The sequence below is a fragment of the Gibbsiella greigii genome (genome assembly GCF_039540155.1).
In the GTDB taxonomy this organism is placed as follows: Bacteria; Pseudomonadota; Gammaproteobacteria; order Enterobacterales; family Enterobacteriaceae; genus Gibbsiella; species Gibbsiella quercinecans.
Window position 1 is genome coordinate 115,344 of the sequence record NZ_BAABEM010000021.1, and the last position, 57,671, is coordinate 173,014.

The 57,671-nt window shown below is 55.8% G+C and carries 48 protein-coding genes and 1 pseudogene (2 of these 49 cut by a window edge); 15 read left to right on the top strand and 34 right to left on the bottom strand.

Going from position 1 to position 57,671, the window contains the following annotated elements; genetic code table 11:
* Window positions 1-75 carry the 3' portion of an acetolactate synthase large subunit gene (locus AC559G_RS14910; protein WP_498913049.1) on the top strand. The gene continues 1,599 nt to the left of window position 1, outside the view, so 75 of the gene's 1,674 nt are visible here — the last part of the coding sequence; the start codon falls outside the window, past its left edge; it ends in the stop codon at window positions 73-75.
* 46 nt (window positions 76-121) lie between these two features.
* Here the strand turns inward: AC559G_RS14910 and AC559G_RS14915 are convergent, their stop codons facing one another.
* Entirely contained in the window at window positions 122-1,282 is a 1,161-nt protein-coding gene (locus AC559G_RS14915) for a glycerate kinase (protein ID WP_498913050.1), read from the bottom strand.
* 19 nt (window positions 1,283-1,301) lie between these two features.
* A complete protein-coding gene (locus AC559G_RS14920; protein WP_498913051.1) occupies window positions 1,302-2,081 on the bottom strand; it encodes a 3-ketoacyl-ACP reductase in 780 nt (259 codons plus the stop codon).
* Between the two features lie 481 nt (window positions 2,082-2,562).
* Between AC559G_RS14920 and AC559G_RS14925 the strand changes: the two genes are divergently transcribed.
* From AC559G_RS14925 to AC559G_RS14945, 5 genes are all read left to right on the top strand, one after another.
* Window positions 2,563-3,678, top strand: a complete 1,116-nt coding sequence (locus AC559G_RS14925; protein ID WP_498913052.1) for a sugar ABC transporter substrate-binding protein — start codon at window positions 2,563-2,565, stop codon at window positions 3,676-3,678.
* A 258-nt stretch (window positions 3,679-3,936) separates the two neighbouring features.
* Entirely contained in the window at window positions 3,937-4,899 is a 963-nt protein-coding gene (locus AC559G_RS14930; protein ID WP_121525193.1) for an ABC transporter permease, read from the top strand.
* 5 nt (window positions 4,900-4,904) lie between these two features.
* Entirely contained in the window at window positions 4,905-6,410 is a 1,506-nt protein-coding gene (locus AC559G_RS14935; RefSeq protein ID WP_498913053.1) for a sugar ABC transporter ATP-binding protein, read from the top strand.
* 20 nt (window positions 6,411-6,430) lie between these two features.
* Entirely contained in the window at window positions 6,431-7,447 is a 1,017-nt protein-coding gene (locus tag AC559G_RS14940; RefSeq protein ID WP_498913054.1) for an ABC transporter permease, read from the top strand.
* Window positions 7,448-7,462: 15 nt separating this feature from the next.
* A complete protein-coding gene (locus tag AC559G_RS14945; protein ID WP_498913055.1) occupies window positions 7,463-8,506 on the top strand; it encodes a zinc-dependent alcohol dehydrogenase in 1,044 nt (347 codons plus the stop codon).
* Between the two features lie 72 nt (window positions 8,507-8,578).
* Here AC559G_RS14945 and AC559G_RS14950 read toward each other — a convergent pair whose 3' ends face one another.
* Window positions 8,579-9,607 (bottom strand): aldo/keto reductase, encoded by a 1,029-nt coding sequence (locus tag AC559G_RS14950; RefSeq protein WP_498913056.1) that lies wholly within the window; start codon window positions 9,605-9,607, stop codon window positions 8,579-8,581.
* 205 nt (window positions 9,608-9,812) lie between these two features.
* On the opposite strand from AC559G_RS14950, the gene AC559G_RS14955 reads away from it, so the two are divergent.
* The gene (locus tag AC559G_RS14955) at window positions 9,813-11,324 is read left to right on the top strand and encodes an acyl CoA:acetate/3-ketoacid CoA transferase (protein ID WP_498913057.1); all 1,512 of its coding nucleotides are present in this window, start codon (window positions 9,813-9,815) and stop codon (window positions 11,322-11,324) included.
* A gap of 250 nt (window positions 11,325-11,574) precedes the next feature.
* Here AC559G_RS14955 and AC559G_RS14960 read toward each other — a convergent pair whose 3' ends face one another.
* From AC559G_RS14960 to AC559G_RS14975, 4 genes and pseudogenes are all read right to left on the bottom strand, one after another.
* A complete protein-coding gene (locus AC559G_RS14960; RefSeq protein ID WP_498913058.1) occupies window positions 11,575-11,829 on the bottom strand; it encodes a colicin E3-like toxin immunity protein in 255 nt (84 codons plus the stop codon).
* Between the two features lie 13 nt (window positions 11,830-11,842).
* Window positions 11,843-13,735, bottom strand: a complete 1,893-nt coding sequence (locus AC559G_RS14965; RefSeq protein WP_498913059.1) for an S-type pyocin domain-containing protein — start codon at window positions 13,733-13,735, stop codon at window positions 11,843-11,845.
* 76 nt (window positions 13,736-13,811) lie between these two features.
* Window positions 13,812-14,948, bottom strand: a pseudogene (locus AC559G_RS14970) (tail fiber domain-containing protein).
* Window positions 14,949-15,327: 379 nt separating this feature from the next.
* Window positions 15,328-15,972 carry a TetR/AcrR family transcriptional regulator gene (locus tag AC559G_RS14975; RefSeq protein ID WP_121554738.1) on the bottom strand — a complete coding sequence of 215 codons (645 nt, stop codon included), beginning with the start codon at window positions 15,970-15,972 and terminating at the stop codon, window positions 15,328-15,330.
* 326 nt (window positions 15,973-16,298) lie between these two features.
* Between AC559G_RS14975 and AC559G_RS14980 the strand changes: the two genes are divergently transcribed.
* The 5 genes from AC559G_RS14980 (at window position 16,299) to AC559G_RS15000 (ending at window position 22,893) form a co-directional block, all read left to right on the top strand.
* Window positions 16,299-17,816 carry an aldehyde dehydrogenase family protein gene (locus AC559G_RS14980; protein ID WP_498913060.1) on the top strand — a complete coding sequence of 506 codons (1,518 nt, stop codon included), beginning with the start codon at window positions 16,299-16,301 and terminating at the stop codon, window positions 17,814-17,816.
* 22 nt (window positions 17,817-17,838) lie between these two features.
* A complete protein-coding gene (locus tag AC559G_RS14985; RefSeq protein WP_498913061.1) occupies window positions 17,839-19,425 on the top strand; it encodes a GMC family oxidoreductase in 1,587 nt (528 codons plus the stop codon).
* Window positions 19,426-19,539: 114 nt separating this feature from the next.
* Entirely contained in the window at window positions 19,540-20,289 is a 750-nt protein-coding gene (locus AC559G_RS14990) for an electron transfer flavoprotein subunit beta/FixA family protein (protein WP_498913062.1), read from the top strand.
* Between the two features lies 1 nt (window position 20,290).
* Window positions 20,291-21,220 carry an electron transfer flavoprotein subunit alpha/FixB family protein gene (locus AC559G_RS14995; protein WP_498913063.1) on the top strand — a complete coding sequence of 310 codons (930 nt, stop codon included), beginning with the start codon at window positions 20,291-20,293 and terminating at the stop codon, window positions 21,218-21,220.
* Between the two features lie 23 nt (window positions 21,221-21,243).
* Window positions 21,244-22,893 carry an electron transfer flavoprotein-ubiquinone oxidoreductase gene (locus AC559G_RS15000; RefSeq protein WP_498913064.1) on the top strand — a complete coding sequence of 550 codons (1,650 nt, stop codon included), beginning with the start codon at window positions 21,244-21,246 and terminating at the stop codon, window positions 22,891-22,893.
* A 184-nt stretch (window positions 22,894-23,077) separates the two neighbouring features.
* Here AC559G_RS15000 and AC559G_RS15005 read toward each other — a convergent pair whose 3' ends face one another.
* Together AC559G_RS15005 and AC559G_RS15010 are read right to left on the bottom strand one after the other, a co-directional pair.
* Complete coding sequence (locus tag AC559G_RS15005; protein ID WP_498913065.1) at window positions 23,078-23,833, bottom strand: sugar phosphate isomerase/epimerase family protein; 756 nt, start codon at window positions 23,831-23,833, stop codon at window positions 23,078-23,080.
* A 76-nt stretch (window positions 23,834-23,909) separates the two neighbouring features.
* Window positions 23,910-25,043, bottom strand: a complete 1,134-nt coding sequence (locus AC559G_RS15010) for an acyl-CoA dehydrogenase family protein (RefSeq protein WP_095845055.1) — start codon at window positions 25,041-25,043, stop codon at window positions 23,910-23,912.
* A gap of 276 nt (window positions 25,044-25,319) precedes the next feature.
* Here AC559G_RS15010 and AC559G_RS15015 point away from each other — a divergent pair, with 276 nt between their 5' ends.
* Window positions 25,320-26,483 (top strand): dihydrodipicolinate synthase family protein, encoded by a 1,164-nt coding sequence (locus AC559G_RS15015; protein ID WP_498913066.1) that lies wholly within the window; start codon window positions 25,320-25,322, stop codon window positions 26,481-26,483.
* A 63-nt stretch (window positions 26,484-26,546) separates the two neighbouring features.
* Here AC559G_RS15015 and AC559G_RS15020 read toward each other — a convergent pair whose 3' ends face one another.
* From AC559G_RS15020 to AC559G_RS15090, 15 genes are all read right to left on the bottom strand, one after another.
* Window positions 26,547-28,058 (bottom strand): MFS transporter, encoded by a 1,512-nt coding sequence (locus AC559G_RS15020; RefSeq protein WP_498913067.1) that lies wholly within the window; start codon window positions 28,056-28,058, stop codon window positions 26,547-26,549.
* Between the two features lie 143 nt (window positions 28,059-28,201).
* On the bottom strand, window positions 28,202-29,608 hold the full coding sequence (locus tag AC559G_RS15025; RefSeq protein WP_498913068.1) for an aminotransferase-like domain-containing protein: 1,407 nt from the start codon (window positions 29,606-29,608) through the stop codon (window positions 28,202-28,204).
* Window positions 29,609-29,825: 217 nt separating this feature from the next.
* A complete protein-coding gene (locus AC559G_RS15030) occupies window positions 29,826-30,698 on the bottom strand; it encodes a LysR family transcriptional regulator (RefSeq protein WP_346079454.1) in 873 nt (290 codons plus the stop codon).
* Between the two features lie 73 nt (window positions 30,699-30,771).
* Complete coding sequence (locus AC559G_RS15035; protein ID WP_498913069.1) at window positions 30,772-31,488, bottom strand: DUF554 domain-containing protein; 717 nt, start codon at window positions 31,486-31,488, stop codon at window positions 30,772-30,774.
* 20 nt (window positions 31,489-31,508) lie between these two features.
* Entirely contained in the window at window positions 31,509-32,087 is a 579-nt protein-coding gene (locus AC559G_RS15040) for a UbiX family flavin prenyltransferase (protein ID WP_121554132.1), read from the bottom strand.
* Between the two features lie 11 nt (window positions 32,088-32,098).
* Window positions 32,099-33,580 carry a UbiD family decarboxylase gene (locus AC559G_RS15045; protein WP_498913070.1) on the bottom strand — a complete coding sequence of 494 codons (1,482 nt, stop codon included), beginning with the start codon at window positions 33,578-33,580 and terminating at the stop codon, window positions 32,099-32,101.
* Window positions 33,581-33,779: 199 nt separating this feature from the next.
* Window positions 33,780-34,322, bottom strand: a complete 543-nt coding sequence (locus AC559G_RS15050) for a PadR family transcriptional regulator (protein ID WP_498913071.1) — start codon at window positions 34,320-34,322, stop codon at window positions 33,780-33,782.
* A 78-nt stretch (window positions 34,323-34,400) separates the two neighbouring features.
* Window positions 34,401-35,195 carry a siderophore-interacting protein gene (locus tag AC559G_RS15055; protein ID WP_498913072.1) on the bottom strand — a complete coding sequence of 265 codons (795 nt, stop codon included), beginning with the start codon at window positions 35,193-35,195 and terminating at the stop codon, window positions 34,401-34,403.
* A gap of 23 nt (window positions 35,196-35,218) precedes the next feature.
* On the bottom strand, window positions 35,219-35,947 hold the full coding sequence (locus tag AC559G_RS15060) for an SDR family oxidoreductase (RefSeq protein WP_498913073.1): 729 nt from the start codon (window positions 35,945-35,947) through the stop codon (window positions 35,219-35,221).
* Window positions 35,948-35,961: 14 nt separating this feature from the next.
* On the bottom strand, window positions 35,962-36,405 hold the full coding sequence (locus AC559G_RS15065) for a GlcG/HbpS family heme-binding protein (protein WP_498913074.1): 444 nt from the start codon (window positions 36,403-36,405) through the stop codon (window positions 35,962-35,964).
* A 421-nt stretch (window positions 36,406-36,826) separates the two neighbouring features.
* Window positions 36,827-37,945 carry a succinylglutamate desuccinylase/aspartoacylase family protein gene (locus AC559G_RS15070; protein ID WP_498913075.1) on the bottom strand — a complete coding sequence of 373 codons (1,119 nt, stop codon included), beginning with the start codon at window positions 37,943-37,945 and terminating at the stop codon, window positions 36,827-36,829.
* Between the two features lie 74 nt (window positions 37,946-38,019).
* Window positions 38,020-38,817, bottom strand: a complete 798-nt coding sequence (locus tag AC559G_RS15075) for an ABC transporter substrate-binding protein (RefSeq protein WP_498913076.1) — start codon at window positions 38,815-38,817, stop codon at window positions 38,020-38,022.
* A gap of 105 nt (window positions 38,818-38,922) precedes the next feature.
* A complete protein-coding gene (locus AC559G_RS15080) occupies window positions 38,923-39,864 on the bottom strand; it encodes a diguanylate cyclase domain-containing protein (protein ID WP_498913077.1) in 942 nt (313 codons plus the stop codon).
* 640 nt (window positions 39,865-40,504) lie between these two features.
* Window positions 40,505-41,533, bottom strand: a complete 1,029-nt coding sequence (locus AC559G_RS15085) for a hemin-degrading factor (RefSeq protein WP_498913078.1) — start codon at window positions 41,531-41,533, stop codon at window positions 40,505-40,507.
* A gap of 64 nt (window positions 41,534-41,597) precedes the next feature.
* Complete coding sequence (locus tag AC559G_RS15090; RefSeq protein WP_498913079.1) at window positions 41,598-43,985, bottom strand: TonB-dependent receptor domain-containing protein; 2,388 nt, start codon at window positions 43,983-43,985, stop codon at window positions 41,598-41,600.
* 725 nt (window positions 43,986-44,710) lie between these two features.
* On the opposite strand from AC559G_RS15090, the gene AC559G_RS15095 reads away from it, so the two are divergent.
* Complete coding sequence (locus AC559G_RS15095; protein WP_498913080.1) at window positions 44,711-46,033, top strand: APC family permease; 1,323 nt, start codon at window positions 44,711-44,713, stop codon at window positions 46,031-46,033.
* Between the two features lie 191 nt (window positions 46,034-46,224).
* Here AC559G_RS15095 and ygjG read toward each other — a convergent pair whose 3' ends face one another.
* From ygjG to AC559G_RS15110, 3 genes are all read right to left on the bottom strand, one after another.
* Window positions 46,225-47,643: an aspartate aminotransferase family protein gene (ygjG, locus tag AC559G_RS15100; RefSeq protein WP_498913081.1), complete on the bottom strand. Its 1,419-nt coding sequence runs from the start codon at window positions 47,641-47,643 to the stop codon at window positions 46,225-46,227.
* A 668-nt stretch (window positions 47,644-48,311) separates the two neighbouring features.
* Window positions 48,312-48,905, bottom strand: coding sequence for a response regulator transcription factor (locus AC559G_RS15105; protein WP_498913082.1), 594 nt, complete (start codon window positions 48,903-48,905; stop codon window positions 48,312-48,314).
* 18 nt (window positions 48,906-48,923) lie between these two features.
* On the bottom strand, window positions 48,924-49,310 hold the full coding sequence (locus tag AC559G_RS15110) for a winged helix-turn-helix domain-containing protein (RefSeq protein WP_498913083.1): 387 nt from the start codon (window positions 49,308-49,310) through the stop codon (window positions 48,924-48,926).
* A 636-nt stretch (window positions 49,311-49,946) separates the two neighbouring features.
* Here AC559G_RS15110 and AC559G_RS15115 point away from each other — a divergent pair.
* A complete protein-coding gene (locus tag AC559G_RS15115) occupies window positions 49,947-50,648 on the top strand; it encodes a winged helix-turn-helix domain-containing protein (RefSeq protein ID WP_498913084.1) in 702 nt (233 codons plus the stop codon).
* Window positions 50,649-50,679: 31 nt separating this feature from the next.
* Here AC559G_RS15115 and AC559G_RS15120 read toward each other — a convergent pair whose 3' ends face one another.
* From AC559G_RS15120 to folD, 7 genes are all read right to left on the bottom strand, one after another.
* Complete coding sequence (locus tag AC559G_RS15120; protein WP_279028654.1) at window positions 50,680-51,294, bottom strand: helix-turn-helix domain-containing protein; 615 nt, start codon at window positions 51,292-51,294, stop codon at window positions 50,680-50,682.
* Between the two features lie 5 nt (window positions 51,295-51,299).
* Window positions 51,300-52,082, bottom strand: coding sequence for an IclR family transcriptional regulator (locus tag AC559G_RS15125; protein WP_498913085.1), 783 nt, complete (start codon window positions 52,080-52,082; stop codon window positions 51,300-51,302).
* A gap of 164 nt (window positions 52,083-52,246) precedes the next feature.
* Entirely contained in the window at window positions 52,247-52,861 is a 615-nt protein-coding gene (locus AC559G_RS15130; RefSeq protein WP_498913086.1) for a sarcosine oxidase subunit gamma, read from the bottom strand.
* 1 nt (window position 52,862) lies between these two features.
* The gene (locus AC559G_RS15135; RefSeq protein ID WP_498913087.1) at window positions 52,863-55,817 is read right to left on the bottom strand and encodes an aminomethyltransferase family protein; all 2,955 of its coding nucleotides are present in this window, start codon (window positions 55,815-55,817) and stop codon (window positions 52,863-52,865) included.
* Complete coding sequence (locus AC559G_RS15140; RefSeq protein ID WP_498913088.1) at window positions 55,814-56,152, bottom strand: sarcosine oxidase subunit delta; 339 nt, start codon at window positions 56,150-56,152, stop codon at window positions 55,814-55,816. The genes AC559G_RS15135 and AC559G_RS15140 overlap by 4 nt, the downstream gene beginning before the upstream one ends.
* A 12-nt stretch (window positions 56,153-56,164) precedes the next feature.
* Window positions 56,165-57,406 carry a sarcosine oxidase subunit beta family protein gene (locus AC559G_RS15145; RefSeq protein ID WP_498913089.1) on the bottom strand — a complete coding sequence of 414 codons (1,242 nt, stop codon included), beginning with the start codon at window positions 57,404-57,406 and terminating at the stop codon, window positions 56,165-56,167.
* Between the two features lie 16 nt (window positions 57,407-57,422).
* A protein-coding gene (folD, locus tag AC559G_RS15150; RefSeq protein ID WP_498913090.1) for a bifunctional 5,10-methylenetetrahydrofolate dehydrogenase/5,10-methenyltetrahydrofolate cyclohydrolase crosses the window boundary here: on the bottom strand, window positions 57,423-57,671 show its end. It continues 672 nt past the right edge of the window; 249 of the gene's 921 nt are visible here — the last part of the coding sequence; the start codon falls outside the window, past its right edge; it ends in the stop codon at window positions 57,423-57,425.

Here is a 57,671-nt window from a genome sequence, read left to right on the forward strand (position 1 = left end):
ATCGCCTGCCCGGTCGATTACAGCGAAAACATGAACCTGATTAATACCCTGGGCCAGCTCAGCATCGCCCTGTAAGCCCTGCTGCCGCCCCTGTCAAATGCCGGCAGGGGCGCAGCCGGGTTCAGCCGCCCACCGGCAGGGTTTGTCGTTCGGCGCCCAGCAGCCACAGCGCCGCAAGATTATAGGCGGCGCTTTCCAGCAAACTGCTTGCCTCGCGCAGCGCCTGCTCATAGGCGATCACCCCAGGCACCAGCGAAAACGCCGACGTTAACCCCAACGAATACAACTGTTCATAGCCGGCGCCCAGACTGCCGGCCAGCACCACGCACGGGCAACCTTGCGCCGCCGCCCGGCGCATTACCCCCGCCGGCGCCTTGCCGTTGGCGGTTTGCGCGTCAATGCGCCCTTCCCCGGTGATCACCAGATCGGCGCCCTGCAGCTGATTATCAAAATCCAACGCGTCCAGGATCACCTCGATCCCCGGCCGCATATGTGCGCCCAACAGCGCAATCAGGGCGGCGCCCAGCCCACCGGCGGCGCCCGCGCCGGGATAATCGGCAATACGCTGGCCGGTTTGCGCGCTGATGACAGCGGCAACATGCTGCAAATTCGCCTCCAACTGCGCCAGCATGGCCGGCGTGGCCCCTTTTTGTGGCGCGAAAACCGCCGTTGCGCCGCGCGGCCCCACCAGCGAGTTGGTCACATCGCAGGCCACCTGGAGCGCCACGTGGCGCAGGCGCGGATCCAGCCCGCGGGTGTCGATCGCCGCCAGCGCGTTTAACGCCCCGCCGCCGCGGGCGATCTCTTCGCCCTGCGCATTGCGGCAACGGGCGCCCAACGCCTGCAACATGCCGATGCCGGCATCATTCGTGGCGCTACCGCCTAACCCAATGATGATGCGGCTCGCTTGATGATCCAGCGCCGCGCGGATCAGCTCCCCAACGCCAAAGCTGGTGGCCAACAGCGGGTTACGGCTTTCCGGCGCCACCCATTGCAGGCCGCAGGCGGCGGCCACTTCGATCACTGCCGTCTGCCGATCGCCCAACAGGCCAATAAACCCGGCCACCGGTTCCCCCAGCGGCCCGGTGACCGGCACCGGCACTTTCCGGCCGCCGGTGGCCGCCAACAGCGCCTCGACAGTGCCTTCGCCGCCATCCGCCACGGGCAGCTTTACCGTTTCCACCCCCGGGATCGCCCGCCGTACTCCGCGCGCGATCGCCTCCGCCACGGCACTGGCGCCAAGGCTTTCTTTAAAAGAGTCTGGTGCAATAATCACTTTCATCGGCCGCCATCCTTGTGCGTCAGAAACGTGGCACCAGCATACCGCCGTCGGCGCTGATGGTGTGCCCGGTCAGATAAGGCATGCCGCCGCTGGCCAGGGTTTTAACGATCGTGCCGATCTGGCTTGGGGTGCCCAACGTGGGGAGCAACGTCAGCCCGGCATCAACCCGCTGCTGGTAGCTTGCCAGCGACGGCTGCGTCATTTCCGTCACGATCAGGCCGGGCTGGATATCAAATACCTGCACCCCGGCCTCGGCCAACCGCCCGGCAAACAGTTTCGCCACCATGGCGGCGCCCGCCTTGGAAACACAGTATTCGCCGCGGTTGATAGAGGCCGCCACCGCATTTGACGAGGAGACAACGATCAGGCTGTAGTGCAGATGCGCCGCGAGCGGGCGCGCCAGCAAGCGCCTGGCGAACGCCTGGCAAAAGAAAAACGCCGCCCGCGTGTTAACCGCCTGGCAGCGATCGTAGCTTTCCGGCGTAACCTCAAGCAGATCACCGCGCTGCAACACCGAAACCCCGGCGTTATTCACAAAGGTGGTTAGCGGCCCCAACGCGGCCTCCGCCCGTTCGAGCATCGCTGCATGCTGGCTGATATCCGCCACGTCCCCAGGCACCGCCAGCGCTTGCACGCCGCAGCCGGCCAAGCGCGCAACCGCGGCGCGCAGCTCGTCGGAATCCTGAAAGTCATTCAGCGCAATGTGGAAACCGGCCTGCGCCAACTGCCAGGCAATTTCAAAACCGATACCGCGGCCGCCGCCGGTAATAAAGGCCACCTGTTGAGTCTGTTGTTCCATCACTGTTACCTAAATGTTTGATAAAAGTGCCAGGAAGCATAGCGCCAACATCGCCATTTTGTAAATACATAGTTACTTACTTATCTTGTTTAGGATCCTTATTGCAGGGATATGAAACTGTTAGCGTTGATTCGCCGATGTTTTGTGATTGATATCCCAAACACAGGTAAAACCCGGCGCCGCCAAGCCGATAATAAAAATCATTAAAATCATAAAACTAGCTTATTTCCCCGGCGGCCAACGGGGAATAAGCGCGCTATGCCATCCGCTATGAAAAATCCCACTAACCGTTTCTAAAACAGATAGTTAATTAAAAAACAAATCACGATTCAGCCAGGAATAAACACCGCCGCCAGGGAAAATTGCCAATTGATTACCTGGGTGTTATATCATCACTTGTAAGTAATTAGTTACTTACATGTAAATAAAAAATATCTTACCCACTGTACCCGAAGGCTTCACCACAACAGGAACCAACGCCATGTCATTTATTAAAAATTTCATCGAAAAAAGCGTGGTTAGTCGCCGTGAATTTATTCTGAAAAGCGCGCTCGGCCTGGGGAGCGTAGCCGCATTACCGCTGAGTGCGCCGTTGTCGAAAGCCTTTGCCGCCGGCGCGCAACAATTCACCCTCGCCTGGGGCTACCGCGATCCTGACAACGCCTATTGGAACGCGATTGCCGCCGGCGGGCGCGCCTATGCCCAAAGCCAGAACGCCGATATGGTCAGCCTGATCAACGGCGGGAACAATGAAAAAGTGCTTTCGGATGTCAAAGCGCTGCTGGCCAAAACCCAGGGGAAACTGGCGCTGGCCGCCGACGCCAACGATGCGCCCAACGCCCGCGCGGTGGTGACGGCCTGCCAGGAGCGTGGCGCTTTCATCAGTACCATTTGGAACAAAACCGACGATCTGCACCCCTGGGACTTCGGCGATAACTATGTGTGCCACATTAGCTGGTCGGATTACGAACCGGCGCAACAGTGCGCCCAGATCCTGTTTGACGCGATGGGCAACAGCGGCGGTATTGTCGGGCTGGGCGGCATCGCCTCCAACATTCCGGCCATTGAGCGCAAGGCCGGGCTGATGCAAAAATTGAAGGAACACCCGGAGATCAAACTGCTCGATTGGCAAGATGCCGACTGGAGCACCTCCAAGGCCAATGACATGATGGCCACCATGCTGACCCGCTTTGGCGACGACATTAAAGGCATTTTCTCCGCCAACGATAGCATGACCCTCGGGATTATCGAAGCGCTGCGCGCCGAAGGCCTGGCCGGGCAGATTCCGATTGTGTCCTACGACGGTACCCCCGACGTGGTCAAGCTGTGCATCGCAGGCGAGGTGCTGTGTACCGTCAGCACCAGCCCTTACTGGGCCGGCGGCATCGCGCTGTCGTTGGCGCACCATGCCGCTATCGGCAGTTTTAAACCTTCGGCGGAACCCCACGAACACCGCGAATTTTATGGCCCCACGGTGTTGATTACCAAAAATGACGCTCAACAGTGGTACAAGGAAAATATCGAAAACACCCCAACCGTCGACTGGAATAATTATTGGGCGCAGTCAAAAGGACAAATTAAATATCGCAACTTATAAACCGTTGCCACACGCCAAGGATCAATCGCTACTTGTTAATAATATAGCCAAAATAATTCGAGTTGCAGGACAAAAACGCAAAAGCGTTTTTGAACAGCGCTAGCGCTGGCCCCGAAGGGGTGAGGCCGTATGGCCGAATCACGCGGCAACGCAGTGAACCCCCAGGAGCTTACTTGAGTAAGTGACTGGGGTGAGCGAGGAAAGCCAACACACCTGCAACTTGAAGTATGAAGGGTATACCTTTATAAAAGGTGGAATATGTCACAACTGCATGTTAAAGACCTATTGCGCAAATGGGCGCCGGTGATGGTGTTATTAATGCTCTGCATAATAATTAGCGCCATTAACCCCAGCTTTTTATCCATGCGCAATTTCTCACGTATTATGACCGCCACCGCGGCGCCGTTAATGGTCGCATTAGGCATCACCTTTATCATTATCATGGGCTCAATCGACCTTTCCATTGAGGGCGTTTTAGCATTCAGCGGCGCATTGCTGGCGATGATGATGATTCACTGGGGAGGATTTACCGGGCTGGGTTATCTCGCTATTCCGGCTACCTTATTATTGTCCGCCGGCCTGGGGCTGTTGACCGGTATTATTCATATCAAACTTAAAATCCCCTCTTTTCTGGTTAGCCTGGGGGTTGGCTTTAGCCTGGTGGGCGCCACCATGGTGATCACCGGCGGGGAGCGAATTCCGCTGGCAGATCCGGTATTCCGCCTGCTGCTGACCGAGCGTTATCTTGATTTTCCGCTGATGGTGTATTTGGCCTGGATCGGCTTTTTTACCGCCTGGTTTATCCAGGAGTACACCGCGCTGGGGCGCAACTTCTATGCCGTGGGCGGCGGTGAGCACCTGGCCTATGCGTCGGGGCTGCACGTTAATCGCATCCGCGTGCTGGGCTTCGCGCTGGCCGGCGCGTTCTATGGCCTAGGGGCGATTTTCGCCGTGGCCCGCCTGGGATCGGTGGCCAGCAACCTGGGCGATGGCTACGCCTTTGTGGCGATTACCTCGGTGGTGGTCGGCGGCACTTCGCTGATGGGCGGCAACGGCGGGGTCTGGCAAACGTTGATCGGCGTGCTGATCATCAACGTTATCAACAACGGCATGGTCCTGGTGGGCTTCCCCACCTATATCCAGCAGGGGGTGTTGGGCGCCCTGGTGATTGTGGCCGTGGCACTGGTTACCCAGCGTAAACGCTTACAAATTGTGAAGTGATCATCATGCTTGAATTCAAAAATGTAGCAAAGACCTTCCCCGGCGTGATTGCCTTGCAAAACATCAACCTGCAAATAAAACCCGGCGAAATCGTCGGGCTGGTCGGCGAGAACGGCGCGGGTAAATCAACGCTGATGAAAATTATCTACGGCGCCTATCAACATGACAGCGGCGAGGTGCTGATCGACGGTAAACCGGTGGTATTGCGCACGCCGCGCGAAGCCATGATGAAAGGCATCGGCATGGTATTTCAGGAACAATCGCTGATCGCCAACCTGACGGTGATGGAGAATATCTTTCTGGGTTTTGAGCAGCCGTTTAAAACCCTGGGCGTGATTAACTGGAAACGCATGGCGAAAGCCGCACGCCAGCAATTGGCCAAGGTAAGGCTGGATATCGATCCAAAAACCATTACCGCCGAATTGTCTTTTACCCAGCGGCAATTGGTTGAGCTTGCCAAAGTGTTGACACTGGAAGAACGCAGCGATGGCCAGCTGATTATTTTACTTGATGAACCGACTTCGGTATTACCTGCAAAAGAGATTGATATTCTTTTCGATTTAGTGCGCGAATTAACCAGCCGCGCTTCATTTATTTTTGTATCGCACCGAATGGATGAAGTTATTAACCTGGCCGATCGCATTTATGTCATGAAAGATGGGCAAATAATGGACATGGTTACACGTGATAAATTTGACGTCGCGGCAATCCAGCGTAAAATGGTCGGCCGTGATATTGATCAGCGTTATTTTCGTGAACATCGGAAAGTGGCTTATAACGCCGAGAAATTATTACTCGAGCTAAAAAATATCAGTTTGCCGGGCCACTACAGCAATATTTCATTACGCCTGCACGCCGGGGAAGTATTAGCGCTGGTGGGCACCGAAGGCGCTGGTACCGAAGAAATTATTCGCACCGTTTTTGGCCTGGCGCAGCCCGAACAAGGCGAAGTCACGATTTATGGCAAACCGGTTAAGGCATTTTCCCCGGCCTACAGCATCAGCCAGGGGGTCGGTTATATCCCCCGCGAACGCAAAGTCGAAGGTATTGTGGAAGGCATGTCGGTGGCGGAAAACATCACGCTGGCCAACCTGCACGACTACGCGCGCGCCGGCGTGCTGGCGGTAAACACCGAGCGCCGGCTGGCGCAGGAATGGGTCAGGAAACTGGCCGTCAAAACAGCGTCCATTGATACCCAGTGCGGCAAACTCTCCGGCGGCAACCAGCAAAAGGTGGTGTTGGCCAAATGGCGCACCGCGGGCGCCACGATCATTTTGCTCGATCATCCCACGCGCGGGCTGGATATCGGCGCCAAGGAGGATGTGTACGATCTGGTGCGTGATTTCACCGACGAACAGTGCGGCGTGTTGCTGATTGCCGATTCACTGGAAGAGGCCATCGGCCTCGCTCATACCATCATCGTGTTTAAGGATGGCAAGCGGATGCAGCAGTTCGATTGCTGTGGGGCCAATCCCCCCGGCCAATATGACTTGTTGCAGCATATCGTATAGATTACAGAGGTCTGACCCCGATGAAAATTAATCGTACCGAGCCGCTCGTCCTCGCCGCCGCCAACCCGGCGCAGAGCAAAAAACGCCTGGATGCTGTTTCGTTCGACACACTAAAACGTTACCTGCCGATCCTGACCTTGGCCATTCTGGTTATGCTGGTGAGCCTGTATAACCCCGATTTTCTCCTGCTCAACAACCTATTCCAACTGCTGCAAGATGCCTCTACGCTGTTTATCATGGCGCTGGGCATGACGTTCGTTATCTATATCGGCGGCATCGATCTGTCGGCGCAATCGATCGCCAGCATGTCGACGGTGGTGCTGGTGGTGCTGCTGACGCAGATCGGCATTCTGGCGCTGCCCGTCGCCCTGCTGGGCGGCGCGCTGTTCGGCTGCATTTCCGGCTGGGTGCATACGCGCTTTAAAATCTCTTCGTTCATCACCACCCTGGCGATCGGCGGCGTGGCCTACGCCACCGGCCAGGTGCTCTCGGGCCAGCGCGCCTTCTATATTCCGGCGGATATTCGCAATGAAACCGTCGGCTGGATGACCGGCACCCTGTTTAGCCTCCCTAACGAGATCGTGATCGCCACGGTATTGCTGCTCGGCGCGCTGTTCGTTGAGCGCAGAACCACGCTCGGGCGCCAAATGAAGGCCATCGGCGCGGGCGAAGCCGCGGCCTGGGCCAGCGGCGTGAAGGTGATGAAAGTGAAAATGATTACCTTCGCCATCGCCGGCGCATTTTCCGCTTTCGCCGGCATCCTGTTGGCGGCCCGCCTTTCCGGCGCCTCGCCGACCATGGCAGACCAGTTTTTGTTACCCGCCATCGTCGCCGTATTGCTGGGCGGCACGCCACTGACCGGCGGTGTCGGCGGGGTTCTCAATACGCTGATCGGCACGTTAATCGTGGCCGTTATTCGAACCAGCATGACTTATTTGAACGTGGAAGCGCAAGCGCAGCAAATCTTCTTTGGCGCGCTGATGATCGTTGCCATAGCTTTCACTATCGACCGTTCAAAAATGATTACCGTAAAATAAATAGAGGAAAAATTTATGATCCCAGCCACAATGAAAGCCGCCGTGCTGACCGCACCGCACCACTTTGAGATCCAGCAGGTGGCCGTGCCCGAATGCGGCGACGACGAGGTGCTGATTCGCGTTTCGCACTGCTCGGTCTGTGGCACCGATATGCACATTTTCAACGGCCACTACTCGGCGGACAAACTGCCGTTAATCCCGGGCCACGAGTTTGCCGGCGAGATCGCCGCCACCGGTGCACGGGTTTCCGGCATCAAGCTGGGCCAACGGGTGATCGCCGATATCAATATCGGCTGCGGCCACTGCTTTTACTGCCGCCGCAATGAGATCCTCAACTGCAAAGACGTGCAGCAAATCGGCATCCACCGCAACGGCGCCTTTGCCGAATACGTGGCGGTGCCGGCGCACCTGGTGATCCCGATCGAAGATAGCCTGTCCTACAGCGAAGCCTGCCTGACCGAGCCGTTCTCCTGCGTGGTGCGTGCCCACAAAAAAATCCGCCTGAGCGTTGCCGAATCCGTGGTCATCATCGGCGCCGGCGCCATCGGCAACATGCATATCCAACTGGCGCGCCTGCTGGGCGCCGCGCCTATTATCGCTGTGGAATTGAACCCACAGCGCGCCGAGCTGGCGAAACGCTGCGGCGCCGATGAAGTGATCACCAACCCCGAAGGGGCGCTGGAACGCATTCAAAGCCTGACGCAGGGCCGCGGCGCCGATGTGGTGATCGAAAGCGTCGGCCACCCGATGCTGTACCAACAGGCGCTGACCTTTATGCGCCCCGGCGGGCGGCTGCTGGCATTCGGCCTGACCGATGCGACCACCGACATTGCGGTTAAACCGCATGACATCATTCTGAAGGAACAGGGCATTCAGGGCAGCGTGGCCGGGATGGGGGAAGATATGTATCAGGCCCTGCAGTTGCTAAGCCACCAGCGCTTTGATACCGAACCGTTCTGCTCGGGCATTCGGCCGCTGGAGAATATTCAGCAGGTGTTCGACGAGCTGAAAGCCGCGCCGAAGTACCTGAAGATGCAGATACAAATCGCCGCTAACTAAGCCTCGCCTTGCCGCGTGCGCGGCAAAGCATTATCAGCGGGGGCTGCCGAACCAGGCCGCCCCCGCGCTGTTTCAGGCCGATACCGCGCCGGGCGTGGGCGCGGCCTCATGCAACAAGCCCTGTGCGCGCAGCGCCTGCCAGAAATCATCCGCTATCGGCGCCGCAATCCACTCCAGGCAATTTTGCAGCTGCGCCGCATCGCGGGTGCCGGGTACGATGGTCGGCACGCACGGGTGCGCCAGTACGAACTGCAGCGCGGCGGCCGGCAGGCTGACCTGATAGCGGCGGCAAACATGTTCGATTTCAGCCACTTTCTGCCGCACCTGCGCACTGGCCGGCCCATAGTTGTATTTGGCGTTTTCCACCGCGCCGGTGGCCAGAATGCCGCTATTAAACCCGCCCCCGACCACCACCGCGGCGTTGCGCGCTTCACACAACGGCAGGAAGTCATCCAGCGCGTCCTGTTCCAGCAGGGTGTAGCGCCCGGCCAACAGGAAGCAGTCAAAATCGCCCTGCTGCAGCGCGGCATGGCATACCTGCCATTCGTTTACCCCCACGCCAATCGCCTTCACCACGCCTTCATCGCGCAGTTGCGCCAACGCACGGTAGGCGCCTTCCATCGCCTGGCGGAAATAGTGCGGCTGCCGCTCGCCATGGGTATAAACATCGCAATCGTGGATAAACGCAATGTCGATGCGCTCCAACGCCAGGCGCTGCAGGCTGTCTTCGATCGAACGCATCGTGCCGTCGTAGCTGTAATCAAACACCGCCTCAAACGGCAACGGCTGCACCCATACCCCGGAGTCGATTTCCGCCCGTTTCTTTGGCTTGAGCAAACGCCCGACCTTGGTCGACAGCACAAACTCATCGCGCGGATACCAACGCAGCCCGTGACCGACGCGCGCTTCGCTTAACCCATGCCCATACATCGGCGCGGTGTCGTAATAGCGGATCCCGTTTTCCCAGGCCAGGTGGATCATGTTGTCGGATTCGGCTTCGCTGATCGGCCTGAATATATTGCCGATGGGCGCGGCGCCATACCCCATCGCCGTTACCTCAATGCCGGTGCGGCCCAAAAAACGCTTCTTTGCTGGATTCATATCACGGCTCCTGTGCGGGAGAAAAAGAGATTCACATTCAGCATACAAATAACTAACAGGATGGTTATATAAGAAGATATGTTTTAAAAATGTTAACTCGCCTGCAAAGCGTTATTTTTCCCATTGCCCGCCCTGCTCTTTCTTGACATTGTAACTAACCAGTTAGTAATTTTATTGTGAAGCCCTGTTGAAGAGGAAAAGGACCATGAGTGGAAAGTTGGTGCAGGTGGACGATGCGGTAGCGCGGATCAAAGATGGCGCCACCGTTGCTTTTACCGGTTCAGGCGGCGGTTTACTGGAAGCGGATTACGTGATGGCGGCGCTGGCCGAGCGCTACCGCACAACCGGGCACCCGCGGAACCTGACGCTGATCCATGCGCTGGGCATTGGCAACGGCAAAGGGAGCGGCCTGGGCCGCATGGCTCTGCCGGGCATGGTGAAGCGCATTATCGGCGGCCACTGGTCCTGGGCGCCGGAGCTGCAAAAAATGGCGCGCGATAACGAAATAGAAGCCTATTGCCTGCCCACCGGCATCATCATGACGCTTTACCGGGAAAGCGGCGCCGGCCGGCCGGGGGTGATTTCCACCGTCGGCCTGGGCACCTTTGTCGATCCGATCCATAACGGCGGCAAATGCAATACCCTCACCCAGGAAGAGATCGTTACGCGGATCACGCTTGATGGCAAAACCTACCTGCACTATAAGCCGTTCCATATTGACGTGGCGATTATCCGCGGCTCGCAGGCCGATCTGGACGCCAACATTTCCACCAGCGAAGAACCCGCCGATCTGGATATTTACGCCGTCGCCCTGGCGGCCCACAACGCGGGCGGGATCGTGATTGCCCAGGTGAAATCGCTGCAGCAGGCCCACTTCACCCCGGCGCGCAAGGTCCGTGTGCCCGGGGTGATGGTGGATTATGTGGTTGAATATCCACAGCAGCAACAAAGCTACCTGGGCGAATACGATGCGGCGATATCCGGCCAGACCACGCCGCCGGAGCAAAAAAGCCCGCCGGTACAGCCGGAGGGGATTCGGCGCATCGTTTCTGCACTGGCCGCACGCGAACTGCGGCCCAATATGCACATCAACTATGGTTTCGGCATTCCCGGCGGCGTTTCGGCCATGGCCGATAAAACGGTGGTGGATTCCTGCTGGGAAATGGTGGAACAAGGCATCCATAACGGCGAGCTGTTGGACGGCGCCCTGTTTGGCGCCGCGCGCTACCCGCATGCGATCGTCAGTTCCCTCGATCAGTTCGATCTGTTTAGCGGCGGCGGGCTGGACATCACGTTCCTCGGCATGGGCGAAATGGACGCCGAGGGGAACGTCAACGTTTCGCAACTGGGCGATACCATCGTCGGCCCCGGCGGGTTCATCGACATCACCTGCGGCGCGCAAAAGGTGGTGTTCTGCGGCACCTTTGAGGCCAAGGGATTGGCGGTTGCTCAACGCGGCGATGCCTTGCATATCGAATCTTACGGCCAGTTGCCCAAGCTGGTTGAAAAGGTCCGCCATATCACCTTCAGCGGCCCGGAAGCGTTAAAACGTGGCCAGGAGGTGATCTACATTACCGAACGCGCCATTTTCAAACTGACCGACGAAGGGCTGGCGCTGATTGGCAAGGTAAAAGGCACCGATCTGGAACAGGATATTTTGCAGCGCATGCAGTTCCGCCCCAGAATCGACAATGTGCAGGACATCGCCCTCCGTTAGGCGGTATACAGCCCCAGGCGCCCAGCATTACGGGGCGCTAATCACAAGAGACAGTGAGGTTATCGATAATGTGCTGGCGATCGACACTGTCGGATCAACAGTCGCACCGCTCCATGAGGCAATTTTAGCGCTGATGGATGAAATTGAATCTCTGAAGGCGAGGTTGGAAAAATACAAGTCAATGGCCGGATAAACCGGCCAGATTCGCCGAAAGCATAAAAACTCCCCTCGTCCGGAGGGGAGGGGCGGGTTACCATTGATCGCGGTAATCGAATGACACTTGATAGTCATATTTGCCCAGATCAATTTGATGAATCAGGTATTTCTGAAGGTAGGGAACCCAAGCAGGAATAACATCAAAGCCGCCATTATTAATGATGTTCTCTTTTGGATTAACCGTCTTTTCAATGACGGTATCATCATCTCCTAAATCTGGAGAATACTCTTCACCAATAAAGTCTTCGTTTTTTTTATCAAACCAAGTTAAATTTATCTTTATGCCCATAATGTTAATCTCCTTATAAATATTTTTTGATGTTTCGTTTAGGGTCTGCGGGTTTTAGTTGTTTGCCAGTTTTCGGATCAAATGCACCTATATGCTGACCGTCGCTAGCCCTGTACCCTTCCAGTTCTCCATGCTGGGAATCCCATTCATAGATTTTACGACCTTTATCATCGATCCAACGTTTACGTGTACCCGCTCCACCTTGTTTAGGCGTTTTTTCTTTACCACGTCTTAAATCACCCAGCCCATTAATCTCTTCAGTTTTAGGGGCGGAGTGATACTCATGGCCTTTTTCTTTAACACCTCTCCTTGGTTTACTAGCCATCACATAAATCGGCTCAACCCCGGTTCCGGTTGCATCCGGCTGCCACAGGATGAAGTCTTGCATATCATGAACGACGTCTGCAGGGAAGGTCGTTACGACGATGCTATCTGCCTGCTTAACCTCCGTCCCGGTATGTACCGGTGTCGTTGGCACTGGCGAATCATTACCGGTATGGGCAGGAGCCGCAGGGCCGGTCGGCACCGGGTTTATCAATATCGTCCGTGCAGGTACACCTTCCATCGCGGACAGGGTGATTTTATCAAGCCCCGTTTTCTCATCACGGACAGGCCTGAACACGGGGACGCTTGGAGACACGCCACCAACGCCTGTTTTGACGAAGTTTACACTCTGTTTCCCATCGTTGTCGGTTGAAATAAACCCGCGAACGGGCAAATCCACCGAGGTCATTCCTGGCTGGATAGCGGTTTGACCTGCCGCCGCCAGACTTGCCTGGAAGGCAAACAGATTGACATCCCGCCCTGGAACCTGGTCACTTCCTGTTCCTGCTTCCTTCGAGTAGAAAGCGAGAGTAAATGCACCGAGCACCGACCCTGTGGCGACAACAGTGCTGGCACGTATACTGCCAACCTCATAAGCCCCTCGCCACAACGCACTGGACACCCAACCTGAAAACTCGCTGGTTGCCGTCGCGACGCCTTTCGCGACCGAAGACCACTGTATCACGCCGGGTGTGCGGTTAAGAGCCATCGTCCCTGCGGCCGCCAACGCGGCATTGGCGGATTTCACCATCTCCGGCGTGTAGATTGGGGCATCCAAAACCCCAGCCTTGGCGAACAGGGCTTTTCTTGCCTCTTCGGCTTTCCTCGCTTCCTCTGCCTTACGCGCCTCTTCGGCGAGACGATCCTCTTCAGCTTTTCTCTCTTCCTCGGCTCTGCGTGCCTCATCTGCTTTCCGAGCTTCTTCAGCCTTTCGAGCCTCCTCGGCCTTTCGGGTTTCTTCGGCCCTACGAGCCTCTTCGGCCTTGGCTTCGGCTTCTGCTCGGGCAGCATCTTCGTCAGCCTTACGTTTAGCATCAGCTTGTGTCTGACGTACCAAATTAATCATGGCCATCTCTGCTTTTGCTGCGTGTGTAGCCATCCGTGCGTTGGTTATCCTTTGTCCAGACTGCGTGCTGTTTGCCCACATAGCATTATCGTCGATTATTTTTTGCAACTCGGCCATGCGTGCGTCGGATATATTGCCTTTATACACAGAAGGAAGGCTGAATTGGTCGTTAACCGTATCTTTACCACTATTGCCTTTGTTAGGAAGCAGGCCCGGTGGAACAGGCCCCATGTCAACCACCCCTGGAGAAAAGTCGCCTTCAACGCCCACTCTGACAACTTTAGATATCCCTCTGACACGGCCGTCTTCGACAAAATAGAAGCTAAATTCTTGCGGACTGAGACCCGCAGCACGAGCTAATGAATCACCTACAGCCCGGAGTTCGCTCGATTCACTACTGCCGCGATTACCGGAGGAACCTCCAGCATTATTTCCGCCACTATTTCCGTGGTCACCGCCCCAGTGGATGCCACTACCAGCGCTCCCACTTACAGTCATTGTTCCTTCATCTTTCATATATCCATCCTTTCAATATGGATTTGTCTGCATATGAGTCTCCCTTGATAACGAAGAGAGGCTTATCATCCAATGCTTAACCAGCAATAATGGAAATGCCCCCTTCCAGCGCCGCTAATCGCAGTTCCAAGGCCTGCCGGGCCTCTCGTTCTTCTTTCAACGCCTCAACCAGCAACGCCACAACGCCATTGATATTGATGCTCCGGGCATCTTTCAGCATGCTGCCGTCATTGAGTGTCAGTTCGGTCTGTGTGACAGAATGTGGCAACACGCTTTCCACTTCCTGGGCAATGACCCCAGCTTCCGGAACTCCCTGTTTGAGGTAGGTATAGCCGCTGATTTTTTCCAGCTTATCCAGTGCGCCGGCAATCTTCTCAACGTCGGTTTTCATCCGCGCATCTGAGCTGCTGTGCCAACTCCCGTTGGTTTAGGCGTGGCCATCATTACGGAACTCATACCAACCCTGTGCGCCACCATTAGCAACATGTAGCCCCAGGAAATGGTGCTGGCCGATACGTTCATAATGGTAAAAGTCCGCAGACATATCGGCCCGGGCCTGAATCCATAGGCCATTGGTTTTCCTGCCAGTGTTGTTATCCACGCTGCGGTTGCCCGAAGCAATAATCCACCCTTCGGGATTGCGCTTGGTCAATTGCCCCACAGAAAGCTCGGCGTTGGATCTGACCTGGAGTTCGTTCCAGTTTCCTTGCCGATCCTGATAGGAAAGCAACCCATAATCCTCCTTGCCCGTGACAACCCGCGCCCCCATCATCATCGTGGTGGTCACATCACCGCCGGTGAAACAGGTTTTTATCGCCGGTGCGTTATACGTTTGCCCATTAATAAGGGAGGCTGGGCCGGTGGTTTTGGCGGCAATGCCCGCGTTGTGCGACACCAACGCGCCACCGGAAATGTCAACGCCGTTACGCAGGGAAACCCTGCCGGTTGAAAGATTAAAAGACAGCGGCCGCAGCGTATTCCACTGTCCATCCTGCGCCTGCCCGCTAGCCGTGGTCAGGGCATAAAAGTCCTTGCCGTCATTACGTAACATCACGCCGGTGTTGCCGTATGCCAGGCGGAAACCGTTTGCCGATTTGGACACCACCTCAGCATCACTGATCACACGTTTGCGCAGCGTAGACAGCGATTTCAGCTCGGTAATATCCTCATTAACACCGTTAATCACCTGCGCATTTTTCTTTTCTTCAGCCATTGTATTTCTCCATTTTCACGCTTGTTTTTTTGGTGGTTGGCAGCGCTCCGCGTCCTCCCTGGAAACCTGGCGAACAGGTACCGGAATTCATAGTTAGGCTGCATGGCCAGGAATAACACACAGAAATACTGTATGCATAACCAGCAAAATAGCGTTGTGAATATGGCGCGTCAATTGAGAGTGATAATCAGTTGTTGTGTGGTGAGTGATACAAAATCAGCGGCTTGGCGATGGGTAAACAACGTGGCGTGATGAGAGAAATACAGGCTACGCCACATACTGATTTAATCGGGGTTTCGCAAACAGAACGGTGGGTGGAATTGAAGGGAAAACCGCCGCGGCTGGCACAGCGGGCGGTTTTCAATGGCAAAGGCTGCCGTCAGGGCTTCAGGATACGCATGATGGTGTCGATGTTGAAATCCAGGCGCTTTTGCAACGCGTCGGGATCCATAAAGTTGCGGTCAAACAGGATGGCACCGGTGTATTTATTGGTGAAGTAATAGTAGCTCACCGCCGCGATGGTAATGATCAACTGTTCCGGATCCACCCCCGGCCGGAAGATCCCTTCCTGCGCCCCGCGCTCAAGTATATTGCCCATCAGGCCGACCATCGATTGCTGCGCCGATTTAATCGCCTCGGATTTTTTCAGGTGCACCGCGCGGTGGAGGTTTTCGCTGTTGACCAGCGTGAGGAACTCCGGGTTTTTCAGGTAGTAGTGCCAGGTAAAACGCACCAGGGTTTCAATCGCTTCCTGCGGCGGCAACCGCTCAAGATGCAGCTTCTTTTCCGCCTCGCGGATGTCCAGGTAGGAATCTTCAACCACCTTCTGAAACAGCTCTTCTTTGCTGCCAAAATAGTGGTAGATCATACGTTTATTGGATTTTGCCTTTTCAGCAACGATATCAATACGCGCCCCCCCCAACCCTTTCTGCGCAAACTCCCGCTTTGCCGCTTTAAGAATCCGCTTTTGCGTTGCAACGGGATCGCGTACCTGTGTTGGTTTTTCGGCTGTTATTTTAGTCATTTCTCGTTTTTTATCGCGTAGATGGCCTGTGATTACATCTTTATCACTTTATGGAAATCAAGAGAATTTTTCCACTTTATGTTTTTTCTGCTAAGCGGATAACAATTTTATTACAAAACCCCTTACTCCCCCCAGACGATGCCAAAACCCGTGCTAGTATATGTAACTAATTGGTTATATATGGTGTGAAATCTTTTTTCTAAACAGACGATTAATTGCAAATGCAACCAATACAGCCGGCTAGCCGCATGCAGCCCGCGCCGCTGGCCCACCGGGCGCACACCGCACCGTGCGCCGGCCTGTTCAAGAATGATGAGAGGGAGAGTATGGGTAACTTTTTTCATAATGTTGACTTGAATCATCCATTGCTGCCGGCAAAAGCACATGAGTTCCAGATGTTCATCAATGGCGAATGGACCCAGGGGCACGCAACGGCGTTTTTCACCCGCAATAGCCCGGCGCACGGTATCCCGGTCAGCCGCTATCCGGCCGGCACCGCCGAAGATGCCGATGCCGCCATTCAGGCCGCGCGCCACGCCTTCGATTCCGGCGTGTGGTCGCGCCGCAGCGGCGCAGAACGCGCGCAGGTGCTGCTTGCCACCGCACAGTTGATCCGTAAACACCTCGATAAGCTCACCCTGCTTGAAACGCTGGAAACCGGCAAACCGCTGGGCCAGGCGCGCGGCGAGATCCTGGCGGCGGCCGATATCTGGGAATACGCCGCCGGGGTGGCGCGCAGCATCAGCGGCGACAGCTTCAACAACCTTGGCCAGAATATGTTCGGCCTGGTCACCCGCGAGCCGATCGGGGTGGTGGGCGTGATTACGCCGTGGAACTTCCCGTTCTTCATCGGGGCGGAACGCTACCCTTATATTCTGGCGGCCGGCTGTACGCTGGTGGCGAAAGCGGCCGAGATCACCTCCGGCACCACGCTGCTGCTGGCGGAGCTGCTGCAGGAAGCCGGCTTGCCGGACGGGGTATTCAACGTGGTGACCGGCGCCGGCAACGTGGTCGGCCAGCGCATCACCGAACATAACGATGTGGATATGGTGTCGTTCACCGGTTCCACCAGCGTGGGCCAAAGCACGCTGCGCGCCGCCGCCGGCAATATCAAGCGTCTGGGGCTGGAACTGGGGGGCAAAAACCCGCAGATCGTGTTCGCCGATGCGGATCTGGATGCCGCGCTGGACGGCACGCTGTTCGGCTTTTTGTTCAATACCGGCCAGTGCTGCGTCAGCGGCAGCCGCCTGCTGGTGGAGCGCTCAATCCATCAAGCCTTCTGCCAACGCCTGGTGGAGCGGGCGCAGCGGGTCAAGATTGGCGATCCGTTGCACGAAGCGACCCAGGTTGGGGCGATCATCAGCGAAAAGCATCATCAAACCATTTTGGGCTATATCGCCCAGGGCAAACAAGAAGGCGCGCAGCTGCTGACCGGCGGCAACGCCATTGCCAGCAACGGCGGTTGGTTCATCGAACCGACCATCTTCGACAACGTGACGCCCGAGATGGCTATTTTCCGCGAAGAGATCTTCGGCCCGGTGCTGTGTGTCACCCCGTTTGACAGCGACGAAGAAGCCATCGCCATCGCCAACGACTCCTGCTACGGCCTGGCCGCCAGCATCTGGACGGCCAATCTGGATCGCGCCATTCAGGGGTTCCGGGATTTGAAGGCCGGCCGTTTGTGGGTGAACACCACCATTGCCGGCGGCCCCGAGCTGCCCTCCGGCGGCTTTAAGCAATCCGGTATCGGCCGTGAAAGCGGCACTTACGGCGTTGACGAGTATACCGAACTGAAATCGGTCCATATCCAGTTAGGGCAACGCAATAAATGGCTGGCTGATTGAGTTAATTATCGGGGAATCAGGCATGTATGATTATATAGTTATTGGTGGCGGTTCGGCCGGCAGCGTGCTGGCGGCGCGGTTAAGCGAGCAACAGGCATGCCGCGTTTTGCTGGTTGAAGCCGGGCCCAGGGATACCAACCCTTACATTCACCTGCCGGTAGGGTTCAGCAAAATGACCGGCGGCCCGTTGACCTGGGGCTTCCATACCGCTGCCCAGCCGCATATGAACCAGCGTGAAATGCTGTTCGCCCAAGGGCGCGTGCTGGGGGGCAGCAGCTCGATCAACGCCGAAGTTTTTACCCGCGGCAACCCGGCGGACTATGACCGTTGGGCCACGCAGGAAGGCTGCGAAGGCTGGTCGTTTGCCGATATTCAACGCTATTTCATCAAGGCGGAAGACAACGATACCTTTTCCGCGCCCTGGCACGGCAACGGCGGGCCGCTCGGCGTATCCAGCCCGATAAACCCCAACCTGATGAGCAAAACCTTCGCCAAAGCCTGCCAGCAGGCCGGGTTGCCCTATAACCCCGATTTCAACGGTGAAAAACAGGCGGGCAGCGGGCTTTACCAAACCACCACCCGCCATGCCCGCCGCTGCTCCGCCGCCGTGGGCTACCTGAAAGATGCGCGCAAACGCAAAAACCTGACCATTATCACCGGCTGCCAGATCGCCCGGCTGTTGGTGGAAAACCAGCGGGCGGTCGGCGTGGAAGTGGTGCGCAACGGCCAGTTGCAGCAGTTGCGCGCCAGCGGCGAAGTGATCGTCAGCGCCGGCGCAATCGGCTCCCCCAAGCTGTTGTTGCTTTCCGGCATCGGCCCGGCGGATAGCCTGCGCCAATTGGGCATCCCGGTGGTGGCCGATCTGCCCGGCGTCGGGCAAAATCTGCAGGATCACCTCGGGGTCGATCTGATCTACGAACTGCGCCAGCCGCTGAGCTACGACAAATACAAACAGCCGCACTGGATGTTGTGGGCCGGGCTGGAATACCTGCTGTTCCGTAAGGGGCCGGTTTGTTCGAACATTGTCGAAGGCGGCGCCTTTTGGTCTGTTGATCCGCAATCGGCAACGCCGGACACCCAAATCCATTTCCTGGCCGGCGCCGGAGTGGAAGCCGGCATCCCGCCGGTCAAGTCAGGCTCCGGCGTCACCATCAACAGCTACTTCCTGCGCCCACACAGCCGGGGCAGCGTCAGCCTGCGCACCGCCAACGCCGCCGACGCCCCGCTGATCAACCCCAACTACCTTGCCGATCCGCGGGATCTCAAGATGACGGTGGCGGGCATCAAACTGATGCGCGAGATCATGGCGCAGAGTGCCTTCGCGCCCTACCTACGCCGTGAACATATGCCCGGCGACGGCGTGCAAAACGACGCCGCGTTGGAAGACTATATCCGCCAGTTCGGCCGCACCTGCTACCACCCGGTCGGCACCTGTAAAATGGGCGGCGATCCGCAGGCCGTGGTGGATACCGCCCTGCGCGTACACGGCATCGCCGGGCTGCGCGTGGCGGACTCTTCGGTGATGCCAAGCCTGGTAAGTTCCAACACCAACGCACCGACGATTATGATCGCGGAGAAAGCCAGCGATCTGATTATCGCAGCACAATAATCACGGATGTTACGCCGGATGCCATGGGCAAAAATCGGTTGAATTTATAACTAAATAGTTATTTACTTAAATGTAAAAAAAGAACCCTATACCACCTTGAAGGGGAATAAGCTGATGAAAATTCTGGTACCCGTCAAACGCGTTGTCGATCACAACGTCAAGGTCAGAGTGAAGAGCGATCACAGCCAGGTCGATCTGGCCAACACCAAAATGGCGCTGAACCCTTTTTGTGAGATCGCGATAGAAGAAGCCGTGCGGCTGAAAGAAAAAGGCATCGCCAGTGAGATCGTGGTGGTGACGATTGGCCCGGATGCTGCGCAGGAACAGCTGCGCACCGCGCTGGCGATGGGGGCCGATCGCGGCCTGCTGATCGCCTGCGATAGCCCGCTGGAACCGCTCACGCTGGCAAAAGTGTTGGCGAAGGTGGTGGAACAGGAACAACCGCAGTTGATCTTAATGGGCAAACAGTCGATCGACGGCGATAACAACCAAACCGGGCAGATGCTGGCGGCCCTGTGCGGCTATCCGCAGGCGACCTTCGCCGCAGCGTTGGCGATTGAAGGCGGCGAGGCGCTGGTGACCCGTGAGGTTGATGGCGGTCTGCAACGCCTGGCGCTGTCTCTGCCGGCGGTGGTGACCACCGATCTGCGCCTTAACCAACCCCGCTATACCTCTCTGCCGAACCTGATGAAAGCAAAACGCAAACCGCTCAACGTCACACCGTTTAGCGACTACGGCGTTGAACCGCGCACGCACGTCAGTCTGCTGAAAGTGGAAACGCCGCCGGCCCGCCAGGCGGGCGTTCAGGTAGCCAACGTCGACGAACTGATCGATAAGCTGAAACACCAAGCGAAGGTAATTTGATATGCATACATTACTTCTGGCCGAACATGATAATGCCACGCTAAATGCCGTCACCCTGAATGCCATCAGCGCCGCACAGGCGATTGGCGGCGAGCTCACCGTACTGGTGGCAGGCGAAAATTGCCGGGCGGTGGCCGAACAGGCCGCGGCTGTAGCTGGCGTCACGCGCGTACTGCTGGCGGATAACGCCGCCTATCGGCACCCGTTAGCCGAAAATATCGCCGCATTGCTTGATGCGCAGCGCAGCGGCTACAGCCACCTGATGGCCGTCGCCAACGCCAATGGCAAAGACATTATGCCGCGCGTCGCCGCGCTGGCCGACGTGGCGCAAATCTCTGACATCATCGCCGTTGAAAGCCCCACCGTCTTTAAACGGCCAATTTACGCCGGCAGCGTTATCGCCACCGTGGAAAGCCATGATGATCCGGTGGTGCTAACGGTGCGCGCTTCCAGCTTCCCGGCCGCCGCTGCGGAAGGCGGCACCGCACCAATAGAAACCCTTGAGCAAGCGATTACCGGCGGTGGCGCCCGCTTTGTTGGTGAAGATCGGGTGGTTTCCCCTCGGCCGCAGCTTGCCACCGCGCGCGTGGTGGTTTCTGGCGGCAGAGCGCTGGGCAGCCGGGAAAACTTCGCCCTGATCGAGCAGTTGGCCGACAAACTCCATGGCGCGGTGGGCGCCTCGCGTGCCGCGGTCGATGCCGGCATGGTGCCCAACGATCTGCAGGTGGGGCAAACCGGCAAAGTGGTGGCGCCGGAGCTGTATATCGCCGTCGGCATTTCCGGCGCTATCCAGCATCTGGCCGGGATGAGCAACTCAAAGGTGATTGTCGCCATCAACAACGACGAAGAAGCGCCGATTTTCCAGATTGCCGATTACCGCCTGGTGGGCGATCTGTTTGAGGTCGTGCCGCAGTTGATTGAGCGGCTTTAAGCCGCACGGCAAGGGAGGTAGCAATGGAACGTGAATCAATGGAGTTTGACGTCCTGATCGTCGGCGGCGGGCCCGCCGGGCTGTCCGCCGCTTGCCGCCTGATGCAAATGGCGCAACAGCAGGAACAAACGCTGAGCGTCTGCGTGATCGAAAAAGGCGCGGAGATCGGGGCGCATATTCTTTCCGGCGCGCTGTTCGCGCCGCAGGCGCTGGACGAACTGTTTCCCGACTGGCAACAACGCGGCGCGCCGCTGGATACCCCGGTGACGGAAGATGCGCTGTATTTACTGCGCAACGCCGACCAGGCCTGGGCAATCCCCAACGCCCTGATCCCCGCGCCGATGCACAACCAGGGCAACTACGTGATAAGCCTGAGCGAGCTGTGCCGCTGGCTGGCCAGGCAGGCGGAAGCATTGGGCGCGGATATCTTCCCCGGTTTCGCCGCCGCCGAGATACTGTTTGACGAGGCCGGCGCGGTCAGCGGGGTGCAGCTGGGTGACATGGGGGTGGACGCCGCCGGCCATCACAAACCGGGCTTCACGCCCGGGATGGATTTGCGCGCGAAATATACCCTGTTTGCCGAAGGCTGCCGCGGCCACCTGGGCAAACAGCTGATCGCGCGTTTCAACCTGGCCGCCGACAGCGATCCGCAGCATTATGCGATCGGCATCAAAGAGCTGTGGGATATCCCGGCGGAAAAAAGCCGCCCCGGCCAGGTGATCCACGCCTCCGGCTGGCCGCTGACCGGCGATGCTTCCGGCGGCAGTTTTCTTTACCATGCCGCCAACAATCAGGTGGCGGTGGGGTTGATCGTCGATCTTAACTACCGCAATACCTGGCTTAGCCCGTTCGATGAATTCCAGCGCATGAAACACCACCCGGTTTTCAGCCAGGTGCTGGCGGGGGGCAAACGTGTTGCCTATGGCGCGCGCGCCATCACCAAGGGCGGCTTTAACGCCCTGCCGAAAATGCACTTCCCCGGCGGTTTGCTGATTGGCTGCGATGCCGGCACGCTTAACTTCGCCAAGATCAAGGGGAGCCATACCGCGATGAAATGCGGTATGCTGGCCGCCGAGTCGGTGTTTGCCGCGCTGCAGGAGTCGCCAGCCGGGCAGCGGGATCTGGCCGAATTCGCCACGCGCTTTAACCATTCATGGCTGGCCGATGAACTGCGCCAATCACGTAACTTCGGCCCGGCGCTGCACCGTTACGGCACTCTGCTGGGCGGGATGTTCAATTATTTCGATCAGAACTGGTTCAAGGGCAAACTGCCGTTTACGCTGCACGATCGTCACCCCGATCATCTGCAGTTGAAACCCGCCAGCGAGTGCGCACCGATCCACTACGCCAAGCCCGACAACGTGCTGAGCTTTGATAAGCTCTCTTCCGTCTATCTTGCCAATACCGCCCATGACGAAGACCAGCCCTGCCACCTGAAACTGCGGGATGCGCAGGTGCCGCTGAGGGATAACCTGCCCCGCTACGCCGAGCCGGCCCAACGCTACTGCCCGGCCGGGGTTTATGAGATCGTCGAGATCGCCGGGGAGAAGAAATTTCAGATCAATGCGCAGAACTGCGTGCACTGTAAAACCTGCGATATCAAGGATCCGGCGCAGAACATCGTCTGGACCGTGCCAGAAGGCGGCTGCGGCCCGAACTATCCGAATATGTGATGCACCGCCCTCCGCCCTCACCCCAACCCTCTCCCAGAGGGAGAGGGAGCTGGCCGGCGTCGTGTATTGATTGGGGATTACTTTATTGCGATCACGTCTGCCTTATTACGCAGGACGTTTAGCGGGCACGGTATACCCCCTCTCCCTCTGGGAGAGGGTTGGGGTGAGGGAAAACATTCCCCACTCAAACCACACTTTCAAAGCGTGTGATACAGGTGGCCAGCGTCTCAGCCGGCGGGCGCTGCCACCAGTTATCGCGGGAAAAAATCTCCACTTCAATCAAACCGCCGTAGCCGGCCTTTTCAACCTGCGCGCGAAAAGCCGGCAGGACGATGACACCGTCCCCCATCATGCCACGATCGTTCAACATATCGCGCGTTGGCACCAGCCAGTCCGAAACATGGCAGGCCAGCAATAACTCGCCCGCCTGGAGCAGATCCTCCTCCAGCGTGGGCGACCACCACAGGTGATAGGCATCAGCAGCAATGCCCGCGCTGGCCGGGTATTCGTGGTTGATTTGTCGGCACCACTGGATCGCCTGCGCCAGCGTCACCAGGCAGCTGCGATCTGCGCAGTACATCGGGTGGAGCGGCTCCAGCGCCAGCGGCACGCCGCACTGGCGGGCGTGCTCCGCCAGGCGCATCACCCCTTCCAGCGCCTGATCGCATACTGCCGGTAGCGCGGTATTATCGGCGCTTAAGCCCCCCACCACCAGGACATAGCATTGCGCCCCCAGCTCCGCCGCATCATCCAGCGCCCGCAGATTGATCGTCAGCGCCTGCTCGCGCGCCTGCCGGCTCGCTGCGGTGAAGTAATGGCTGCGGCAGTAGCCGGTCACCGTGAGCCCGGCGGCGCGGATCAAGGCGGCGGCGCGCTGCACGCCCAGCGCCTCTACNGTGTTGATCGCCAGCAGATCGCGGCGCCCTTTCAGTTCACGCATGATGTTCCTCGTCGTCTTTATGCCGTTGCAGACAGGAAAGCGCGTTCCCCCGGCCAAGCGAGGGAACGCCGTGGCGTCAGGCCAGTAAATGGCGCGCAATGATCATGCGCTGGATTTGGTTGGTGCCTTCATAGATCTGGGTGATTTTGGCATCACGATAGAGCCGCTCCACTTCTACACCACGGATATAGCCGCTGCCGCCGAAGATCTGCACCGCATTGGCGCTATGCTGCACCGCCACATCGCCGGCAAAGCACTTGGCCATTGAGCAGGCAGCGGTGGCGTCGGCCGCGTCAGTGTCAATTTTATAGGCGGCGCTGTGCACCAACAGGCGTGCGGCTTCGGTGTCTTTGGCGATGTCCGCCAACATAAACTGCACTGCCTGGAAGCCGGCAATGTTCTGGCCGAACTGCTCGCGCTGTTTGGCATATTCCGTGGCGGCTTCCAGCCCGGCGCGCGCAATGCCGACCGCCAACGCGCCGATCCCTACGCGCCCTTTATTCAGCGCGCTCATCATCATGTGGAAACCGCGGTTTTCCGCCCCCAGCAGCGCATCCGCCGGCAGTTGCACCTGGTTAAAGTGCAGTTCGCCCACCTGCGACGAGCGCTGCCCCATTTTGTGCTCTTTCGGCCCTTTAGATACGCCAGCCAGCGCGCAGTCAACGATAAAGATGCTCATGCCGCGGTGGCCGGCTTCTTTGTCGGTGCGCGCCAGCACAAAGGCCACATCGGCCACCGGGGCGTTATGGATCCACAGTTTGCTGCCATTCAGCACCCAGCCGTTTTCGCTGCGCGTCGCTGTGGTTTTCACGCCGGAGACGTCGGAACCCGCCCCGGCTTCCGTGATGCAATATGCCCCTTTCAGCGAGGCATTGAGCAGGCCCGGCAGCCACCTGGCGCGCTGACTATCGTTGCCATGCTGCGACAACAGCGTGCCCAGCAGTTCAACCAGGCCGCACTGATCGGCCACCGACGCATAGCCGCGCGACAGCTCTTCCATCACCACCGCATAGGCCACCACATCCAACCCGACGCCGCCGTAGGCTTCCGGCACAGTGATGCCGAACAGCCCCAGTTCCCCCATCTGCTGGTAGATATCACCGGCGAAGCGCTCTTCGCGATCCAGCTCTTCCGCTTGCGGGCGGATCACTTCGTCGGCAAACTTACGGGTCATATCGCGAATCTGTTGATGGATCTCAGTTAAATACATGGTTCCCCTCCCACCTGTTGATACTCGGTATCATCATCGTTGCATTACGGTTAAATTAAATAACTAGATAGTTACTACAATCTACAAGTGAATAAGTCAATGCCCGTCGGCGATAACTGTTAGCTGTACAACAGAATTTTGCCGCTTGTCGCCACGGCATATTCAGCCGCCTTGACCAAGCAAACACTCTGGCCGGCCGGCGCTTGACTTTTAAACAATCGATGAGTAAACATGAATCACAAGTAACTAAACAGATAGTTTATAAGGAACAAAAATATGTCTACCCTACGCCTGCCGGACCACCACGGAAATCTTGCCGACTATCAACTGCTGGGCGCCGCCCCGGCGTGGCCGGAAACGCCGCCGGCATTCAACCGCATCGCCTATGCCGCCGCGCACGTGGTGATTGCGCCCGAAGCCCAAACGGCCAACTGGCTTGAAAAACCCGCCATCGACTGGGATGCCACCCTCGCCTACCGCCACCACCTGTGGCAATTGGGTTTTAAAGTGGCCGAAGCGATGGACACCGCCCAGCGCGGCATGGGGATCAACTGGCCGATCGCCCGGGAGTTGATCGTCCGTTCGCTGGCGGAGGCCAAAGCGACGCCGGGCGCCGATCTTGCCGCCGGCGTGGGTACCGATCAGTTGGATGCCAATGCGGCCACGTCGCTCGATCAGGTCATCGCCGCCTATGAAGAACAGATGGAATTGGTGGAACAGCACGGCGGCCGGATAGTGCTGATGGCCAGCCGGGCGTTGGCCAAGGTAGCAACCGGCAGTGAAGATTATCTGCGGGTGTATAACCGCCTGTTGCAGCAAAGCCAGGGCAAGGTGATCCTGCACTGGCTGGGGGACATGTTTGATCCTGCGCTCACCGGTTACTGGGGCAGTACCGACATTGACCGCGCCGCCGATACGGTGCTGGCGATCATTAACGCCAATCCCGGCAAAGTGGAAGGCATCAAGATGTCGTTGCTCAGCAAAGAGCGCGAAATCGCCTTCCGCCAGCGCCTGCCCGCGCAGGTAAAAATGTATACCGGCGACGACTACAACTATCCGGATCTGATCGAAGGCGAACAGGGGCACTATTCCCACGCCTTGCTGGGGATTTTCGACGCCATCGCCCCTGCCGCCAGCCAGGCGCTCAATGCGCTGGCGCAAGGGGATCGCGCGCAATATCATCGCATTCTTGCGCCCACCGTACCGCTGGCACGCGAGATCTTTAAAGCCCCCACCCAATATTACAAAGCAGGCGTGGTTTTTCTCGCCTGGTTGAATGGCCACCAGCGCCACTTTGCAATGGCGGGCGGCATGCAGGCCGCGCGTGAAATTAGCCACTATGCGGAAATCTTCCGCCTGGCCGACCAGGCCGGGCTGTTGCACCAGCCGGAGTTAGCGCAGCAAAGAATGCAGGCGCTGCTTAAAATATACGGCTACTGAAAAGCGTAAAAAAGCGCTGCCGGTGATCATCGGCAGCGCTTTTTTTACATCCTAATGCAAGCGTTAATCGGGGCAGCGGTTGTAATAGGCTACTGTGTTATTGCCCCACAATTGTTCGTACGGCAGCCCGGTGATTTGCTCCAGGATCTGCTGCTCTTCCACCGACAGGCTGCCGGCCACCGGCCCGCCCGCCGCCTGCATCTGCGTACAACAGGTGCGCAAAACCGCATGGTTTTTCACGTTCAGAATAAATCCGCGTGAAACCACGTAGCCGCCCAACAGTAACAACAGCGTGCCGCCGCACAGCACCAGCAGGATCACCTGGTGCACGCTTTCAGGCTGCTGGTTTTGCCCCGGCATAAACCCGGCCGCCTGCAACAACAGCCCCACCACCATAATCGCCCCGGCCTGTGAGGCTTTACGTGTCATGGTCATCACGCCGGCAAAAATCCCTTCCCGGCGTTGCCCAGTGATCGCCTCATCAACGTCCGCCATGTAGGTATAGGTATTCCACGGAATATAGTTGATGCCCCCGCGCCCCACGCCGGCCAAAGCCGACACCAGCATCAGTAACAGCAGGCTGTTGTGATCCCCCAGCCACAGCAGGCCATAGGCGGCGCAGGCCATGCCGAACAGAACCACGGAAAGCCGATATGCCGGCGCCGGCCCCCAGGAAATACACAGCGGGATCATCGCTAGCACGGCGACAAACTGTAATACGGACATGATGCCGAGCAGCTCAGACGACACCGTCGCCGTTTGGTAAATCACAAAAATCACGTAATAGGCGAACACTGCATTGAAAAGATCCTGTGCGATAAACCCGCCCAGATACATCCCCAAATGCTTGCGGAACATTTTCACCTTCAGGGTAGAGAACACTTCGGCGACAAATTTCCTGGCGGTATGGTTGAACGCGGATTTTTCGCCGTCTTCAACCGCCGCTTCGCCCGGCCGCGGCCTTTCCCAGGTGTAGCAATACACCAGGCAAAGCACGACGGCGCAGATAACCGCCACCACGATGCCGGAATAAAAAAACACCCTGGCGTTATCCTTGCCGTACCAGGTAAAGAACAGCCCGGGCAAATACGCCGCCACAATATAGGACACCTGGGCGAAGGCAATCCGCGCACCGGAAAACTTGGTCTTTTGTTTGAAATCATTGGTCATTTCAGGCACCAGCGTCTCATAAGGCACCAGCACCATGCTGTAGACGATTTCAAACACCAGGTACGTGATCAGGTAATAGAAATAATTCATATCACTGACCCAGATAAAGCAGTACGAGAACACCGCGGGTATCCCCAGCAAGATAAAGAATTTACGCCGCCCAAAGCGCTTGCCCAGCGCGGTTTTGCCGAAGTTATCGGTAAAAAAGCCCATCAGCGGGCTGGCGACGGCGTCAAAAACGCGCGCAATAGCGAAAATGGACGCCGCTTCGATCGCGGTGAGGTTACAGAAGTTGGTGTAAAAGAACAGTAGCCAGGCGCCGGTCAGCGCCGTGGTGCCCATGCCGAAAAAATCCCCCGAGCCATAAGCCAGGTAGTGTTTGAGTCTGACCTGCGGTATCGCCATAAAACCATCCCGTGAGTGTTATGTTTTTGTTAAAAACACATACAACACCCACCAAGTTAAGTATCTAACCTGTTGGTTACTTTATGATCGAGATCGCAATAATAATTAGTTGGTATAGCTTATGTTTTTGATTGTTATCAGCCTTATTTTTTTGCAGGAATGCACCACTTCGCCAACGATTGTAGAGCACTGGCGACCTCATCATTCCAACCAAAACCGGCGTTTAACCGCAGACAGTGATGGAAACGACGATCGGTGGCAAACAGGTGGCCGGGGGCGATGCCGATGCCCTGTTCACGCGCAATGCGCGACAGCTCATGCGCCGGCAGACAGCCCGCCGGTAGCTCTACCCACAGCACATAGCCGCCCTGCGGCGTTGAAACGCGCGTGCCGGGCGGGAAATACCACATCACCCCGGCGCGCAGGGCGGCGACCTGCCGCGCCAGCTCCCGCCGCAGCTTGCGCAGATGAGCGTCGTAGCCGCCGTTTTTCAGCAGTTCCGCCACCGCGGCCTGCGGCAACAGGCTGGTGCCGAGCGTTGAAGTGTACTTCAGCGCAGCGATTTTTCTGCTCCACTTGCCGCCGCTCAACCAGCCCACGCGCAGGCCGGGCGCGATGGTTTTGGAAAAACCGCTGCACAAAATCACATTTTCGCTGAACGCGCGCAGCGGGAAAGGCCGCGCGGCGCTAAAGGCGGTATCGCCAAAGGTATCGTCTTCAATGATGGTGACACCGTGCTGTTCCGCCGACCTGGCCAGGAAGGCTTTGGTTTCATCCCCCATGGTGGTGCCCATCGGGTTGTTCACATTGGCCAGCGCCACCCAGGCGGTGACCACCCGTTGCCGGAACAACGCGGCCAATTGCCCGGCGTCGGTAACGCCATCTTCGCCACGCCCCACTTCCACCACCCGCAGCCCCAAATGGCGCAGCATCTGCAGCAGCACAAAATAACAGGGGGAATCCACCGCCACACTGTCGCCTGGCTGGGTCACTGCGCGCAGCGCCAACGCCAGCGCTTCAATGCAGCCATTGGTCACCATGATCTCGCCGGCTTCCAGGCTACAACCATAGTCCAGCGCCCGGCGGGCAATTTCGGTTTGCAAAGGCGGATAGCCCACCCCTTTGATGGCGTTGCCCAACAACTGCGGCTTGCGGTAGCTAAGCTGGCGCATCAGCAGGCTGATTTTGCGGATCGGGTATAGGCTGCCGGCGCCGTTCGCCAAATCCAGCCGCACGCGGCAATCGCTGCCCAGCATGGCCAGATGCAGCTCCGTTTGCGCATCCAGCGGCGCAATCTCCACCGGCCGCAGCGGCGCAATGGGCGCCCGTTCGGGCAACACCGCATAAAAACCGGACTTCGGCCTGGCCTGGGCGTAGTGCTCATCCTCCAGCGTGCGCAAAGCTTTGAGCGTGGTGGTCATGCTGGCGCCGTACTGCGTGGCCAGCTTTCTCACTGAAGGGAGTTTGCGCCCGGTCGGCAGCACGCCGTTGATGATTGCCCGTTTTAGCTGCTCCGCGATCTCACGGTAGCGGCATATCTGTTCTGCCATCTGTTCTGCCCTATTTCGTACCGAACTGTGCATATCGCCCGGCCGGGAACCACAAGAATTAAAGATAACTATCAAATAATTAAAAAAAACGCTTCTCCACACAAAGGCGCATCACAGGACGAAAACCAGGCTGATGAGTATGAATCAATAACAACAGAACGGGAATAGATAGGGCACTTTCAATGTATCAGTGATCAGGAGAGCGGCAGGGCGCGGGCTACTCTTCCGCTGGCATCGCCCAGAGTTGACGATCCTGCGTGGTGCTCAGCGTCACCATCGCGGGTTTGTAAATCGCAAAGCTTTCCGCCAGCGGGCAACTGATATATTTGCCCTGCGGGCTGGGCACGAACTCGGAGCGGGGAATAAATGCAGCGCCGGCAAACCCCTGCTCCATCATTTCAAGAATCAGCTTGGGTTCGGAAACCTTAATGCTGATATTCACCTGTTCAATCTTCTCATACAGTTTGTTGCGCAGAATTTCATAGGTGCCTTCACCACCGATCCGGTGCAGCAGAATTAACGGCACGCCGCTCAGATCGGTAAAATGCAGCGCCTTGCCGGCAAACATGGCGGCGTAATGCGCAGAAACCACGGCGATAGTGTCGACGGCTTCCAGCTCGCGGATGAACCACGGCTGTTTGTCCGCCGGGGATTGCATCAGAGCGATATCAATCGCCTGGCCAATCAGCATCTCTTCCAGATGGCTGGAGTCAGACACCACCACGTTGATATCCCAGTCCGGCCGGTTGTGGTAATAATCCAGCAGCATTTGGTTGAAATAGCGCAGATAAAGGTAAGAAATGCCGATGTTCACCACGTGTTTTTTACGGGTGGCGATCATGATGGTCTGCCGTTTCAGACTATTGATCCTGCTCAGGACAGTGCATGCCTGGCGGTAGAGAAAGGTGCCGGCTTCGGTCAGTTGCATTTTTCGCGGCGTGCGGATAAACAGCGGCGAGCCAATCTCTTCTTCCAACTCCTGCAGGCGCTTGCTTAACGGCGGTTGGGCGATGTTCAATAGCTTTGCGGCTTTACTGATCGAGCCCTGTTCCGCTATTGAGCAAAAATACTGCAATCTTTTAAGGTCCATGCTTCCTCCGCTCTGTTTCCACACACCGCGATTGTAACATGGCCCGCCAAGCGCCAACCGCCTGTTAAACCCTTTAGTGGATATACAACGTCCACAAATATGATACCGGCAGCACCAGCACCAGCGCCGGCAGCATATTGGCAACCGGGAAGGATTTGATCCCCGCAATACGGAAACCGGCGGCCAGCATTACAAACCCACCGGCAGCGGTAAAGTCATTCATCATCACCGGGGTGGTGTGCGGCATAATCAGCACCGCAGAGAACGCCAGCAACAGTTGAATAATCAACTGCGGGATGGCAATCACCGCGACGGCATAGCCCAGCACCGTCGCGAAAATCGCTGCGGTAAAGATATCCATGATCGATTTCACGAACAGGATGTTGGGATCGTGCGTCATGCCTTCGGTCATTGCGCCGATGATACCGGTGCCGCTGGCGCAAAACAGCACCAGGATCGCCACGTATTTCTCGGTAAATGCTTTCGGATCCAGCCCGGTATCGTCGGTCTGGAAGCGGCTCACCAGGCCTTTCGCCAGGTTGCCCAGCCGGCCGATCTTCTCTTCCAGGAACACCCATTCCCCCAGCGCAGCGCCGATAATCAGCGCCAACACCACCGCCGGCAGGCTATGGATTTTGCCAATCAACACAATGCCCAGCCCCATAGAGGAAAGGCCGAAAGTCATCGGCAGAGCAGCCCGCAAGCGCTCCGGAACTTTATTCCCCAGGTATGCGCCAACCAGGCCGCCAATCAGCACGGCGCTCCCGTTGACAAAAGGGCCCACTACCATGGTTTTCTCCTTAATGATTGTTATTGTTCGTTGTGTTTCTCACCCCAGCGGTTAAGGCCCCCGACATCCAGCTCAAACAGATCGAGCGCGCGGGCCACGCTGTGGCGGACAATGTCATCAACCGACTGTGGTTGTTGGTAAAAGGCGGGTACGGGCGGATAGATAATCCCGCCCATTTCGGTTACCAGATGCATATTTTTGATATGCGTAAGGTTAAGCGGTGTTTCCCGCACCATCAGTACCAGGCGGCGGCGTTCTTTGAGGATCACGTCCGCCGCCCGGGTGAGCAGGTTGCTGGTCAACCCATGGGCAATGGACGCCAGCGTATTCATTGAGCAGGGGGCGATAATCATGCCAAGGGTCTTGAACGAACCGCTTGAAATCGACGCGCCCAGGTTGGCAACGTTGTGCACCTCATCGGCCAGTACGGTGATATCCTGGCGCTGCCATTGGGTTTCCATCGCGCGCGTCACCTCGGCGCCTTTGGTCACCACCAGGTGCACTTCAATGTCCTGATCGCGCAACAGCTCCAGCGCCTTCATGCCGTATTGGAAACCGGATGCGCCGCTGATGCCCACGATAATGCGCCTTCTGCTCACAACAACCTCACTTATTCAAAATCGGGAAGAAAACGTTTCACATCGACTTTTTTGAACTTCGAGCGTTCAAAGCCGGCTTTCAGGTGCCACGGCACGGTGCAGTCGAAGATGGTCTTGCAAGTGACCCCCTGCTGCGAAATGCTTGGGCTGTATTCCGGGATTTGCGAAGGATCGAGCGGATGGCAGCGCACGCCGGGAATAAAGACGGTATCGACATCGCCCTGATAGCGGGTCTGCATCGCCCACAGGATGTCGTCGGTATCAAAGATATCCACGTCTTCATCCACCAGGATCACGTGCTTAAGCTCGGAAAATGCAGAGAAGGCAATCAACGCCGCCTGGCGCTGGCGCCCTTCATCCACCGGCGAGGCTTTCCTGAACTGCAGCACCGCCAGCAACTTGCCGCCGCCAGAAGTGTGCGCATTGACGTTCAGCACACGGCCCGGCATGGCGCGTTCCAGCATGTCGAGGATGCTGGCTTCGGTTGGGATCCCGGCCATGCTGACGTGCTCGCCACTGGGGCCAAGGGTGGTTTGCAGAATCGGGTTCTTACGGTGCGTGACCGCCTTCACCTTGATGACCGGCAGCGCCGCTTTGGCTTCACCGGTGTAGCCTGGGAATTCCGGCATGGCTTTACCGGTGTTGGTATTCTGATCCTCACGCACACGCACGTTCGGCAGCAGTTCGCCTTCGATCACGATTTCTGCGTGGGCCAGTGCGCGTTCGTTGATGGTCAGGCACTGCGCCAGCTCAACCGGCTGGCCGCGCAGCGCGCCGGCGATGCTGAGTTCATTAAAGCCCAACGGCGTGGTCGGTGGTTCAAAACAGGCGGCGATTTCAATCGCCGGATCGACGCCGATACTGATGGAAATCGGCAACGGTTTGCCGGCTTTCTCTGCTTTTTCGCGGAACGCGTCAATGTGGCGGCCTGGGGTCAGCCACATGGAAAGCTCATCGCGGCTTTGAATGCACAAGCGGTGAATGGTGATGTCGGACTCGTGAGTGTCCGGATCCGAGGCGTAGCACATGCCCATCGTGAAATACGGGCCGGCGTCCTCTTCGGTATTGGTGGGCGCAGGCAGCAGCGTGCGCAAGTCAAAGGCCGGATCGTCCGCATAATGCACCACTTGCTGGCATTCGGGCGCCTGTTCGGCCAACACCGGCGCCACCGCATGGTGTACCGCGTCTTTGAGCAGAAAGCCCAGTTTTTCCGGTGGGCAATCAAGCAAATGGCCCACACGCTCACGGGTAGACATCAGGCCGGTCACCACGCGCACGCCGGGGAACCCTTTGACGTTGTTAAACATCATCGCCGGGCCTTTGCGCGTTGGGCGTTCGCAGGTGCCGCCAGCACCGACGTAACGATAGACGCCGGAGAGCTCCGCATGGGGATCCACTTCGGTATCGGTGCTGACAAACTCGCCTTTAATATTCTTCAGCAATTCAATGGCTGAACGTAAGTCATGAACAGCGGTAGCTTTTTTCTCTGACATATTCTCTCCGATTAATATCGTAAGACGGACTAACTGTCAGGGAATATAGCGCCGGGAATATTGTAAATTAAAATACCGTTTATATTACCAACCTATATCTTTTTGGTATAGGCAATAAAATCGACATAATTTACTATAAAAACCAAAACACGTTACACATTAATTAAATGAAATAATACCAATTAAAAAACGTGTAAAATCAACTGCGTTCTATTTTTTTCGCTGCTTCATCCATCGCATCAATAATTGCATGCAAGGACTGCTGGGAAATATTTTCCTGCGACAGGCGGGAATTAAGCGCCGTTTTCATATTGTGAATAGCACGCTCAACTTCGGGAATAGAGCGATTGTTAACTAATATCGCCAATGATGTTAAACGCTCAAGAATAACCAGCAAATTATCACGCTGCTCCTGCAGCAATAATCGGCCTTTTTCTTCCAGCGAATAGGCTTTACGCGTTTCCTGATCGTCCATCACCTGGATATAACCCGCCTCTTCCAACTGGGCCAGGTTCGGGTAAATGATACCGGGGCTGGGCGCGTATTCGCCCTTGGAAAGATCTTCGATCGATTTGATCAGCTCATAGCCGTGCGCCGCCCCCAGCGCCAGAAAGTGCAGGATCAGCAGACGAATATCACTGGCATCCAGCATTTTTTCGCGGCGCTTTTTACGCACCTTGGCGCAGGCGGCGCGCTTGTCTTTGTCTGCTTGCCATGTGGGGGAAGGTTGCTGAGGTTTCATCACCGGTCTGAGCTAAAAGATAAGGGGGTTGATAGTAGACTGCCGCCTGGCAAAATTCAACACAGGCGGCAGCGGGCGCTATTTCTGGTGCCAGTACGCCACGGCGCGCACGAAAGCGGCGTCCCGTTTACGCTGCTCGATGAAATAGTCGCTCAGGGTCTTAACCGCCGCCCCTTCCCCGGTTAGCCAGATAAAATAATCGTCGGCCGGCACATCAAGTTGGTCCAGTTCGGCCATCAACCCGGCCAGGTTTGCCGCCTGCATGTTGCCGCTGCCCAACCAGCATGCCTGCACATCATCAAGCTCGCCCAGATAGGCGCGGCCAACCGCTTCATCGGTAAAGGCGAATAGCTTCGCTGTGCTGGCCTGCATATTCTGCAGGCGGCGTTTCACCGCCGGCAGGCCGGTTTCATCGCACACATACAATTGGAAGGCGTAATAGGCCGGGACGATTAACGAGCCGCGCGGGCCGCCGAACAACAACGTATCGCCAGGTACGGCACGCGCCGCCCAATCGCTGGCGATGCCGCCCGGGTGGATGTAGAAATCGATCGTCAGGCGGTTTTGCTGCGCATCGAACGCCAGCGGCGTGTAATCACGCCCCGCCGGGCGCACGCCTTCAGGCCAGACGATACCCTGCTCGGTAATTTCCGGCAGATGCAGCTCACCGCCGGCAGGATCGGGAAAGAACACTTTGATATGGTCGTCAAATCCCCGCGAGCTAAAGCCCGCCAGCGCTTCGCCGCCAAACTCGATACGGTAAAAACTGCCGGCGATCTGCTGCTTGGCGATCACTTCAACCTGGCGAAAACGCAGTTCATTGCGCACCCGCTGCGGCGCACGGCCGTTATCTTGTTGCTTACTGTTATGCAAAATCGTTCTCCTTGGAGCAAGGCTTAGCCCAGCATGATGCCGCCGTCCACTGCCAGTTGCTGCCCGGTAATAAAATCGTTTTTCATTAAAAATACATAGGCGGAAGCCAGTTCATCCAGCGTCGCCGTACGCCCCAACGGAATAACCTCGGCAAAATGCCGGCGCGTCTGCTCCACGTTTTCCGGCGCTTGATGGCGCCAAAACGGGGTGACAGTCCAGGTGGGCGCCACGGTGTTTACGCGAATGTTTGGCGCCAGCTCGGCGGCCAGCCCTTCCGCCAGCGCCTTAATTCCCAGATTGCCGACATAGCTGGCGCAGGCATGCTGCGCTTTGCCGCCGGTGCCGGAGGTAAACAGGATGCTGCCGCCGCGGCGCACCTTATCGGCCGCCAGCTTGCCGATCAGCACATTGGTGAGGAATTTGGAATACATCACTTGCTCAATCACCGCCATTTCGGCACTCACAAAGCCGCCGCCCATGGCATCCCCTACCATCGAAACCAGGTGATCGCAGGGTTCAATCTGTGCAAACAGTGCCGTTAGCGCCGCATGGTCGTGCGCATCCACCTGCAGGGTAGCCTTAACCTGCCCGCCCAGGGCGGCCAGTTTTTCTTTCGCCGCCGCCAGGCGCTGTGGATCACGGCCAACGATCGTTAAAACCGCGCCTTCCGCCGCCGCCTGCTGCGCAATGGTGAAACCGATGCCAGAACTGCCGCCGATGATCACCAGATGTTTGTTGTTTAATACAGCCATCACCAACTCCTCACTCACGCACTGACCGCCGCCGCCGCGGTTTCAGCAACCAAAGAATCATTGGCGCCGTGGGCGCCACTCACGCCAACCGCACCAATCACCACCCCGTCCAGCAACACAGGCACACCACCTTCCAGCGGCGTCACGCCGGGCGTGGCGAGAAAACTGGGCTGGCCGCCGTTGATAAAGGTTTCGAAGGCTTTTGACGGCGCTTCCAGTAAGGCCGCCGTGCGCGCCTTACCCAGGGCAACATTGGGGCTGATGCCAATCGCCGTATCGCAACGCTCCAGCGCCACCAATTCACCCGCGCGATCGACCACCGCAACGCTGATGTGCCAACCGTTTTCCGCCGCGACCCGCTGCGCGGCGGCGATTGCCTTGCGCGCGCCCACCAGGGTAATCGTCAGTTTTTTCTGCGCAACGGCCAGGACGGCACGCTCATCGGTTTGTCTGTCCATATACTCTCCTCACCACAGGGATAACAAGGCACCGCCGCCGAAACGCCTAGCGTACCCGGCAATGTGGCGCGCAATGCGCCGCCGATCGCCCATTGTTGCCGCCAGACGCCGACAAAGGCAATCAGTAATCATTCTCATCGGCCAGTGAAAATATATTCATGATATATCTTGGATGCAAGTAAAGAATCATGCGCCAGCGCGTAAAAGGCCGCACGAGATTCACAAAAGAGAGATCGAAAAAAGGCGTTGCAGGCAGGCAGCGCAAGGGGAAAGGCCCTGCAGGGGGCCACGTGGATTTACATATTTACTTACATTCACACGCTCAATCATCACATTGGCGCGGCGGCGCGCTAAATCACCGGGTTATCCCGTAAGCAGCGTATAACCCGGTGCGTTTTCGCGTTAACGCTTTCCCACGGCGTCAGGGAACCAACAACTCTCCTTCCCGGCCAGCGTCTTCCCCGGCCAGGCGGGTGATCAGCATGCCGGCGGTAGCATAGCGCATCCAGTGACGGGCATAGAGCAGGCCACCGTATTGCGCCACCAGCGGCGTTAGCCGATCGGTCAACGGATCGAGAATTTCAGCCACCGCTTCGCCGGGATGAATCCATTCCCCCAGTTCGCGCAGGTGCAATATCACCCCGGCGTGTGGGCAGGTGATGTATTCACACCCGGCCAGCGGCGTGGCGGGGTGGCGCAATTCAGGCAACGGCGGCGCTTCGCCACGGATATAACCGGCGTGGATCAGGGCGTGAATAATGGCGTCGGCGTCGTGCTCGGCCTGCGGCAGCGAAACATCACGCACGCCGCGCAGTTCCAGCGTCACCGGCTGCGGCCCTTCCGGCATCGGGAAGCGATCGCCAAAGGCCTGCTGCAAATAGCGCCACGGCTCGCCACAGGATTCGTCGAAAGGCTCCCCGCCAGAGACATCTGCCAGCAGTTGCACGTCGCTGCCCAAATAGCGCGCCAGCGGTTCGATAGCCGGCCAGGCGCGGGGGGTGGTGTAAAGATGCGCCACTGCTTCCCAGTCGCAGTGCAGATCCAGCATCAGATCGGCCTGACAGGCCATGCGCATCAGCACCAGGCGCTGCGACTCCAGCTCCGTTTGGGGCTGCTGCTGGTCAAAATAGCGCGCCAGCGCCCGGCGGATAACCTGGCGGTTGGCCGCACAGTCAGCCCCCAAATCAGGCGCCACCCTCGGCGCCACTGCTGCGCCGGGCGATGGGAAGCGGCGATTGAAATCCTGCCCGGAATCGGTCTCGAAGCGGCCAAGATGGCTACCATGCCAGTGCTGGTTCAGGGCGATCGGGTTGGCGACGGGCACCAGCGTAATCTGCGCCTGCAGGAAGCCATGCCGCTCCAACTGCTGCAGTTTGTGCTTAAGCACCCATGCCGCCACCATGCCGGGCAGTTCATCGCCGTGCAGGCTGGCCTGGATATATACCTGGCGTTCGGCGTTGGCGGGGCCGTAGTGGTAACTGATAATCTCGCGCTGTGTCCCCAGCGAGGGGGAAAATAAAGGATGGCGTTGTTGTTGCATAAGCGATCACTGTCCAAAAGAAAACATGCCGGGCAAAGCCCGGCATCAGGTTAGGCTGAGCGGCCAAATCCCCCTTATTGCTTGATGGAAATATCCGTCTCGAAATATTTCTTCTGCAAGGCATCGAAGGTGCCGTTTTTCTTCAGTTCGGCAAAAGCGGTATCCAATGCGTTTTTCAACTCGGTGTCGCCTTTGCGCAGGCCAATCGCCGTACCGGGGCCAATGATAGGGTCTTCCACCATCGGGCCGGCCAGTTCAAAATCCTGCCCTTGCGGCTGTTTCAGGAAGCCAATAGCGGCTTGTGCAGCGTCGGTAAACGAGGCGTCAAGGCGGCCGGAAACCAGATCGCTTTCCACCTGGCTTTGATCGGCATACGAGATCACGTTAACACCGAAAGGTTGCCACTTGGCATGGGCATAGCGCTCCTGCACCGTGCCCTGCGCCACCCCGATGTTTTTTCCTTTCAGGGATTCCGCCGTCGGCAGCAAATTCATCCCCTTGCGCGCCAAAAGCTGGGTCTTGGTATCATACAGCGGCACGGTGAAATCGATCTGTTTCATGCGCTCTTCGGTGATGCCCATATCGGAAAGAATAGCGTCGAATTTCCGCGCTTTCAGGCCGGGGATCATGCCATCAAACTGGCCTTCCACCCAGGTGCATTTCACCTGCATCTGCGCACAAAGCGCGTTGCCCAGATCGATATCAAACCCCACCAATTGGCCCTGCGGGTTTTTGGATTCAAACGGCGGATAGGTTGGATCGACCACAAAGCGGACGTGATCGATTTTGGCCTGGGCGCTAAAGGCCAACCCGGCAACCAGGCTAAACAGAATTCCCTTGCGAAGGCGTGATGCGAACGTTGTGTTTTTCATGAATTATCGTCTTATTTTATTGAGGAAAGGAAAAGACTAACCGCTTCACCGCCGGATGTGAAGCCGGAAACCAAACGCCATGCCCTGGCCGCCCTACGGCCGGCGCTATTTGGGCGAAGCAAACCAGCCCCAGCCGCCTTTTCGCGAGCGTTTAAGGCGGTACAGCGCCTGATCGGCTTTTTTGACCAGCTCGCGCAGGCTGGTGGCCTGTTCGGGATACAGGCTGATGCCGATGCTGGCGCCAAGCGAAAGGCTATGCTCACCGACGATGAACGGCGTGGTGAACGCCGCTTCAATATCGCGGCAGATTTTTTCCACCTCGGCCGTATCGCTGAAATCCGACAGCAAAATCAGAAACTCATCGCCGCCCAAACGGCAGACGAAATCCTGTTGGCGACAGCACCGCTTTATCTGCTCGGCGACAATAATCAGCAAGCCATCGCCCACATCGTGGCCATAGCGATCGTTAACCTGTTTAAACCCGTCCAGATCGAACAGCAACAGCGCCTGCCGTTTGGGAGGCTCGGCAACCGTACCCGCATGCATGGCGTCCCAATGCATTTGCAACGCATGGCGGTTAGCCAACCCGGTTAGCGCGTCTTCATAGGCGATGCGCTGCAGATAACTCTCGGCAAGCTTGCGGGCGGTAATGTCTTCAAAGATCGCAATGCCGATGTTGATATCATGCAGGATAATCCCGCGGTGCTGGACGGACAGCACCGTGCCATAGGCGGTTTTCACCTGAATGTCGAACGGCGCGACTTCAGACACCCCGGTTGATTGCGGTATCCACAGTTTTTTCCAATGGTTGATGGCCAACTGGCGCTCACTTTCATTAATATAAGTGCTTTCAACCCAATCAGTCACTTCACTGAATTGATTGTCTGCGTAACCAAATGTTTGTTTGAAAGCACGGTTCGTGAATTGTATTTTTCCATCAGGCAGGGTAGCCCATGAAATGGGCAGCGGTAGGGCATCCAGGATGATAAACAGATCTTGATGAGATTGGATCCCCCCATCTTTCTCCCGCTCAAATAATTCTTTCATCCATCATACTCCCTGGGGTTAAATTTGCCGTTGAGAAACTACCTCAATCGCAAAAATGTCTAGCGCAATTATAAACGCTTACTTTGCGGCAGTGCGCCGCCCACCGTCTGCTAATTTTTATTTATGATATTCTGCCTCACGATCCAATTAAGCAAAAGCGTTACTGTATTTTATCTTGGAGAAATCTCGCTGACACAGGGATGACGGAGCTAGCGTCAACACAAGTACAGTGCGTTCTTCGGCATCATCCCCCCCTTATCAAAGGAACCGTTGCAAATAAGGGCAGGTGAAAAGCATTCACTGTGGAGAATAACACCGCACAGTGTAAATTTATTCAATTGATTCGAATATAAAAACCATTGGCAATTACCGTGCCACATAACTTACGGATGACAAAGGGAAAATTGGTAATTACGTATGAGTATACACGCTAATAATGCAAACGGCGCCTTGGGAATGAAACCCCGGACAGACTGGAGAACGAAATCAAGGCACATACGGCCTGTTATATGAAAAATATTTATTGATTTAAATAGGCGCCAAATAATATATCTGGCGCACTGTTCGTATATCAGTTTATCGCTTGAAGGGCGATAAATCGGTGAGGCGCTGCACGTTAGCCGCGTACAGGGGGAACGGCTTAGGCCGCCCCCACCGCGCTGAGTGCGGCAACCTGCTCACGCCACTTCTCTTGTTCCGGCTGCCCTTCGCTACGCTGGCCGTACAGCTGGGCAATTTGCGTGCCGTCGGCGGCAAACAGCTCCAGGCTGGTGACAAAACCGTCCGCGGTCGGTTTACGCGTGATCCAGCTTTCAACAATGCAATCTTCACGCAGGTGCAGGGTGAACTGTGGATTAAACACGTTAATCCATTGCTCCACCGTCACCACTTTCTCAATCACACCGGTGAAAATCTGCACGCAGCCACGGTTGCCGACGAAGACCATCATTTCATTGCCGTCCTGCTGTGCGCTTTCCAGCACCTGGCGCAGAGCCTGGTTGCTTACCTTCCAGGCCAGATCGCTGCTCACGGCGCGGAACGCCTGCTGGCGCGAAATATTATGCTGCTTAAGCAACACGAAGAACTGGTGTACATCGGTCATTGCCCGCCACTGTTGCTCAATCGCGGCGGCATCGGGCTGGGCCTGATACTGAGGTGCTTCCACTGGTGCCAGCGCCAGGCTTTCTGGTGCGGATTGGGTGAAGCGTGCAATCAACGCGCCCCAGGCAGCCATATCGGTATTTTCCGTGGCGTAGACTTTCAGCACGGCATCACCGTGGCGATCAAAGAATTGCAGGCTCTGGCGTTCACCGCGGGCAGTCTGCTCGGTGAGTGCAAATGCGCTGTGCCACAGGTGCGGGAACAGGCGCAAATCCAGCGCCCGCGGGTTCAGCACCAGGCCGGCATGCTGGCCCAACTTCAGGTTGCTGTATGCGCCAACCTGCTCGTGAACCGCATATTCATTACGGGTAATGTTTTTGGTTTCCCCAACGCTTTCCAGCGCATGCAGAATATCGCTGAAATCCGGCTTCAGGGCGACGGCGTCGGCGGCGGTGCGCGCCAACGTCAGTTCAGCTTCACTGATCCCCATCAGCGCAGCCAGATCCCGGGCGTATTTTTTTGGGTGTTCGGCTTTTAATGCCAAATAATGTTGATAACGGCTGCTCATTTATTTTTTACTCATGAAAATGCCCTGAGCAATGCTCAGGGCGGGTTGTTATTGACGATAAAAATCAGAAATCAACGTTCACACCTAACTGGAAGGTACGGCCTGGTTGTACCGCCAGAGCCTGATCGTTCAGATCCTGGTTGGTTGACGTTTCGATATCACGGCTGCTGAGATAATCCCAGTATTTACGGTCGGTGATGTTGTAAACGCCGCCGCTAATCTTCACGTTTTTGGTCACACGGTAGTAAGCGGTGAAGTCAAGCAGGCCGTAGCCAGGCACTTTCATGTATTCCGTGGTGGAATCGGTGATTGCCGTACCGCTGTTGTTGTAGCTTTCACGGTTGGTGGCCGTCGCGCGTTTGCCCTTATTGAAGGTCGCGGTCAGCGCAGCACCGTACACCTGGCCCGGATCGTCATAGGCAACGCCCACGATTGCACGCATTGGCGCAACGCTCTCCAGATCAACGTATTTATCGCCCAGGTAGCTGGATTTCGCCGCCCCTTCGGCCATGCCATACGCCAGACGTGCGCTCAGGCCGTCAACCTGTTGGAACCAGGTGCCGAAGTTGAACTTGGCACTGATCTCGCCGCCGTAGATATACGCCTTGTCGCGGTTTTCAGACTGATAGGCAATATAGATATTGCTTGGGATATTGGTGAACCGCTCTGGATTCGCCGCACGCGTATAGCGCGAGTAATCGATAAAGTTTTTATAGCTGTTGTAGAACGCCGCCGTGCTGATGGTGATCCCTTCAACCGCTTCGCCTTTCAAACCCCATTCGAAGTTGTTGCTGGTTTCCGTTTTCAGATCGGCGTTGCCGATCAGCGCATACTGACTGCTGCCCGCATAGCTGGAGCTCAGGTTCCATGAGCCATACAACTGGCTGGCGTTCGGGAACTGGGCGCCGCGCTTATATTGGATATAGGTGGTCAGCTTTGGTGTAATATCATACAGGAAGCTCAAAGACGGCAGCACCTGCGTATCGCTGGTGGAGCCATACAACGTTTCCAGTTCAGACTCGCTCAGCGAGCTGTTGGCCAGGCTGGAAAGCGATTCCGGCTTGGTTTTCTGGTAAGCCACGCGCACCGCCGGCACCACTGAGAAGTTGTGGCCTGCCAAATCCCAAGTCATGGTGTCCTGTGCAAACGCGCCAAGGTTGTAGCTTTCGCTGTTGGCTTCAGGCTGCATGATGTAGGTGTAGGAGCTCTGTGTCGGATCTTGGTTGAATGGGCGCTCGGTTTTGCTGGTGCGTGCATTCAGGCCCCAACGGAACTGATGAATGCCCCAGTCTTTCGCCATCTTGGTTTCAAAACCATAGGTTTTGGTGTCGTAGTCCGAATAGGTGGTGACCAGGCTGCTGCCGGTAGAGTTCGGCCCGTAGGTGCGGTCATGCGCTTCGGTGCTTTGATAGAAGATTTTGCTGTCGATCACATCAATCCAGCTCGCATCCGGCGTCCAGAGATCCTCCAGGCTGGCGGCCCAGCGGCGGGTTTTGCTGGTCTGCTCGTTGGTGCCAATGGTCGCGCTGCCGGCGGTATTCCAGGCATCGTAATGCGTGTGATTGGTTTTGTTGTAGTAATCGAAAGTACCGGTCAATTGATGGGCGTCGTTAATCCGCCAGATGCCCGAAGCCAAAAATGCGTCGGAGTGCCAGTTCGCCGGGTTAGCGTCTACTGTGCCGCTGTTATTGCGGGTTTCCTGGCCGTCACGGCGGCTGTAAGCCACCAGGCCGCGCAACGTTTCATCGCCGCCTGCGGCGGTGAAGCCATTGTGCCAGCTACGATTGGATGAATCGTAATCGCTCTGGTAACCAAAGTATGTGGATTTGGTCGGCGACAGGTAATCGTCGGCAGATTTTGGACGGAATGAGACCGCCCCGCCAAGGGCTTGGTTAGCGTTAGCGGCTTCGGTTGCGCCCGGGGCAATATCCACTGAACCGTACATGTACGGATCGATATAGTCACGGCCAATGCCAAAGGTGCCGGTGCCAGCACGGCTAACATAGCTACGCCCAGTGGCGCTGGGCAGTTCAACCCCGTCAACGTCGATGGAAACCCGGTTGGCCTCCAGACCGCGGATGTTATAACCGGTATAGCCACTGCGATCGAAACCACTCTTGCCAGTGCCGGAACCACCGGCCGCTCCGGTAGCCGTTACCAGCGGCTGGTAACGCATAATGGTGCCGAAGTCGTTACCGCCTTCCTGTTGCATTTGCGCAGCGGTAATCGTCGTTTTGCTGCCTGCCTCTTTTGGCAATGGCGTAGCAGTTACCGTAATATCCGCATCGGTATTAGCGGTTTTTTTTGCTGTGGTAGTTTGGTCTTGTGTATTGCTGCCAGTACTGGCGACAGTTGCGGCATAGCCGCACGCACAGTGAATAGCTGCGGCCAAAACCGCCAATTTCATCAGCCTCTGCTTTGTATATCCCTGATATTTCGTGGATGTGAGCATCTTATAACCCTTGACTCGTTATTAGTATTTGCTCACACATTGCTTCCAAAAAAGACGAACTGTTTAAATAAACGGCACTAGATTAATGTATGTTTTTATAGGGTGTTAGTACGCGGTGGATTTTAATTTGAATGATAAGCTTTATCAACAAAATATCATCCCCAAGATAACAAAGCGCCAAACCCACATTATTTATAATGTTTTACTTCGCATTAAATCGAACACATAAAAATAAATCTTATTAAAATGCTTACAATAAAAACCTTATTTTTTCATTATTGTGCTTAAAGACAACGTATTACTGACAACATAATTTTCGTTAATCCGCTTAAGCGCGCCCACAGCGCAACCACTTCCGGCTATCTTTGCATCGCCTGAACAGCCGCATCAAAACCAATAAAAATTTTTATATTTGCAACTTCCCAGCATATTCCTCTTAGGGAATAATGCGGCAGAAAGGCAATAGCCGCACACGACAAGGCAATTACCATTACAAACCGCATGGATAACCATTCGCTGGCAGTGATCCACAACCCATTAGAATATTGGCATTTGATGTATAGGCCCACGATGCAAGCCGTGCCCCCTATCACTCAGGGTACCATTTCCGCGGCCAGTGCCGGTTCGTTCGGAAACCCCGTGTTTAATTCTGTTTTTTAACCAGAAGGCACAATTATTGCTTAAAAACTTATGTGCTCGTTTTTTTAGATGGGGTGGAGAAAAATATGGCTGAAGAAATAACAGACAAAAGAAAGCTGGGACTATGGCAGGTGGTGATTATTGGGGTAGCCTATATGACCCCAATGACTGTGTTTGATACGTTTGGCATCGTCTCCGGCATCACCGCCGGGCGGGTGCCGCTGGCCTATCTGCTGGCATTGGTTGCGGTATTGCTGACGGCGCTCAGCTACGGAAGAATGGTCAGGGCGTTTCCCGAAGCGGGCTCCGCCTATACCTATACGCGTAAAACCTGCGGCAACCATGCCGGCTTCATGGTTGGTTGGGCTTCCCTGCTGGACTATATGCTATTACCGATGATTAATGCCTTGTTGGCGGGCATCTACCTGAAATCGCTGTTCCCGCAGTTGCCGCCCTGGCTTTGGATCGTGCTGTTCACCACGCTGGTCACCTGGATCAACAGCCGCAATATCAAGCTACTGGCGAACCTTAACTTCTTATTTGTCGGTGCACCGGTTCTGCTGATGTGCGTCTTTGTGCTGCTGGTGATCCAGGGCGTCAGCCACCAGGCGGGCAGCGATGCGCTCTGGACGCTGAAGCCACTGTTGAACGGCAATAGCAGTATTATCCCGTTAATCAGCGGCGCCGCCGTGCTGTGCTTTTCTTTCCTGGGGTTTGATGCGGTTACCACGCTTTCCGATGAAACCCATGAGCCACGGCACGTCATTCCCCGCGCGGTATTTTTAACCGCATTGGTCGGCGGCGCCATTTTCTTTATCGCCTCATGGTTTATCCAACTCTACTTTCCTACCAATGCCGCGTTCAAAAACCCTTCGGAAGCGATGCCGGAAATCGTGCTCTATGTGGGCGGCGCCTTCTTCCAATCGGTTTTTCTGGTTGCCATTCTGGTGAATACCTTGGCTTCAGGGCTGGCCTCCCATGCCAGCGCCGCGCGGTTGCTGCATATCATGGGGCGCGACGGTATCTTCCCCGGCGCATTTTTCAGCTATGTCCACCCGCGCCTGGGCAGCCCGCTGTATTGCGTGCTGTTTGTGGGCGGCCTGGCGATGAGCGCCGTCTTCTTTGGCCTGGATACCGCCGTGTCGCTGATAAGCTTTGGCGCACTGGTGGCCTTTACCGCGGTTAACCTCTCAGTGATTGCGCTGTTTGCCATCAGAAACCGCAAGCTCACCAACGCCAAAGAGTATCTGTATAACCTAGTGTTGCCGCTACTGGGGATTATCAGCGTGGGAGGGATGTGGATTAATCTGGACAAGGACGCGATGCTCCTGGGCCTGGTATGGTCCGCCATCGGCCTGGGCTGGGTGGTCTGGTTCTGGATCACCAAACGAGAGCTGGTGTTTTCATAACCGCCAACGGCTCCCCCTTGCCGGTGCCACAGTGGGCGCTTGCAAGGGCATCAAGACCGCGGCGCCTTTCACCGATTCCCGCGATAAAAAAAGCCAGTTCGATGATTGAACTGGCTTTTTAAGGCGTATTACCGAAAGTCAGGCGATGACCGACAGTGCTACTCACGCACCATAATGGGACACAGCCTAAATTACAGCATCTCCTCGGTAACAGAAGCCGATGCCTCTTCAACGCCCTTTTCTCGTTGCGCCTGTAGCTTGGCCAACACTTGTTCCACCGTCAACAATACGTGGCTGCATTGCTCACGGGTAATGGTCAGCGGCGGCTCAATGCGCACCGATTTCGCATTGTTCAACGTGCCGGCCACCAATATCCGCTGGCGGAACAGCTCGCTGGCAAAGGCATAGCCGATTTCATTTTCCTGGAACTCGATCGCTTGCAACAGCCCCATGCCGCGGGCCTCTACGATAAGCTCAGGATAATTAGTCGCCAGTTTCTTCAGGCCGTTGAGCAAGAAGGTACCGTTCTCAGCGGCCTTGTCGGGCAATTGATCGCGCAACAGGACGTTCACCGTCGCTAACGCCGCCGCACAGGCCAGCGGATTGCCGCCAAAGGTCGTGGTATGCAGGAACGGGTTTTCAAACAAGACAGAGAACACTTCTTCCGTCGCCACCGTGGCGCCAATAGGCATCACGCCGCCGCCCAACGCTTTTGCAAGACAAAGAATATCCGGCTGAACCCCATAATGCTCGCAGGCAAACATTTTCCCCGTACGCCCCATGCCGGTTTGTACTTCATCCAGAATCAGCAACGCGCCGATCTCGTCACACAGAGCGCGCACTGCCGGCAGATACTGCGCCGGCGGCACAATCACCCCGCCTTCACCCTGAATAGGTTCCAAGATAACCGCAGCGATGCCTTCACCGTTTTTATGGCACTGCTTAACCTTTTTCTTCATTGCTTCGATATCACCAAATGGCACATGGTGGAAACCGGGCAGCAATGGCATAAAAGGTTTACGAAATGCCGGTTTGGCGGTGGCGGAAAGCGATCCCAAAGATTTGCCGTGGAAGGCGCCGTGCGTAGCGATAAAACTGAATTTGCCGCGAGGGGATTGATATGCTTTGGCTAATTTCAGTGCGGCCTCAACCGATTCCGTACCGCTATTACCAAAGAAACTGTATTTCAACTTGCCGGGCGTAATGGCTGCCAGCGTTTTAGCCAACATGGCGCGCAGCGGATCCAGCAGCTCCTGGCTGTGCAAGGGTTGTTTGCTTAACTGCTTCTCAACCGCGGCCAGCACCGTAGGGTTACGGTGACCCACGCTAAAAATGCCATAACCACCCAGGCAATCAAGATATTCGTTGCCTTGCGTATCCAACAGCGTGTTCGGGCTGTTGGCTCGCCACTCGACAGCGCCGTAACTGCCGCCGGTAGTGACGGATTTTCTGTACTCTAAAAACCCAGGGTTAACATAGTCGCGAAAAGCATCGAGCGTTTCTTTATTTAACGCTGCAACATCTTCCGCAGACAGGGTATCACTCATAATCCATTTTAATGCCTGCTGAGAACACTCTAGCGGGTTGAGATGGTTAGGCTGTCTGGACAAAATGCGCTCCTTGTTTGTTGGCACCACATGATGCCAATTTAAGTAAAGCACAAAGCACGCCAGAAAATTATCAAGGTACTAAATAAAAATCTTCAGCTAAAAATCAAGAGCTTTAAAGTATAAAGTAAAATATCCCCCCTGTAGACGAGCAAGAAAAACAACCTATGGGCAGCGCCCTACAGCATAGTGCTGCGCCCCACGATGGGGCTATTCGCCCTATTATTGTGCATTTATGTGGTAGATTGGGTTGCCGCAGGTTGTTGCGCGGAACAAAGAAAACAGGTATTCCAGCTTGCCCAAACAACAAAGCGCAGCACTGTTAGCGAGTGGCCATAAGGCCACGCTGTAGTAAAAAACAAACTGGCTCTAACAACACGCCAGCGCGTCGCCTTTGCCGATACCAGGCTATGTCCCACAATAGGTCGTGGTGCCGTCGTTGCGTCCAAATCCCATCATCAAGGCTGCGGGCGCAAGGCATAGTAGGCCTATATTCAAGCCCGATAACACAGAAGACGGGCTTTGGGGGCATGACCCTCTGGGCTGGGGCCATTGGGCCGCGCTTCTGCGTTGCTCCCCGTTTATTTGGGCCCGCCAAACCGCACGGCTTGCGCCTTGACGCACAGCCCAATGACCGCCAACGGTACTCACGCACTATTGCAGGACACAGCCTAAGCACCATGACAATAATCACTGTTCCAATAGTACCTGGAACAAATCAATATATTGAGCTTGTAAATAATATCATTGCAATAAAACATGGATAATCCATTCATTTTGCTCATAATGCCCAACTTTTTTAACGCATTGATTTTATGCGTCGAAATCGTTTTTACCGAAATATTTAACCGGCGGGAAATCGTGTGTGGTGGATAACCTTTTGCCAATTCGCTGATTACTGCTAACTCCCTGGATGTGAGTGGATATTTTATTATTTTATTCCAATTCACACACCTTTCCAGTGTCGCCAACAACGTCTTTACAGACACCTTTTTTGAGATAAAACCATACGTCGAGTCTGGCAGAAAGCTCATATCAGACATAAATAAAATTCTCACACCTCGAGGTATTTTTTCTATTAACTCGTGCAAATATTCAGGAGTAACCACATCTATAACAACGATATTATTGCGGCCAGTCTCTGGATGATACGATAGGCATCCGTTACTGACATGCTGTGCATATAATTTATATTTGTTGGTATTGATGGCATGTGATAGCCCAAGGATAAAATAAAAATCCTCTGATAAAACATACAGATTCATAGTATTATCCATCATTTATTATTTGGCTGTTTTTTCACAGATGAAATAATATGGCCTGATAAGTTCACTCTTCAATGTATATCCTTTCCCATTAAAGCTTTCTACCCGCATAATGAAATCATGAGGAGCGCCTAACGCTATCAACTTTATTTTTAACTGCTGCATGACTTGCCACAAACGTTGGCTCGATGATTTCAGACCATGCTGATCCCAAACATGGAATAAAATATCGTCGTTGCATACAATCTTTCCATCGGCATTTTTCAAAAGATAAACTAAAAGGCGCATCATGGTATCACGCAGTATATATTCCTGCCCCTTAGATGTAATTGATGATAATTTACGATGATCTAACTCAAAACGAATATCACGGCCTATATAATAACCGGCTAACACTCTTTCCATTAGAAATAGACTCCTGTCTTATTTAAACCTATAGCTAAATTACACTATGGCTATATCCCGCAAGAAATATAACCTTCAAGAACAGCAAAACCAATGCAAATCAATCATCACAAAAAAATCAAAAAAACGCACAACATTAACGACAAACTAAAGGATAAAACACCATAAAAACAAAAAACATCAAAATTATATTTCAAAATAAAAATAAAACATCATAAATCCACTCAAAACAACACACAAAAAACAATAAAAATAAACAATCATATTTACACGCAATATCAGAACTAAACACTGACAACGATGAATATTTACACCGATCGAACAACTCATTACAATCGATGATAAAATGCATTTCCCCAAATAAAAAGCTAAACCGATTTATTAAGGTTTTTTTTTAATTTAAGAATATTAAATTAAAGAAAATACTTTTTAAAATTAACAAGTTAACAAAAAAATACCCATCATTTAACTAATAGATAGTGATGAGAAATACCCTTTCACCCCCCTCTTATCCCATGATCTAAAACATTTCATAAATGAGAGCAAGATCTTTCTTATCATGTAATTTTTTTATGGTAGGATCGCTGTCGACTATTAACTAACCAATCGTACCTACCACCAAAAAAGTAATAAATTATGACTACGAAATTCATTATTAATGACCATGTCATATTCATACCTAATGAAAACAGAATCGCAAGCGAAGATAACCACAGCAAAAACATTTCACTAACAACCCCAGCAAGCCGTTGTCTGCTGTTGTTGCTAGAAAAACAGGCACTAGTTTCACAGAAGGAGCTCTATGAGTTTGCATGGGGAATGAAAAGCCAAGAGGTAACCCCTAATAATCTGTACCAAAACATATCGATACTAAGAAAAGCCTTTAACGCTATATATATAGATGGTAAAAACCTGATAATCACTGTTCCCAAGCAAGGCTTTTATTTCGACAAAACGGCAAAAGTAAGAAAAGTCACGTTTAAGGAAGAGGTAAAACCACTAAAAAGAGGGTTGACAAAAGAAAATTTTAGAAAAAAAACCTTCTTTTTTTCTGTTTTACTGACGGTAGTGATCGCTATAATGCTCATCACTAATAAAGCCATACCCAGCAATACATATGACTCACATTATAATTCCGTAGAAAACATGGCCGGTTGCCAAGAGGACAGAAAACAGAATATTGACATTCCCAATAATGTCAGAGGCCAATACAGCACGCTTTATCCTTATGAATATCATACACAAACATCGAAGGCATCCACACTTTCTTGCCGAAATTCCTTTTTCGTGAACAGTCAGGAACCCGTATTCTATTGTTATAAAAAATATGAACTATAAAAACGCCCGATGCTTTCCTCTTGGCGCCCCTTTATTCTTCATTCTCATCGTAATGAATAATCGAGAGTAAGCGAATCGGTACCTGCAACAGTTTTTCCGGGCCATGGGGAACCGCTCCGTCAAAGGATAAGCTGTCGCCGGGATCCATGTCATAAAAACGTTCACCATGACGATAAATCAGCTTACCTTCCAGCAGGTAGAGAAATTCATGGCCAGGATGGCAAAAATTAGGGAAGACTTCACTGGCATCATCCATCGTGACCAGAAATGGTTCATAACGCTTTTTAGGGCCATGCTGATAGCTAAGAAGATGGTAGGTATGGCCCACTTCAGTACCGGTGCGCACTACCTCCATAGCATCCCCGGCTTTCACCAACTGCGCGCCACGTCCTACCAGATCGTAATCGCTAAACAGCTTGGAAACCGGCAGGCCAATCGCCGCGCAAAGCCGGCTTAAGGTATCCAAACTGGTAGACACCTGTGCATTCTCGACTTTGCTGACCATGCCAGGGCTGATACCGGCGATACGTGCTACGTCGGAAATTTTAAACCCCTGCGACAGGCGTTTTTGCTTAATAGCGCGAGCGATATGTTGCTCCAGGCTTAACCGCGTCGCCTGCTTTTCCGTGGTAATTGGCCTGCTCATGCGGGTTATTCCTGATTATTGGCTCGGTGGCTGTGGCCAAGCTCAAATGAGATAGCCTGAGCGGTGTTCAGCAACGCCTCGCGGATCGCCGTTTTCTGCTGCGCTTCTCCCATAATAGCATCCGGCCCGGAAACATTGATGGCAGCGACGATCTGATTATGGTGGTTTCGCAGGCCAGTGGCGATCGCAGTGGCAAAATCGGAGCGATGCTCAACCCAACCAGTAAGGCGATCCTGCTCAATGGTTTGTTTCAACTCCGGCAAAGTGCGCGGCGCCACCACTGCATACCCATCCAGCCGCGCATGCTGATATAACACATCCAGTTCACTCTCGTTCAATTCGGTCAGCAATACCCGCCCCATTGCGCTGCAATGGCAAGGAATGCGTGTGCCGATCGGCACGTTTACCGACAGCCGCTGCGAAGCAAACGAACGATAGATATAGACCGTATCTTGCCCTTCGCGGATCGCCAAATGGCACGACATCGAAATGCGGTTTCGCAGAGCATTGAGGTGCGGCATGGCGATATCCACCACATCACGGCTAGCCAGATAGCTAAAGCCATTGGAGATAACCTGCGGCCCAAGCTGGTAGGTGTTTTTCGCCACCTTTTCCAGATAGTTCATCTCCGTCAGCGTCGTAATAATACGGTAAATGGCCGAGGTGGTGACCCCAAGCGCGTCGGCGAAATCCTGCACGGTGAGAATGCGCTGCTCGCTGTTAAACATTTCCAGGATTTTCAACCCGCGGAATAAGCCGGGGACGGTGTAATCATTCTCCGATGACATTTCTGCTGCCATATCTGCCTTTGTCCAAAAGAGGTAACTCGCCCAACATCTGAAACGCTGCCGGGCATAATAAGGAGTATTAAAAGGGATACAATGCCAATCAGTTAAGCAAAATCAGGCATAACAATAAAGCGAATAGGTAAATCCCGCGCTACATAGGCAATCTAAAGAATACGCACTGTCTGGCCTGCAAACTCCACCATAGCATCCTGCAGCGCCCCCCAAAAATAGCAAGCAGTCGTGCTATCCATCAGTAACCAGAACCGTGTTTCACCCGACAGGCCGGCGTTAATTACGATCGCGTTGCTGCGCGCCACCGAGGTCTGCGCCACACAGCCCGGCGCAAAGGCGGCGGGGCTTAGGTTGACGCCACACAGCTTGGCCAACACCGCGTGCGCATGTGGCCCGGCCAAGGCCAACCAGGCGTGGGTATCCTGACGCGGCAACAGATAACACGCTTGCTCGCCCAACTGCCAATCGGCCTCTTCCTGGCGCATACGCACGCCGCCATCGGCCAATGCCCCTAGCAGCAGGAATTCGCTGGCGGACAAACGCACCACCAGACTGCCATCATCCTGCCAAAGCGCCTGATTCGGGCGTTCGGGCAAACGATAGCCATGCGCCGCCAGCCAGACGGGCGCCCACCGCCCGCGAAACCCTACCCGACCAACGCGTGAACAATCGGCTAACGTCGTCTGTTCAGCATGCTCAGGGCCCAATAACGGCGGTTCAGGTAGATGATCGAGCGGCATACGCGCAAAAGCCAGTGCAGATATCATGTCACATCTCCTGTCTGTGATTATCTTTATCATAAAATGGCAGGGCAACCACCGTGGCCAGCACATCTGCACCACTTTCAACGCGAATGGTCACGGTTGCCCCTGTTTCGGCATGTTCAGGCGCCGCATAAGCCAGGCCGATAATCGCCTTAAGGGTTGCTGAATATTCGCATGAGGTGACATTGCCGCAGATCTGTCCGTTTCTCAGCACCAGTTGCCCCTCGAGAGGTTGTGGGCTGCCCGTCGGCAGCGTAAATGCCACCAGGCGGCGCACCGGCGGCTGTGCTTCGAGAATATCAATGGCCCGGCGGCCGACAAACCCCGGTTTGCTACGGTTAACCGCCCAGCCTAACCCCACCTCGGCCGGGTGGCTCATGCCGTCGGTATCCTGGCCGATAATCACATGGCCTTTCTCCAGCCGCAGCAGGCGCTGTGCCTCAACGCCAAACGGGCGGATCCCTTGCACCCGCCCCGCGGCCATCAGAGCTTCCCACAGAGCGGCACCATAGCGCGCCGGCACGTGGATCTCATACCCCAACTCACCGACAAACCCCACCCGCAGTACTCGCGCCGGGATGTCGGCGACATGCCCCTGGCGATACGCCAGATAAGGGAAAGCCTCTGCGGTAAGATCGATATCGCTGCACAGCGCTTGCAGCACTGCGCGCGCCTGCGGCCCAGCCAGGTTGATTGCCGCCCAAGCGGCGGTGACATTGGCGATATCCACATCCAACCGCCATTGGGTGTTCCATTTCAACATCTCTTGATAGACACGTGCCACGCCCCCAGTGGTCGCCGTCACGTAAAAATGGTTTTCCGCCAGGCGACAAGCCACACCATCATCAATAATCACCCCCTGCTCGTTGGTCATCACCGCGTAGCGGGTGCGGCCTACCGGCTGTTTGAGAAAGGCAAAAGTATACATACGGTTCATCAGTTCAGCGGCATCCGGCCCACGCAGTTCGATAGCCCCCAAGGTGGAAACATCAATCAGACCAACGTTATTACGCACGTTAAGCGCTTCCTGCTGGATCGTCTCAGCCTTACTGCGCCCTTCCACCGCATAATAACCCGGGCGTAACCAATTACCGGCCGGCATCAGCACGGCCCCCAGCGCCAAATGGTGTTGGTGCAATGGGGTGATACGGTAGGGATCAAAACTGCGCCCGGCCAGGTGCGCCAGTGTTTCACCGCTAAACGGCGGCCGGGCGGTTGTTACCCCGGTTTCGCTGACGCTGCGGTTGGTCGCCTGAGCCACCAGCCGCGCCGTCGGCAGCGCCGAATGACGCCCCTGCGAAGGCCCCATACCGACGGTGGAAAAACGCTTCACCAGTTGTATATCGCGATAACCATGGCGTGTGGCGTTGATGATGTCTTTGATCTGTAGATCTTCATCAAAATCCACAAATTCTTTGCCTTTCGGGTGCGGGAAGATCGGCCAGGGGTAATTACCCGTAAGCGCCCCTTCGCTCTTCGGCGGTTCGGCGGCAGCCAGACCAAGCTGACGCAACGCGTTAAACGCTGCCCGCCGGCCATCGCTGAGCACATCAGTCAGCGCCTGCCAGCCATTAATCGAGCCGGCAGTCACCACCCCGGCAGGCAGTTTGCCGATGGTGAATGTTGCCGTGTCATCATCGTAGTTGAGCTTGCCACCGGCCTGGCACGGCAACTGCCAGGCTGGCATATAACCGGCGGACATGCACAACAAATCGCAGTGAATACGCTCTCCCTGTGCCGCCACTTGTCCTTTGCCGGTAATCGAACGGATCTCTGCCCCGATCACCCGGTGCAGCGAAGCGTCATGCAGTGCTTCATAGACCGTGGCGCCCATGAATTGGCGGATGCCCAACCCGGCCACGCTGGCCGCCAACTGCGCATCCGCCGCCTGGGCGCGCAGATCAACCACCGCCGCCACCTCGACGCCCTGTTCATGCAGTTCCAATGCCGCCAGCCAGCCGTCGTCATTGCCGGTCAGCACCACTGCGCGCCGTCCGGGCCGCACCGCATAGTGGCGCATCAACCGCTGGGCGGCACTGGTCAACATCACGCCGGGCAAATCGTTATTACGGAAGATCACCGGCTGATCGTAAGCCCCTGTCGCCATTACACAGGCCCTGGCTCGGACTTTATACATCCGTTTCCCCTGAACCACCGGCAGGTAGTTATCCTGGAACCAGCCGGTACAGGTAGTCGAAGCCAACACCCGGATCTTGGGGTGTTGGCTAACTTGCTGGCAAAGCTGGTGCAACAATTGCTCCGCGGGTGCCTTGTCGGCAGCGAAACGCGCCCAGGTCAGCGCGCCCCCCAACAACGCAAGCTGCTCGACCAGCAGTACATCGGCCCCGGCCTCGGCAGCGCTGAGTGCAGCTTGCAGCCCTGCAGGCCCGGCCCCGACGACCATGACGTCCGTAAACAGATAAGCCTTATCATAATATTCCGCCGTAGCATGCAGGTTCAGTACCCCCAGCCCGGCCTTACGGCGAATTAGCGGCTCCCAGCGTTTCCACATGCCCTTTGGTTTGTAGAATGCGCGGTAATAAAAACCCACTGGCATAAAGCGCGAAAAGGCACCCAGTTTCATATCACGATCCTGATCCAACGCGCTGTTATAGTTTTGCCCGCTTACCGTCAGGCCGTCGCTGATGGTTTGCATGTCGGCCAAAACATTCGGCTCATCGGGCAGTTGCACCAACGTATTTGCATCCTGGCCGGCCAGGGTGAGAATGCCGCGTGGACGATGGTATTTGAACGAACGTGACAGCAAATAGCGCCCGCCGGCAGCCAAAGCGCTGGCGATCGAATCCCCCTGCAAGCCAACCCAGTGCTGCCCTTCAAAAGTAAACGCTACCGGCCGGGTGCGATCGACCATAACCCCCAACGGCGCAGGCAGGCGGTTTTCAAGCGTGTTAATCGCTACTGCGGGTGCCTTGCCGGCGCCCTGAATCGCCTCGCTCATTCTATTTCCTCTCCATGCGTAGCCGTGGCCGGAATCGCAAATGCTACTGTAAGTACCCCCTCCCGCCCTGGCGGGTGTGGGAAACGTTCGGCTGGATCGTAAGTTCTGATGATTTCGTCGGTAACGGTATTGCGCTCTGCCAGAAACCAATAGCTCGAGGCTGCATGCATCCACCATTCGGTCACGATCCCGGCAGTGTTATCGCTGTAAAACACGTAACCGGCCCATTCACGATCGCTGCAGTTGAGCGGATCCGGCATAGGTTTCAGTTCACCGCCGTAAATAAATTCGCTGATATTTCGCAGCCCGTTTAGCGGGCACGGCATTAATTTCATCACGATCCCCTATTAATGGCTGGCGGCAGTGGCGCCCATCTCATTGACCTGCTGGAAATGGGCAAAACGCTCCAGGCGGAACGGTGCAATAAGCGCCGGAGTTTTCCCGCCGCTGGCCACCATTTCCGCCATGGTCTTACCGCAGATAGGCGTTGCCTTGAAGCCCCAGGTGCCCCACCCGGCATCCAGGTAGTAGTTCTGTACCGGGCTTTCCCCCATGATCGGGCTATAGTCCGGCGTCATATCCGTGATCCCGGCCCACTGCCGCATCAGGCGTGCTTTGGCCAGGAACGGGAACATGTCAATACCGTGGGCGATCAGGCTTTCTTTCAGATCCAGCGTGGAACGGGTGTTATACAGTGGGTAAGGATCGGAGCCACCGCCAAATACCACCTCGCCGCGGCTGGTCTGCTGCACATAGCAATGCAGCGCCGATGAACTGACCAGCGGATCCAAAAACGGTTTCACCGGTTGCGTTACCATTGCCTGCAGTGGGTAACTGACTACCGGCAGCCTGAAGCCGGCCTTTTGCGCCAACAGCGAACTGTGGCCGGCAACCGCCTGCACCGCGCAGCCGCATCCGATGGTGCCGCGGTTGGTTTTCACCGCGCTGATCTTACCGTCGACGATCACCAGTTCCTGCACTTCAGTCAGTTGATGAATCTCCACGCCGCGTTTGGCCGCCGTTTTGGCGTAGCCCCACGCCACCGCATCGTGGCGCGCCGTAGCGCCGTCGATATGCCACAGCCCGGCGATGACGGGCAGATGGCCGGGATCAAGATTCAATGTGGGTACCAACTCTTTGATCTGCTGGCGATCGAGCATTTCCGTGCGGCCGCCAAAATGTTTATTCACCTCGGCACGCTGGCGGAAGGCCCGCACCGCAGCATCGGTGTGTGCCAGCGTCAATTGGCCGCGCTCCGAATACATGATGTTAAAATCAAACTCATTGGATAACCCCTGGAACAGCTTCACCGATTCACTGTAAAACCGTACCCCTTCCGCCGTTAGGTAGTTGGAACGGATCACCGCAGTGTTGCGTGCGGTGTTGCCGCCCGCCAGGTAACCTTTTTCCAGCACGGCCACGTTGGTAATACCGTGGTATTTCGCCAGATAGTAGGCAATCGCCAGCCCGTGGCCGCCGCCGCCGATAATCACCACGTCATAGTGGGCTTTCAGATCGCGCGGCGGTGGGATATCCACCTCGGCGGGGTAGTTGGCGGACAGGCCATATTTCAGCAAGGCAAAAGGCATAGCGTTCGTCTCCCGGTCAGCTTAAAGCAGGCAACAACGCGGCTTGCAGTTGAAGCCGGGTTGCCGTTACGGTGTTTTGCATCAGGCAAGCGATAGTCATTGGCCCCACGCCGCCCGGCACCGGCGTAATCGCCCCCGCCACCCGGCTCGCACTGGCGAAATCCACATCCCCCACCAGCCGGGTGCCGCCCTCCGGTTGCGCCCAGCGGTTAATCCCCACGTCGATCACCACCGCGCCGGGCTTGATCCACTCTGCATCCACCAT

Excerpts from the sequence above, each read along its gene's own strand:
- AC559G_RS14915 (WP_498913050.1), bottom strand. The coding sequence starts at position 1,282 with ATGAAAGTGATTATTGCACCAGACTCTTTTAAAGAAAGCCTTGGCGCC.
- AC559G_RS14920 (WP_498913051.1), bottom strand. The coding sequence starts at position 2,081 with ATGGAACAACAGACTCAACAGGTGGCCTTTATTACCGGCGGCGGCCGC.
- AC559G_RS14925 (WP_498913052.1), top strand. The coding sequence starts at position 2,563 with ATGTCATTTATTAAAAATTTCATCGAAAAAAGCGTGGTTAGTCGCCGT.
- AC559G_RS14930 (WP_121525193.1), top strand. The coding sequence starts at position 3,937 with ATGTCACAACTGCATGTTAAAGACCTATTGCGCAAATGGGCGCCGGTG.
- AC559G_RS14935 (WP_498913053.1), top strand. The coding sequence starts at position 4,905 with ATGCTTGAATTCAAAAATGTAGCAAAGACCTTCCCCGGCGTGATTGCC.
- AC559G_RS14940 (WP_498913054.1), top strand. The coding sequence starts at position 6,431 with ATGAAAATTAATCGTACCGAGCCGCTCGTCCTCGCCGCCGCCAACCCG.
- AC559G_RS14945 (WP_498913055.1), top strand. The coding sequence starts at position 7,463 with ATGATCCCAGCCACAATGAAAGCCGCCGTGCTGACCGCACCGCACCAC.
- AC559G_RS14950 (WP_498913056.1), bottom strand. The coding sequence starts at position 9,607 with ATGAATCCAGCAAAGAAGCGTTTTTTGGGCCGCACCGGCATTGAGGTA.
- AC559G_RS14955 (WP_498913057.1), top strand. The coding sequence starts at position 9,813 with ATGAGTGGAAAGTTGGTGCAGGTGGACGATGCGGTAGCGCGGATCAAA.
- AC559G_RS14960 (WP_498913058.1), bottom strand. The coding sequence starts at position 11,829 with ATGGGCATAAAGATAAATTTAACTTGGTTTGATAAAAAAAACGAAGAC.
- AC559G_RS14965 (WP_498913059.1), bottom strand. The coding sequence starts at position 13,735 with ATGAAAGATGAAGGAACAATGACTGTAAGTGGGAGCGCTGGTAGTGGC.
- AC559G_RS14975 (WP_121554738.1), bottom strand. The coding sequence starts at position 15,972 with ATGACTAAAATAACAGCCGAAAAACCAACACAGGTACGCGATCCCGTT.
- AC559G_RS14980 (WP_498913060.1), top strand. The coding sequence starts at position 16,299 with ATGGGTAACTTTTTTCATAATGTTGACTTGAATCATCCATTGCTGCCG.
- AC559G_RS14985 (WP_498913061.1), top strand. The coding sequence starts at position 17,839 with ATGTATGATTATATAGTTATTGGTGGCGGTTCGGCCGGCAGCGTGCTG.
- AC559G_RS14990 (WP_498913062.1), top strand. The coding sequence starts at position 19,540 with ATGAAAATTCTGGTACCCGTCAAACGCGTTGTCGATCACAACGTCAAG.
- AC559G_RS14995 (WP_498913063.1), top strand. The coding sequence starts at position 20,291 with ATGCATACATTACTTCTGGCCGAACATGATAATGCCACGCTAAATGCC.
- AC559G_RS15000 (WP_498913064.1), top strand. The coding sequence starts at position 21,244 with ATGGAACGTGAATCAATGGAGTTTGACGTCCTGATCGTCGGCGGCGGG.
- AC559G_RS15010 (WP_095845055.1), bottom strand. The coding sequence starts at position 25,043 with ATGTATTTAACTGAGATCCATCAACAGATTCGCGATATGACCCGTAAG.
- AC559G_RS15015 (WP_498913066.1), top strand. The coding sequence starts at position 25,320 with ATGTCTACCCTACGCCTGCCGGACCACCACGGAAATCTTGCCGACTAT.
- AC559G_RS15020 (WP_498913067.1), bottom strand. The coding sequence starts at position 28,058 with ATGGCGATACCGCAGGTCAGACTCAAACACTACCTGGCTTATGGCTCG.
- AC559G_RS15025 (WP_498913068.1), bottom strand. The coding sequence starts at position 29,608 with ATGGCAGAACAGATATGCCGCTACCGTGAGATCGCGGAGCAGCTAAAA.
- AC559G_RS15030 (WP_346079454.1), bottom strand. The coding sequence starts at position 30,698 with ATGGACCTTAAAAGATTGCAGTATTTTTGCTCAATAGCGGAACAGGGC.
- AC559G_RS15035 (WP_498913069.1), bottom strand. The coding sequence starts at position 31,488 with ATGGTAGTGGGCCCTTTTGTCAACGGGAGCGCCGTGCTGATTGGCGGC.
- AC559G_RS15045 (WP_498913070.1), bottom strand. The coding sequence starts at position 33,580 with ATGTCAGAGAAAAAAGCTACCGCTGTTCATGACTTACGTTCAGCCATT.
- AC559G_RS15050 (WP_498913071.1), bottom strand. The coding sequence starts at position 34,322 with ATGAAACCTCAGCAACCTTCCCCCACATGGCAAGCAGACAAAGACAAG.
- AC559G_RS15060 (WP_498913073.1), bottom strand. The coding sequence starts at position 35,947 with ATGGCTGTATTAAACAACAAACATCTGGTGATCATCGGCGGCAGTTCT.
- AC559G_RS15065 (WP_498913074.1), bottom strand. The coding sequence starts at position 36,405 with ATGGACAGACAAACCGATGAGCGTGCCGTCCTGGCCGTTGCGCAGAAA.
- AC559G_RS15070 (WP_498913075.1), bottom strand. The coding sequence starts at position 37,945 with ATGCAACAACAACGCCATCCTTTATTTTCCCCCTCGCTGGGGACACAG.
- AC559G_RS15075 (WP_498913076.1), bottom strand. The coding sequence starts at position 38,817 with ATGAAAAACACAACGTTCGCATCACGCCTTCGCAAGGGAATTCTGTTT.
- AC559G_RS15080 (WP_498913077.1), bottom strand. The coding sequence starts at position 39,864 with ATGAAAGAATTATTTGAGCGGGAGAAAGATGGGGGGATCCAATCTCAT.
- AC559G_RS15085 (WP_498913078.1), bottom strand. The coding sequence starts at position 41,533 with ATGAGCAGCCGTTATCAACATTATTTGGCATTAAAAGCCGAACACCCA.
- AC559G_RS15090 (WP_498913079.1), bottom strand. The coding sequence starts at position 43,985 with ATGCTCACATCCACGAAATATCAGGGATATACAAAGCAGAGGCTGATG.
- AC559G_RS15095 (WP_498913080.1), top strand. The coding sequence starts at position 44,711 with ATGGCTGAAGAAATAACAGACAAAAGAAAGCTGGGACTATGGCAGGTG.
- AC559G_RS15105 (WP_498913082.1), bottom strand. The coding sequence starts at position 48,905 with ATGAATCTGTATGTTTTATCAGAGGATTTTTATTTTATCCTTGGGCTA.
- AC559G_RS15110 (WP_498913083.1), bottom strand. The coding sequence starts at position 49,310 with ATGGAAAGAGTGTTAGCCGGTTATTATATAGGCCGTGATATTCGTTTT.
- AC559G_RS15115 (WP_498913084.1), top strand. The coding sequence starts at position 49,947 with ATGACTACGAAATTCATTATTAATGACCATGTCATATTCATACCTAAT.
- AC559G_RS15120 (WP_279028654.1), bottom strand. The coding sequence starts at position 51,294 with ATGAGCAGGCCAATTACCACGGAAAAGCAGGCGACGCGGTTAAGCCTG.
- AC559G_RS15125 (WP_498913085.1), bottom strand. The coding sequence starts at position 52,082 with ATGTCATCGGAGAATGATTACACCGTCCCCGGCTTATTCCGCGGGTTG.
- AC559G_RS15130 (WP_498913086.1), bottom strand. The coding sequence starts at position 52,861 with ATGATATCTGCACTGGCTTTTGCGCGTATGCCGCTCGATCATCTACCT.
- AC559G_RS15135 (WP_498913087.1), bottom strand. The coding sequence starts at position 55,817 with ATGAGCGAGGCGATTCAGGGCGCCGGCAAGGCACCCGCAGTAGCGATT.
- AC559G_RS15140 (WP_498913088.1), bottom strand. The coding sequence starts at position 56,152 with ATGAAATTAATGCCGTGCCCGCTAAACGGGCTGCGAAATATCAGCGAA.
- AC559G_RS15145 (WP_498913089.1), bottom strand. The coding sequence starts at position 57,406 with ATGCCTTTTGCCTTGCTGAAATATGGCCTGTCCGCCAACTACCCCGCC.